This is a genomic window from Rhodococcus sp. 05-339-2 (genome assembly GCF_002258965.1).
GTDB lineage: Bacteria > Actinomycetota > Actinomycetes > Mycobacteriales > Mycobacteriaceae > Rhodococcoides.
The window spans coordinates 1-52,341 of record NZ_NOYW01000005.1 but is presented as its reverse complement, the minus strand read 5'-3'; the positions used below and the strand labels follow the sequence as shown (position 1 = coordinate 52,341).

Sequence of the window (52,341 nt, the reverse complement as noted above, 5' to 3'; positions counted from 1 at the left end):
GTGATTGTGTTGGGGGTCGGGGCGGGTGCGCACGGTGCACGCGCAATTCTGACGTATCTGGACAGCCCCCATCGAACCCCCATCGTGTCGCGGACGGTGCGCCGCACGCCCGGGCAGTCGCTGTCCACCACGATCGCCACCGGTGTCGACGCCATCCACTCGATCGCCGCGACGATGTCGCTGCCGGTGCAGTTCTCGGCCATCGCCTATCGGGTTGCCACCGATCCAGGCGCAGTCGCCACCCGAGGTACGGCCCGCACGGCGTCGCTCGTGCCGGAAACTGCTGCGCAAGTGCGTTATCTGCGTTTCATCGGGCTGGTACCCAATCACGGAGTCACCGTGTTGTGCGATATCGGTAGCACCGGCACCACGGTCACCGTCATCGATCTCGCGTCCACTCGCACCCTCATGACGCGGCGCACTGCCACGTTCTGCGGCGACGATCTCGATCACTCGGTTCGCAGGCTGCTCTCGTCCAACGGCGTTCGCGTCGGAATCGACGCCAGCCGGTCCATCAAGGAGCAGTTGAGCGTGGACTCCGTCGTCAGCACCACCGATCCGTCCGGTACTGCGCGGCATGTGCTCACTCGGCGCGACTTCGACGATCTGATCGCAGGACCGGTGCGGTATGCGGGCATGCTGGTGGAGCAGACCATCCAATTGTCCGGTGCCAGACCGCAGTCCATCGTCGTGGTGGGCGGCGGTGCGAACATCACCTCGATTGCGCGTTCTCTCGAGCTGCGTACCGGTCTGACGACGCTGGTGCCGTCGATGCCGGAGCTGGTCTCGGCCCGCGGGGCCGCCCTCCTGTCCCCCGACAGGTAGGACGGCACCGGGAGTGGAGCCCGCCGCTACCGGTGCTGGAAGTTCGGCGTCCGCTTCTCGATGAAGGCCGACATACCTTCCTTCTGATCCTCGGTGGCGAAAGTCGAGTGAAACACGCGGCGCTCGAACAGAACACCCTCGCGCAGACTGGACTCGAACGATCGGTTCACCGCTTCCTTCGCCATCTGGGCAACCGGTAGCGACATCTCGGCGATGGTGGTCGCGGTCGCGATGGCGTCGTCGAGCAGATCGGCAACCGGCACGATGCGCGAGACCAGTCCGGCTCGCTCGGCTTCTTCGACCTTCATGTTGCGACCGGTCAAGCACATCTCCATGGCCTTGGCCTTGCCCACCGCTCGCGTCAGGCGCTGCGACCCGCCGATTCCCGGGATGACGCCGAGCTTGATCTCGGGTTGTCCGAATACCGCGGTGTCCGAGGCGATCAGGACATCGCACAGCATCGCGAGTTCACACCCGCCGCCGAGCGCGTAACCGGAGACCGCTGCGATCAACGGCGTCCGAGCCGACGCAAGTCGATCCCACGCCGCGAAGAAGTCGTCGAGGTACACGTCCATGTAGGACTTGGGCTGCATCTCCTTGATGTCGGCGCCGGCCGCGAAGGCTCGCTCGGAGCCGGTGATCAGGATCGCACCGATGCCGGAGTCGGCGTCGAGTTCTCCGACCACCGAAACCACTTCGCGCATCAGCTCGGAGTTGAGCGCGTTCAGCGCCTTGGGACGATTGAGTGTGATGATGCCGACGCGTCCCCGACGCTCGAGCAGAATCGTCTCGTAGTCACTCACTGGCCTGCTCCGTTCGAGCGCTCGCGGATGTCGTTGATGATGCCGGAGAAGTCGACATCGGTGCCGCCCCCGGATGTTTCCTTGAACCGAGAGTACAACTCGGCCGCCCGTAGGCCGAGGACACCCTCGACACCGTTGTCGCGCAGTGCATTGGCAGCCAGACCCAGGTCCTTGTCCATGAGAGCTGCCGCGAAGCCGGGCTTGTACTCGTTGTTGGCAGGGCTCGTCGGGACCGGTCCTGGCACCGGGCAGTTCGTCGTCAGTGCCCAACATTGACCCGACGCAGTCGACGCCACGTCGAATAGTGCCTGATTGCTCAGCCCCAATTTCTCCCCCAGCACGAAGGCCTCACTGATGGCGATCATCGACACTCCGAGAATCATGTTGTTGCAGATCTTGGCGGCCTGGCCGTTGCCTGCTGCACCGCAGTGCACCACCTTGCGACCCATGACGTCGAGAACCTCTGCAGCAGAGGCGAAATCCTCCTCGGAACCGCCGACCATGAAGGTCAGTGTTCCTGCGGCCGCTCCCCCGACTCCGCCGGAAACCGGCGCGTCCAGACTGCGGTGTCCTGCCTCGTGCACCAGCTTGTGGGCGTTGTGCGCATCGGCGACGTCGATGGTCGAGGAATCGATGAACAACGTACCCGGCGCGGCAGCGGGCAGCAGGTCCGCGTACAACCCCAGTACCAGTCTGCCGTTGGGCAGCATCGTGATGACGATGTCGGCATCGGCGACGGCGGCCACGGCCGATTCCATCACGGTGACGCCGTCCTTCGTGGCCTGCTCGAGCGCCGCGGGAACCAGGTCGAAGCCCTGCACCGTGTAGCCGGCCGCAACCAGATTGGCGGCCATCGGTCCACCCATGTGGCCGAGGCCGATGAAGCCGATCGTCTTCTCGCTCATGACTGCTCACCTTCTGTGTGTGCGTTCGACAGGCCCAGCTCCGCGTCCCCGAGGGGCGCGAAGTACCGGTCGACGTCCTCGGGCGTGACGTCTGCCAACGTACGCGGTTGCCATTGCGGGTTGCGGTCCTTCTCGACCACCTGTGCTCGGATTCCCTCGACGAGGTCGTGGCTGCTCAGCGACGCGACCGACACGCGGTATTCCTCGTCGAGTACCGACTCCAGCGTCGGCAGCGTCGCGGCGCGACGCAGCGATCTCAGTGTCACTGCCAGCGACACAGGTGATTTGGACGCGATGTCCTGCGCCGACTTCTGCGCCTCGGGCACTGTGCTGGCGGCAAGCGCGTCCACGATGCCCTGAACGTCGTCGCCGGCGTAGCACTCGTCGATCCATTCCTGCTGACCGACAATCGTGGACTCCGGTGCCGGCTCGCTGAACGTCGCGACGGCCTCTCCGACGCTGACCGTCTCGAGTGCCGAGTAGAAGTCCTCCAGCTTGTCGGACGGGATGTAGTGATCGGCGAAGCCGACCGCGATGGCGTCGGCGGCATTCATTCGCGCCGTGGTGAGCGCGAAGTGGGTGCCGATCTGGCCCGGTGCACGCGAGAGCAGGTACGTGCCACCCACATCGGGAACGAATCCGATTCCGACCTCGGGCATGGCGATCTTCGATCGTTCGGTGACGATGCGAGTGTTGGCATGTGCCGAGAGTCCGACGCCTCCGCCCATGACGATGCCGTCCATGATGGCCACGAACGGCTTGGGGAATCGAGCGATCGCGGCGTTGAGGATGTACTCCTCGCGCCAGAAGTCCTTGCTACCGCTGCCGCCGTCCTTGGCGTCGTGGTAGATGGAGACGATGTCGCCGCCTGCACACAGTCCGCGCTCACCTGCTCCGGTCAGCAGGACGACGTCCACAGCGTCGTCGGTTGCCCACTGCGCCAACGCCGGTGCGATCTCGCGAACCATCGCATGGTCGAGCGCATTGATGGCTTTGGGGCGGTTCAGGGTGATTCGACCTATACCGCGGGAGACCTCGAGGATCACGTCGCTCATGCGGCACCCACGATCGACCGAGCGACGACCACTCGCATGATTTCGTTGGTCCCTTCCAGAATCTGGTGCACCCGAAGGTCACGAACGATCTTCTCGACGCCGTATTCGCTGAGGTAGCCGTAGCCGCCGAGCAGTTGCAGCGCTCCGTTGGCGACCTCGAATCCGGTGTCGGTTCCGAAACGCTTTGCCATGGCGCACATTTCGACCTTGTCCGGCGCGTCGTTCTGCAGCGCGTCCGCGGCCCGCCACAGCAGCGTACGGGCGGCTTCGAGTTCGGTCTTGAAATCGGCGAGTCGGAACTGGAGCGCCTGCGCATCGAGCAACCGCGCCCCGAACGCCTTGCGCTCGGCGAGGTAGGCAACGGCCTTGTCGAGAGCGGACTGCGCGCCGCCGATCGAACATGCCGCGATGTTGATGCGCCCTCCGTTGAGTCCGTTCATCGCGATACGGAACCCGTCGCCCTCGTTGCCGAGCAGGTTCTCGGCCGGGATGCGGACTCCTTCGAGAACGACCTGCCGGGTGGGCTGGGCATTCCAGCCCATCTTCTTCTCGTTGGCTCCGAACGAGAGTCCCGCGGAGTCCTTCGGCACGATGAACGCCGAGATGCCGCGCGGCCCTGGTGCACCGGTGCGCGCCATCACGACGTACACCTCGGATGTGCCTGCGCCGGAGATGAATTGCTTGACGCCGTCCAGCACATATTCGTCACCGTCACGCACAGCTTTGGTGCCGAGCATCGCGGCGTCGGATCCCGCGCCCGGCTCGGTGAGGCAGTAGCTCCCCAGCTGATCCATCGCGCACAGGCCCGGGAGCCAACGCTGCCGTTGCTCGTCGTTGCCGTAGGTGTCGATCATCCACGCGACCATGTTGTGAATGGAGATGTACGCCGCGATAGACGGGTCACCGGTGGCCAACTGCTCGAAGATCCGCACCGAATCGACTCTGGTCAGACCCGATCCACCCACATCCTCGCGAATGTAGATGCCGCCCATTCCCAGTCCCGCTGCCTTGCGCAGCACGTCCACCGGAAAGTGTTTCTGCTGATCCCATTCGATGGCATTCGGTGCCAGGAACTCGTCGGCGAATTCGCGAGCGGTGTCGTTGATCGCTCGCTCGTCCTCGTTCAAGGTGAACATCGCCGGATCAGTCCATGTTCGGAATGACGAAGTGATTCTGTGCAACTGCTTCTTTGGTGCCCGACGGCCAGCGCTGGGTGACCGTCTTGGTCTTGGTGTAGAAGCGAATCGAATCGGGCCCGTGCTGGTTCAGATCACCGAATCCCGAACGCTTCCAACCACCGAAGGTGTGGTAGGCGATCGGCACCGGAATCGGTACGTTGACGCCGACCATGCCCACCTGGACACGGGAGCAGAAGTCGCGGGCAGTATCGCCGTCACGGGTGAAGATCGAGACCCCGTTGCCGTATTCGTGCTCGGTGGGCAAGCGCAGAGCATCCTCGTAGTCCTTGGCGCGGACGACGATCAGGACGGGTCCGAAGATCTCCTCCTTGTAGATCCGCATGTCGGTGGTCACCTTGTCGAACAGCGTTGCGCCGGCGAAGAATCCGTTCTCGTGGCCTTCGAGGCTGAAACCGCGTCCGTCGACGACCAGTTCGGCACCCTCGTCCACACCGATCTGGGTGTAGTCGTTGACTCGCTTCAAAGCATCGCTGCCCACGAGCGGCCCGAAGTCCGCGCTCTCGTCGTCGCTGCGGCCGATCTTCAGCTTCGCCACTCGCTCGGTCAGTTTGGCGACCAACGCGTCGGCAGTCTCCTCCCCGACCGGTACCGCGACGGAGATCGCCATGCAACGCTCACCTGCCGAACCGTAGGCGGCACCGAGCAGTGCGTCGGCGACCTCGTCGAGATCGGCGTCGGGCATCACCAGGGCGTGGTTCTTGGCTCCACCGAAGCACTGCGCTCGCTTGCCGTGTTGGGCTGCCGTCTCGTAGATGTACTGCGCGATGGGGGTCGAACCGACGAAGCCGATCGCCTTGACGCGGTCGTCGGTGAGGAGCACGTCGACGGCATCCTTGCCGCCGTTGACGACGTTGAACACACCCGGCGGAAGTCCTGCCTCGAGGAAGAGTTCGGCGAGCTTGAGCGGAACGGACGGGTCACGCTCGGAGGGCTTGAGAATGAACGCGTTTCCGCAGGCGATGGCCGGGCCGGCCTTCCACAGGGGAATCATCGCGGGAAAATTGAACGGGGTGATTCCGGCTACGACGCCGAGTGGCTGACGCATCGAGTAGACGTCGATTCCGCCGCCCGCACCCTCGGTGTACTCACCCTTGAGCAGGTGTGGGACACCGACGGCGAACTCGACGACCTCGACGCCGCGCTGAATGTCGCCCTTGGCGTCGGCGATGGTCTTACCGTGCTCGGAGGAGAGCAGACGAGCGAGCTCTTCGGTGTCGCGCGTGACCAGCGCGAGGAATTTCATCAACACTCGGGCGCGACGCTGCGGGTTCCAGGTTGCCCATTCACGCTGCGCCTGTTCGGCGTCGGCTATCGCGGCCTCGACCTCGGATACGTCGGCCAGGGGAACCCGGGCCTGAACCTCGCCGGTGTTGGGATCGAAGACATCCCCGAATTTTCCGGAGGTGCCTGCGACATGCTTGCCGCCGATGAAGTGCGTGAGTTCGCGAGCCATGGAATTTGTCCGTCCTCGAGCGTGGAAGTGAAGTACGCCCATCCTATAGTCGGATGTCCACGTAAGTCCAGGAGTGGTCACATCCGGTCGTAGAACTGCCTCAGATCGGCGACGGCACGACTGACCTCGGCCTCGGTGGAGCCGTCGGCGCGGAAGATCCGGCGCAGGATCAACGGATCGAGATCGTCGACCGCCGGCGCGAACGACACCTGGGGAAGTTCCGGGAACGATGCGCGATCGGCGAACCAGTCGTCGGGGTCGAACTCGTCGTCCCCGTCACCGACACCCTCGATCAGTTGATCGAGATCGACGCCACGCAGCGTCAGGATGGTGGCGGCGGACGCATCGATGTGCTCGGCAGCGATGTACATCAGAGCCGCCGCATGTTTGCAGGGCCAGCCGTCGTCGGGGCAGGTGCAGTCGAAATCGAGCTGCCCCTTGTCGTGCGGCAGCAATACCGACGCCAGTGCCTGCGGAATGGCATTGGAGGCCAGCTCGGCCAGCATGCCGGGGTTCGATCGCACCCTGCCGACGAGCGCGGCAACCTCACCCTGCGTGAGCGGTTCGACGGTGACCGAGGCCGAGAACGGCTCGAGCTGACTGCCCTGCACCTCGCCGTATATCTGCCCGCGCTCGACACCGAGAGTGAGCACCTGCCCTTGGCGCGCGTACGTTCTGCCACGCGCTATCCGACCCGGATCCGCGAGGTCTTCCATGGCCGACACGAAATGCCTGCCCCACCACGTCTGCCCGAATGCACCGCGTTTGTTCCTGGACTCGATGCCGCCCTTGGCTTTTCGCCGTTTCCCGTATTGCGAGAAGTCGACCATCACTCCCCCACCGCGTCCTCGCTGAGGCGGAACAGTTCCTGCAGCTCCGCGGTGTCCATCTCGGTCACCCAGTTCTCGCCGGTGCCCACCGCCAGATTCGCCAGATCCTGCTTGGAGACGAGCATCGAGTCGATCCGTTCCTCGACGGTGCCCACGCACAGCAGTTTTCGCACCTCGACGTTCTTGCGCTGCCCGATGCGAAAGGCCCGGTCCGTCGCCTGGTTCTCCACCGCCGGGTTCCACCAACGATCCAGATGAACGACATGATTGGCGGCTGTGAGGTTCAAGCCGGTACCGCCGGCCTTGAGCGAGAGCATCATGATCGGCGGACCGTTCCCGCTCTGGAACTTCTCCACCATCTCGTCGCGCTTGGACTTGCTCACGCCGCCGTGCAGGAACGGCAGGTCGGTCCCGAATCGTTCGGCGAAGTACGGTGCCACGAGCTCACCGAACTCCCGGAACTGGGTGAACAGCAACGCTTTCTCGTTGTCGCCCAGAATCGAGTCGAGCATGTCCTCCACCAGACCGATCTTGCCCGAGCGATGCTGCCCCCTCTTGAGCACCGGCGAGCCGTCGGACAGGAAGTGGGCGGGATGGTTGCACACCTGCTTGAGACGAGTGAGCGCGGACAGCACCGCACCTTTGCGCTTCATACCCTTCGCGTCGGCGATCTGCGCCATCATCTCGTCGACGACCGCCTTGTACAGCGCGGCCTGCTCGGCCGTCAGGTTGGCGCGCACGGTCATCTCGTTCTTCTCGGGCAGATCCGAGATGACCGTCGGATCGGTCTTGACACGACGCAGAATGAACGGCGAGGTGATGGCGCGCAGACGCGAGACCGCGCTCTCGTCGTTCTCACGCTCGATCGGAACCGAGAATCGCTTCCGAAAGTCCGACGGCCTACCGAGCATGCCCGGATTGGCGAAGTCGAGAATGGACCTCAGCTCGTCCAGACGATTCTCGACCGGTGTTCCGGTGAGTGCCAACTTGTGATCCGCAGGGATCGCGAGCGCCGCCTTGGCCTGCACGGTGCCCGAGTTCTTGATGTGTTGCGCCTCGTCGAGGACCACCCGACGCCACGTCTGCTCGGACAGCTGCGCGCGATCCTTGGCCATCAACGCGTAGGTGGTGACGATCAGATCGTGCTCGGCGATCGCCCGGTCCAGCTCGTCGCCCTTCGACCGAGCCGGGCCGTGGTGCACCAGAACTCGCAGTGCCGGGGTGAATTTCGCCGCCTCACGTTGCCAGTTGCCCACCACCGACATCGGTGCCACCAGCAGCGTCGGCGTCGAACTCTTCTCGTGCGCGAGCAGTGTCAACACCTGCAACGTCTTGCCGAGCCCCATATCGTCGGCGAGTACAGCCCCAAGACCGAGCCGACTCATGAACGCGAGCCAATCGAGCCCACGCTGCTGATACGGCCGCAGGGTTGCGTTCACACCGGCCGGTACGGGGATCGTCTCGGGCACCGCACCGGGCTCGAGCAACGTCGCTGCCCATCCGGTGGCTCTGATGTCCTGGACCGGAGCCGGCGGTGGGTCGGCCAGCGTCATCTCGCGCATCAGCGTGCTCAGGGCAGTCCCGTCGCCGTGATGCTCGGCGACGTACTTGGCGGCTCGTGCGAGCTGACCGCCGTCGGCCAGTACCCACTGACCGCGGAGTCGAACGAGATCGCCCTTCGAGACGGCGAGTCTGTTCATCTCCGCCTCGGTGAGCACCATGTCGCCGAGTTGGAGTTGCCAGTCGTACGACACCAGTTCGTCCATGCCGACCGCCCGATCGGCGGCCGCTTTCGTCACCGCAGGCGAATCGACGCGCAGCCTCATCGACGGATCCAACCTCGTCCAGGCCCGAGGAAGCAGAACCGTCGTTCCGGTGGCCTGCAGCGCCGTCGCACCGTGTTCGACGAGGTCGATGACCACCGACGTCGGAAGCAACAGATCGAGGGTGCCTTCTTGAGCCGGCAGATCACGCAGTCTCGGGTACGCCGCCACGGCCTCACCGAGCTTGCGCACGGCGATCGAGAGCAGGGTTGCGTCGACCTTACGGCTCATCGGGACCGGCCGCGGCGCTTCACCATCCGCTCGCAGACACACCTGCAGCGTCCAGAACGACTCCGCTGATTCCTCGGAGGAACTGTCGACGACGCCATCGTCGTCATCGGGTTCGAGCAGGCGTAGCACGAGGGACGGCTCGTCGACGGTGAGGCTTGCGCGCCAGTTGTCGAGCAACGTCGACATCTGTTGGGTTCCATCCACGTACGGGTCGTCGCGAATCAGAGCGGACAACAGCGGATGCTCCGAGTCGGGCCTACCCAGAACCGATCTGACGATCGGATCGGTGAGCTCCTCCACCATGTCGTCGAGGATCTTCTTGGGCCGCTCTCCCGCACGCTGCACCGACGGCATCGCGACGGCGAGTTCGCTCAGCCAGGCCCGTTGACGTTCACCCCCGACCAGACGCCACCGTGGCCACCACTGCCCGTCCATCAACTTCAGAGCAGGAACCACACGACCGCCGCGAACCCAGCGTTCGATTCCGCGGGCGACGTGCGCCAGGTACCGGAGATCGCCGGAAATCGAAGCGTGCTCGGACGGCGTCCGCAACAGCAGATCGGCACCGTCGTGCGGGGCGAGCGCGATGGCCGGAACCTGCACCGGGGCCTGCGCGGTGGCACTGCGCCCGGGTGCCGGTAACGACACCGCAGCACGGTGCCGGAACGGTCGGGTGAGGACGTGCGCGTGTGTCGGCGGCAGATCGGGTTCGTCGCCGGTGGAGATCTCGTCGTCCCACAGCATCAGCCCGGCACCGGGAGACCAGAGACCGTGCAGCATCGGTCCATCCAACCAGCAAGCACCGACACACCTCGGGTGAGGCACTCCCGAGCAAGTCGCTCGGTGAGGCACAGTGGATGCATGATCGCGTACGGCTTCAGCGAATACGGCGGACCCGACACCGAGTACCTTCTCGACCTACCCGTCCCCGAGCCGGGACCGGGGCAGATTCTCGTGGCGGTCCACGCCGCCGGGGTCAATCCTGCGGATTGGAAGGTGCGGGCGGGCAATCGCAAGGACACCGTGCAGATCACCTTGCCCGCGGTTCTGGGTCGGGAAGTATCGGGCACCGTCGTGACGGCCGGCGCGGGTGTGGCCGATTTCTCGGTGGGCGACCATGTGTTCGGGGCCACCGCCTCGGGGCACGGAGGGTACGCGCAGTACACGGTGCTCAACGCATCGAGCACTGCCCACAAGCCGGAGGCCGTCTCGTGGGCGGCGGCGGCCACCCTGCCGGTGGCTGCCGGGACCGCGTACGACGCGCTGCGCCGACTGGCCGTCGGCGCGGGCGATTCCATCCTGGTGCTCGGTGCGGGTGGCGGCGTGGGTTCGGCCGTTCTGCAACTCGCGCGAGCCGACGGTATCGACGCTCTCGCAGTTGCGAGTACTGGCAAACAGGAGTGGATCGAGAGCCTCGGAGCCGAATTCGTCGCCTCCGGCGGCGACTTCGTCGATTCGATCTCGCGACCGGTGAACGGCATCGTCGATCTCGTCGGAGGCGAGACCTTGCGCGCCGCGGCGACCGCACTGACGGCGGGGGTACCGATCGTCAGCGTCGCAGACCCGATGCTCGCGGCGCAGTGGGACGGATCCGGAGTCGATCGGGACCGCACCACCGCAGCATTCGCGCGGCTGGCGGACCTGACCGCGTCGGGCGTCATTCGTCCGCGTATCGACCATGCCTTCCCCCTCGAGCGTGCGGGCGAGGCTCTCGCCCTCGTGGAGAACGGACACGTGCTCGGAAAGGTCGTCGTCGAAGTTCGCTGACACCGAGACGGGTGCGGGGATCACTGTCGGTACCTTCCGGCACACTGCTGTCGCGAGGACCGATGACCGAGTACGGAGATCGACGATGGGGCGTGCGTGAGAAAACTGTGGGTCGCGGTACTGCTGGTGCTCGCTGCGGCAGTGATGGCCGTGTTCGACTCGTGCGAGCGGTCCGTCATCCCCGGTTTCACACCCGCCCAACCCGCTCCCGGCAGTCCCACGCGTACTCAGATCGAGCAGTTGCTCGCCCAGGTTCGCGTGGTCGCGGCCAGGCCCGATGCCCTCGGCTACGAGCGCGGGTGCAAGAGCGGCGAAGGGTGTGTGTTCGGCCCGGCGTGGACCGACGACTACGACGGGCCGGGTGGTCACGACGGCTGCGGTACCCGCGACAACGTCCTGGCGCTGTCGATGACCGAGGTCGAGTTCCGCGCAGGCACCCGCGACTGCGTCGTGCTGTCCGGTTCGCTCGCAGATCCGTACTCCGGTGAGCCGATCCAGTTCACCAAGTCGGACGCCGGAAAGATTCAGATCGATCACGTCTACCCGCTGTCCGCTGCATGGGACATGGGCGCGAACATGTGGTTGCCCGACAAGCGCGTTCGGTTCGCCAACGACGTGGCGTTCAATCTGCTCGCAGTCAACGGAGCGGACAATCAGAGCAAGAGCGACAAGACACCCTCGCAATGGCTGCCACCGAACGCGGCCTACCACTGCTTCTATGCGGGTAAGTATCTGTCGGTCGCTGCGCAGTACGAGTTACCGATCACCCAGGCCGATCAGGGTGTTCTCGCTTCGGTCGCCTCGACGTGCGCGGCGTAACGTCTGAGCGATGGCAACAGCACACCCGCGCAGCGTCCTCGACCGTGAGACGCAGCTCTGCATGTCCTTGTCCGGCCGACCGAGCAACATCGGAACTCGCTTCCACAACTATCTCTACGACGAGTTGGGCCTGAACTTCGTCTACAAGGCGTTCACCACCACCGATCTCGCCGCCGCAGTGGGGGGCGTTCGCGCCCTGGGCATCCGAGGCTGCGCCGTCTCCATGCCGTTCAAGGAAGACGTGATCGAACTGGTCGACGTGATGCACGAGTCGGCAAGCGCCATCGAATCCGTCAACACGATCGTCAACGAGAACGGCGTCCTCCACGCCTACAACACCGACTACCAGGCCGTCGCGAACCTGCTCGCCGCGAGTGGCTTCTCGACCGACTACTCGGTGGCCGTCACCGGCAGCGGCGGGATGGCCAAGGCCGTCGTTGCCGCACTTCGGGATTCGGGCTACACCCGGGGCACCGTCGTCGCCCGCAACGCGAACACCGGCCCTGCCCTCGCCGAGACCTACGGCTACGACTGGTCGGCCGAAGCGGTGGGCGCAGACCTGCTCGTGAACGTGACCCCGGTGGGTATGGCCGGAGGGCCGGACGCCGATTCGGCACCGTTCACCGAGCAGCAGATCGATGCAGCGAATGCCGTGTTCGACGTCGTCGCCATGCCGTCGGAAACGCCGCTGATCGTTGCCGCTCGGGCGGCGAACAAGCCCGTGATCACCGGCGCTCAGGTCATCGCGCTCCAGGCTGCAGAACAGTTCGTTCTCTACACCGGAGTTCGGCCGTCAGACGAACAGATCGCGCGCGCATCGGAGTTCTCGCGCAGCTGACTCACAGGTGCTGCCACCGGGGCTTGTTGGCATAGGCGTACCGGTAGTACTCCGCGAGTGCGAGCGACGACGCCGCGGCCTCGTCCAGCAGCACCGTTGCGTGCGGGTGCCATTGGATCGCCGACGCCGGGCAGTGCGCCGACAACGGTCCTTCCACGGCCGCCGCCACCGCGTCCGCTTTCGACTGCCCTGTTGCGATCAACAGCAGGTGACGCGCCTCGTCGATGGTGCCCAGCCCCTGGGTCAGTACGTGATGCGGCACGTCCTCGGGCGAATCGAAGAATCGGGCGTTGTCGACGCGAGTCTGTTCGGTCAGCGTCTTCACCCGTGTTCGAGATCTCAGCGACGATCCGGGCTCGTTGAAACCGATGTGCCCGTCTGTGCCGATTCCGAGTATCTGAACATCGATGCCGCCTGCGGCGGCGATCGCCGCGTCGTACCGCTGCGCCTCCACAGCTATGTCGTCCGCTTCGCCGTCGGGCGAGAACACCGCGGTGTCGTCCAGATCGACGTGGTCGACGAAGTTCTCGCGAATGAACGAGAAGTAGGACTGCTCTGCTGTTTTCGCCAGTCCGATGTACTCGTCGAGCAGGAAGGCGCGGCATCGCGCGAACGACAGGCCGTCGTCCCGATGCCGTCGCGCCAATTCGCGATATGTGCCCACCGGGGTGGACCCGGTTGCCAGTCCCAGTACAGGAGTGGAGCCGGCTCGTGCGACTCGTTCGACGACGTCGGCGGCTGTTCGGTCCACCGCGTCGGCCCCGTCGAGGATCACGACCTCCATCTAGCTGTCCTCTCCGATTGCAGTTCCGCCTCTGATCACCCGCAGTGGTTCGAAGGCCTCGTCGACCACCAATACGTCGGCTCGCATGCCTTGTTCGAGGTTACCGACGTCGGAGTCGAGACCGATCGACGCGGCAGGAGTCGACGACGCGGCCAGTACCGCCTCGACCAATGGCACGCCGGCGTTCAGCACGGCGCGGCGTAGCAGGTCCAGGACGGTTGCGGTCCCGCCCGCGATCGGAGCGGTCTCGCTGTCGGTGTCGCGGGACAACCGCGCTACCGAGTGTCGGACGGTCACATCCAATGGTCCGAGTCGATAGCGACCGTCCGACATTCCGGCCGCGGCCATCGCGTCGGAGACCAGCGCGATGTGTGCACCACCGACGAGATCGAACACCGCGCGGACGGTCTCGTCGGCGAGATGCACTCCGTCGCCTATCAATTCGAGCACCATCGCGTTGCGCGCCGCAGCGGCCAGACACTCGCTCACCGGGCCCGGCGCCCGATGATGCCAGGTAGGCATTCCGTTGAACAGGTGTGTGGCCGTGATCGGACCGTCCCCCAGCGACTCGATTCCGCGTCGGGTGGTGAGCGCATCGGCGTCCGTGTGGCCGATGCTGGGCAGTATCCCGTTCTCTCGCAACATCTCTGCGACGGCGGCGAAGCCGTCGATCTCGGGCGCAAGGGTCATCGACCGCACCGCGCCCCGGCCCGCGCTCAAAATGTCGCGGAGAAGTCCGGGATCGCCGCTGCGCAGCGACGCGGGGTCTTGCGCGCCGCAGCGGTCGACCGACAGGAACGGCCCCTCGAGATGGACCCCGGCGACATCACCGGTCTCGTACAGATCGGCCAAAAGCGATGTCTGCGTGATCAGCCGTTTCGGCGGTGCCGACACCAGTGAGGCGAGCATCGTCGTGGTCCCGCGGGAGCGATGATGCCGTACCGCCGTCATGAGATCGACGGCAGGTGAATCCGGGAAAGAGGCCCCCGCCCCGCCGTGGCAGTGCAGATCGACCAAACCAGGGAGGATCGTCGAATCCGTCTGCGGTACAGCCTGACCGGGCCATGCCGATGCCGGTCCGACCCACGAGATCCGGTCTCCCGTCCACGCGACGACGCCGTCCTCGATCACCTGGTCGCGCGTGACGACCCGCCCGCGGTGAGTGGTCGTGGTGGATGCGGTCATGCCCGATCGGGTTCGAGCACTGCGTCGTCCTCACGTCCGGGGGTGCGCAGGTTCCATTTCTTGATGACGAAGCTGAACAAGAAGTAGTAGATCACCGCGTACACCAGGCCGATCGGGATGAGCAGCCACGCTTTGGTTGCGATTCCGTAGTTGAGCAGATAGTCGATGCCGCCGGCGGAGAAGAAGAAACCGTCGTGGATCCCGAGGGCATTGCACAGGGCCATCGACGTTCCGGTCAACACCGCATGGATGATGTAGAGCGGCCAGGCGACGAACATGAACGAGTATTCGAGCGGCTCGGTGATACCGGTGACGAACGCAGTCAGGCCCGTGGACAACATGATTCCGCCGACGAGCTTCTTCTGTGACGGCTTCGCGTTGCGATAGATCGCGAATGCCGCAGCGGGAAGAGCGAACATCATGATCGGGAAGAATCCGGTCATGAACACTCCCGCGGACGGGTCACCGGCGAAGAACCGATTCAGATCGCCGCGGACCAGTTGACCACCTGCATCCTGGTAGTCCCCCACCAGAAACCAGACGACGGAGTTCAGAATGTGGTGCAGCCCAGTGGGAATGAGCATGCGATTGGCGAAGCCGTAGATGCCGCTGCCCACCACACTGTGGTCGGCGACGGTGTTGCCCACCCACTGGAGTGCACTGTAGAAGAGCGGATAGACGAACGACATGATCACGGCGACAACGAGACCGGTGATTGCCGTCATGATCGGTACCAGACGACGGCCACTGAAGAAGCCGAGATAGTCCGGCAGCTTCTGGCGATAGAAACGCTGCCAGAGAATCGCCGAGAGCAATCCGATGACGATGCCTGCCAGGACGCCGTAGTCGATCACGGCGGGGTCACCGTTGGCGTCGACCTCTCCGTCGAGCACGACCGGCGACATGGCCGTGAAGACTCCGTTCATCACCATGTAGCCGACCACAGCTGCGAGCGCGGTCGAACCGTCGGACTTCTTGGCCCAGCCGATGGCGATACCGACTGCGAAGATGAGGGGAAGCCAGGTGAACACTGCCTGACCTGCAGCGGAGATGACCGCGGCGGTGGTCTCCAGTGCGCTGAATCGACCCAGCAGGTCGTCCTGCCCGAGTCTCAGGAGAATTCCGGCGGCGGGCAGAACAGCGATCGGGAGCATGAGGCTGCGACCGAAGCGCTGCAGCCCGGCCAATGATCGAGATTCCTTCTTCGGCTCGGTGTCGACCGAGTCAGTCTTCTTCGGGGTCATGGCGACCTTCTCTTCGAGGGCTGGTCCTTCGGGGGCTTTTCGCTGTTGTGACCGGGTGCCATCAGGGGTACTGTCCGGTCATTACCAGTTGTAGTTTGGCCAGGTGGCAAGCACATGTCAACCCGGACATGTGATCCACCCGACAGATGTACGCCCACAGAAAGCGAGAACCCACATGTCCAAAGCGGACGCGATCGTCGAAGGCCTCGGCGGTGCCGACAACATCGTCGAGATCGAAGCGTGCATCACCCGGCTGCGCACCGAGGTCAAGGATGGGTCGTTGGTGAACGAGGCAGCACTCAAAGCAGCAGGTGCCCACGGCGTCTTCCACAAGGGAACCGCAGTTCAGGTCATCGTCGGCCCCGAAGCGGACACGCTCGCAGAAGACATCGGCGACATCCTGTGAGCGACGCCGGTGCGATCCTCAGCCCTGTTGCCGGCCAGGTGATTTCGCTTGCAGACGTGCCGGACCCGGTGTTCTCGGCGCAGATGGTCGGCTCCGGTGTCGCACTGCGCCCGGCACCCGACGACGGGGCGGTCGAGGTTCGTTCACCGGTCGCGGGCACGATCCTCAAACTCCATCCACACGCATTCGTCGTCTTCACCGAGAACAAGGCGGGCGTATTGGTGCACATCGGTATCGACACCGTGAAGATGAAGGGCGCAGGCTTCGAACTCTTCGCAGCAGAGGGTGATCGAGTCGAGGCCGGCGATCTCGTCGTCACCTACGATCCGGCGGCGATCGCGGCGGCAGGCTACTCGGATGTCGTTCCCGTGGTTCTGATGGACTCGAAGCCGGATTCGGTGACGAGTGCCAGCATCGACAACACCGTGGCGGTGGGCGACCTGTTGTTCGAGCTGCCCTGATCTCACCGACGCTGCGAGGTGCGTCGCCCGCCTTCGACTTCCATCGACAGTTGATACCGATCGCAGCGGTACCAACTCTCGGTGTGTTCGAGCGGCTCGTCTCCGCTGAAGGAGACACGGTCGAAGTACAGCACGGGGGCACCGCGCTTGGTGCCGAGCAGGGTGGCGGTATCACTGTCGGCCGCAGTGGCTTTGACGGTCTGCTCGGCCCGGTCGATGGTCAACCCGTAGTGAATCTGAACGGCCTCGTACACGGACTTGCTCAGGTCGTGTTCGATCAGGCCGGGGAGCAGGGAAGCCCGGTACCACGCGTCGTCGACGCTGACCGGTTCGGCATCGGCCAACCGAAGACGCTTGACGTGGTAGGTCTGTTCTTCGTCGGCCAGTCCGAGAGCGCGAGTCGTTGCCGCCGAGGGGCTTTCGAGCCGCGCGAACAGCACCACCGTCGTCGGCGTCAATCCTTGCGCCCGCATCTCCTCCGAGAACGACGCCAGGTGCAAACGAGACTGCACGGTGCGACTGGCCACGAACGTGCCCTTGCCACGGACCCGCACCAGGTGTCCGTCGTTGACGAGTTGACCGATGGCCTCGCGAACGGTGATGCGGCTGACGCCGTAGTCCTCCATCAGCTTTCGCTCGCTGGGCATGAGATCGCCGGGTTGCAACTCCTTCGTGCAACGGTGCAACAGAATTGCGCGAAGCTGTTCGTGCTTGGGGACCTGACTGTCCCTCAGATGTACGGGCATCACCACTGCGCAGGCCTTTCCGTCACTCGCCGAACCAGCGGTACGGACTGGTCCGGTCCAACCAAGAGACTACGTCACATCGACGGTGCCCCGACAGCATTCGACCACCGACCCCTGGTGGCGACTCGGCTCGACGGGAAACGACGCGACAGGCGACGGCCCACAGTGCATCATCGTCAGTCGTGACCACCGCCGACGCTGCCGACAGACCGACGCCACTCTCCACCCCCGTCAGCGCTGGAATCGTGGCCTCATTGGTCGGCTTCACCAGCTCGTTCGCCGTTGTACTGACGGGCCTGCGGGCGGTAGGTGCCAGCCCGACCGAGGCGGCCTCCGGTTTGCTGGCACTGTGCGTCACCCAGGCCGTGGGAATGATGTGGCTCGCGCGCAGATACAGACAGCCCATCACTCTGGCGTGGTCGACACCGGGCGCGGCACTGCTCGCCGGAACCGGCATGGTGGTCGGAGGGTGGCCCGCGGCGGTGGGTGCGTTCGTCACCGTCGGAGTACTGATCGTCCTGACGGGCCTGTGGCCGAGACTCGGCGCACTCGTGTCGACAATTCCGGTGCCACTTGCGCAGGCGATGCTGGCCGGAGTTCTCCTTCCTCTCTGCGCGGCACCGGTGGTCGCCTTCGCCGACTCTCCCGCCCAGGTGGCTCCGGTGGTCCTGGTCTGGCTCGTGGTCCTGCGGTTCAGTGCACGTTGGGCAGTTCCGGCAGCATTCGCCGCGGCGGCGGTGGTGATCTCGGCCGGTCTGGTCGGCGGCGGCACTCCGATCGCGCCGAACGATCTGGTCCCCCGAATCGACTGGACGGTTCCGCACTGGAGCTGGCAGGCCACAATAGGTATCGCGGTGCCGCTGTACATCGTCACGATGGCGTCCCAGAACATCCCCGGCGTCACGGTCATGGCGTCGTTCGGGTTCCGCATTCCCTGGCGTGCGTCGATGGCCGTCACCGGAACCGGAACCGTCCTGGGCGCATTCGCCGGCGGTCACACGATCAACCTCGCCGCGATCAGCGCTGCGCTGTCGGCGAATCCCAGTGCCCATCCGGACCCGAAGCGGCGATGGATCGCCGCCTTCTCGGCCGGATCGTCCTACCTGGTGCTGGCGCTTCTCTCCACCGCCCTGGCCACCCTGGTCGCTGCCGCTCCCGCAGGTGTGGTGGAAACAGTTGCCGGGCTTGCCCTGTTGGGGACCCTCGCGGCGTCGTTGTTCGGCGCGCTGGAACATGCAGCGGACAGAGAGGCAACGGTTCTGACATTCCTCGTCGCTGCGTCCGGCCTGACATTCGCAGGGATCGGCTCCGCATTCTGGGCCTTGGTCGTCGGTCTGATGGTCCGAGCGATCCTGCGTCGGCAATCCCCGGCGACGCCCGCTACCGACGCCACTGGTTAGGGTCACGTTCATGACCGATCGAGTGAGCCCCGCGTCGGACTTGTCGCACGCATCGGATTTTCCGGCACTGTGGCCGGTGACGACGAGATGGGACGACAACGACCACTACGGCCACGTCAACAACGTCACCTACTACGCCTATTTCGACACCGCCGTCAACGGTTGGCTGATGGAGACGACCGGTCTCGATATCAGGACACTGCCTGCGATCGGTGTCGTTGCCGAAACCTCGTGCCGATACGTGTCCGAGTTGAGCTTTCCGGATCGCCTTCAGGTGGGCCTGGCAGTCGAGAAGCTGGGCACCCGCAGCATCGTGTACTCGCTCGGGTTGTTCCGCGAAGCCGACGACGATGCGTTGGAGCTGGCGGCCAGGGGTCGATTCGTACACGTGTACGTCGATGGGGTCACCCGTAGGCCGGTGGCGATTCCTCCCGAAATCGAGACTGCAGCTCGCACTTTGGTGATCGGGACGGCGTCGGCCTGACCGACTACAGCCCGATCTCGTCGGCCGTACGCAGAGCCCTGCTGACGATGTCGTCGATGAGCGTCGTGGTCGGCCCGCCTGCCACCGCCCGGTTTCGCGAGTCTGCTTCCATCCGGCGCATGACACCTTCGGCGATGATCGAGAGCTTCCACAGCGCCAGTACCTGCCAGAATCCGACATCGGAGACGTCGCGGCCGGTGTGCTGTGCATACGACTCGACGAGTTCGGCCCGAGTAGGAAAGCCCGGCAGAGTCGACGCCATGAAGGGACCGGCGACCCCGTCGTCGGCTTGCGGCCAATAGGCCAGAAGTCCTCCGAGGTCCGCCAAGGGGTCTCCGAGTGTGCACAGCTCCCAGTCGACAACCGCGGCGACACGGCCGTCGTCGCGGGCCGTGATGACGTTGCTGAGGTGGAAGTCTCCGTGCACCAGAGTCACCTCGTGCTGCGATGGAATGCCGGCTGCCAATCGCGTTGCCAGCGAATCGATACCGGGTACGTCGCGAGTGCGCGAGGATTGCCATTGCTTGGTCCACCGGGCCAGTTGGCGAGCAGCGTACGGCTTGTGACTGGCCAGATCGGCCAGACCCGAGGAGTCCAGATCCACGCGATGGATGTCGGACAGCGCGACCGTGAGGCCGAGCCCAACTCGGCGCCTGTGATCGGGGTCGAGTCCTTCGGCTACCGCCACCGAGTCGACGACGATGCCATCGACGAAACTCATCAGCACGAGTGGGACCTCGGACACCGACGAATCCTCGGTCATCGCAATCATTTTCGGAACCGGAACCGCCGTGTTCTGCAGGCCCGACAGAATTCGATGCTCACGCACCACATCGTGTGCGGACGCCAACAGTTTCCCCAGTGGTGGACGCCGAAGCACCCAGCGACTGCCGCCGGCATCACGAACCGCGTAGGTGAGATTGGACTGACCGTTACCGATCCGATGGAAGGTGAGAGGCGAGGTTGCGCCGATTCCCAATCCTGCGATCCAGGTCGATACCGCGTCTTCGTCCAGTCCCACCGCACCCATACAGAACCCTCACTTCGCCGCGCGACACCGTTGTCGACTGCCGTCATCGGAATTCGACCGATAGTAGCGAAGCTGAACCCGCTCGGGTGCCGAGGCACCGAGCGGGGCCGATCAACTTGCGCGCTCGAACGCGGAGATCAGCGCTGGAGTCGCGATCGCCGGAGCCGGAGCGGCTACCTCGTTGCGCTTGACGGCAATTTCGTCCACTTCACCGACCAACAGGGCAACCATCGTCTCCGGCTCGGAGGCCCAGACGGAGGAGATGTTCCGCACTTCGGCAGGTGCGAACAGTCCGCTGGTTGCCAGAGCGTCGATCCATTCGGCGACGGCGTCGGCCGTGGGATCGGGCACGGTCGATCGGTCGAGCGAGTCCGCTTGGAACTCGTTGCAAAAGAACGCGCGGACCATAGCGAGCTGTCCCTGAGACATTGCGGTCATGTTCTTCTCCCTCGAGTTGTCGGCGTCCGTAGGTGTCGAATACCCGATTCCAACGGGTTGTGACGGGTACCACGGTCCGTTTCCAGATCGTTATCGATTTGGCTGTAACGGTCGATTGCGGGTTTCCGATGCGGCTGAAACTACGCCCTTTTGGTCGGTCTCGCCCAGGGTGAACTGGACTCTGTGACTATCGTCACACACTTGGACCCATCCAATCAACGTCTTGCAACGAAGTCATAGTTTGGTTTACGAAATGCTGTGACAGGAAACAAGTAATCGACAAAACGCCAGGTCGGAGGGCATTCACACCATTCGGACCGACGTCCGACTGCAGCAACTCGAACTCAGCATGCCTCCGCTACACGAGCTGCAAGAAGGCACGCAGTTCTGTATCGGCCCAGTTTTCGATCTCTTGCCCCGACTTGTGGCCGATTTGCCGACATGCAGAATTTGACGAAGTGAGCATCCTGCCGCTCACTTTTCGATACCCCTCAGGCCGCTGCGTGATCGAAACGTTATTACGAAAACAATCAGCTCGTTCCCAACTTCCTCACATCCGATGTTCAGCCGAGTCGGGCACCGTGGCCGCATGCCAACACCGAGCCTCGGTTCCGGACCGATCCAAGCGTCCCGTCACGCCGAAACCGACGCCGAGACGCCCGCGGTGCCGTCCAGTGCCCCCACCCGTCCGCGGCGGCGCGCCGTGGTCGCTCGCTCGGCCGTGTCCGCTGCCTCTGCCGTCCTGTTGCTGTTGATCCTGATGTGGGCACCGCAGGTCGCACCCTCGACGTCCGTCGAATCGACCCCTGCCACGGCACTGGCCACTCACGTACTCGATGCGATCGATGTGACCGCGGTGTTGATCGCCGTCGCCGCACTCGCCGTCGTGGCGCTGATACGAAAGCTGCCGTTCGGGATCGGGGTGGTGATCGCCTGCACCATCGGTGCCGTCGTCAGCAGTGCGCTCGCTCGCGAGGTCCTGGGAGCGTCGATGCCGTCGGCAGATCTTCCGAACGGTCAACTCGTCGCGGTGGCCTCTCTACTCGGAGCAGCGTCCATGGTGGCGTCCGCAGCGTGGCGGCCCGTGGTCCTCGGCCTGGGCACCGTCGCAACGCTCGCGGTCGCGGCGGCTGCCCTTTTCGTCGGTTCCGCGTCCGTGACCGGGATCGTGAGCGCAGCGTCGATCGTGTTCGTGTGGTGGCCGGCGTGCTCGATCGTCATGCTCTACTCGCCCGTCGCAGCTGCCCGCGAAGCTCGCAACCCGCTCGACACGGCCGCTCTGGCCGTTCAACGCAAAATGGGGCGCTCCCGTTGACGAACAACCGGAAGCGCCCCATCTGACTGCTGACTGCTCGTGACTAGAGGGCCTTGAGCTCCTCGGTCACCTCGGACACCGACTTCTTCGCGTCACCGAACAGCATCGAGGTGCCCTCGGCGAAGAACAACGGGTTCTCGATGCCGGCGAACCCGGACGACATCGACCGCTTCAGAACGATGACCGACTTCGACTGATCGACGTTCAGGATCGGCATCCCGTGAATCGGGCTCGACGGATCGTTGCGCGCCGCCGGGTTGGTCACGTCGTTCGCACCGATGACCAGCGTGACGTCGGTACGGGAGAATTCGTCGTTGATGTCGTCCATTTCCTTCATCGCGTCGTACGCGACATCGGCCTCGGCGAGCAGCACGTTCATGTGCCCGGGCATGCGACCGGCCACGGGGTGAATGGCGTACTTGACCTCGACGCCCTTCGACTCCAGTAGCTTGGCCATGTCCTTGACCGCATGCTGCGCCTGCGCAACCGCGAGTCCGTATCCGGGTACGACGATGACCTGGTTGGCGTAGGCCATCTGGATCGCCGCATCCGCCGCGGACGTGGCCTTCGCGGTTCCGCCGCCTGCACCCGCAGGCCCGGCAGCCGCGTCGCCGCCACCGAATCCGCCGGCGACGATGGCCGGGATGGAACGGTTCATGGCCTTGGCCATGAGGTTGGTCAGAATCGTGCCGGACGCGCCGACGATCATGCCTGCGACGATCATCGCTGTGTTGTTGAGCGCCAGACCTGCCGCCGCAGCGGACAGACCGGTCAGAGCGTTGAGCAACGAAATGACGACCGGCATGTCCGCGCCGCCGATGGGCAGCACGACCGTCAGACCCAGAATTCCGGCGAGTACGAGAACCGCGACGATCCACCACTGCGACACCCCGCCGCCCGGAGTGGCGTTGATTCCGATGACCACCGCAGCCGCCACGGCACCGATCAGCAGCAGAGCGTTGAGCGGCTGCTGCAACTTACCGATGGTGATGGGCGAACCGGGCAGGGTCTCCTGCAGCTTGAGGAACGCGATCAGCGATCCCCAGAACGAGATCGACCCGATGATCGCCGCGAACAGCGACCCGATGACGATGTGGACCGTCGGAGATTCACCGTGCTTGAAGTTCGAGAATCCCGATGTGTCGAGGAACTCGGCCCAGGCGATCAGTGCAACCGTTCCACCGCCGACGCCGTTGAACAGAGCCACCAACTGCGGCATTGCCGTCATCTTGACCCGACGCGCGGGAGGGATACCGAGAGCGACGCCGACGACCAGGCCGACGACGATGAGAATCCAGTTGCCGGTGTCTCGGATGGAGATGAGGGTCGCCACCACTGCGATGAACATGCCGACGGCTGCGATCTGATTGCCGCGGACAGCGGTCTTCGGGCCCGTCAGACCCATCAGACCGTAGATGAACATCGCGAACGCGACGATGTAGAGGATGTTGACGAGATTGTCCATCAGGAGTCAGCGCCCTTCTCGGCCTTGGCAGGGACAGGCTTGGACTTGAACATGCCGAGCATGCGGTCGGTGACGACGAATCCACCGATCACGTTGACCGTTCCGAAGACCAGCGCCACGAACAGGATCACCTGCAATCCGATGGACGGATCGTCAACCTTGCCCAGGACGACCAACGCGCCGAGCACGACGATGCCGTGGATGGCATTGGTGCCCGACATCAACGGGGTGTGCAAGGTGTTGGGCACCTTGGAGATCACCGCGAAGCCGACGAACCCGGACAACACCAGGATCGCTATGTTCGCGAGCAGCGGGGTGTACATCAGTTCTCCTTCTCACGTGTCACGCAGGCACCGGCGAGAACCTCGTCCGAGAAGTCGGGGGCGAGCTTGCCGTCGACCAGCATGAGTTCGAGCAATGCCGAGATGTTCTTCGAGTACAGCTCGCTGGCATGCTCGGGCATCGAGGCAGGCAGGTTCAACGGCGAGCAGATGGTCACGTCGTGCTTGACGACGGTCTCTCCGGGCTCGGTGAGTTCACAGTTGCCGCCGGTCTCACCGGCGAGGTCGACCACGACGCTGCCGGGCTTCATGCCCTCGACGGCTGCGGCCGTGACCAGTCGCGGGGCGGGGCGTCCGGGCACCAAAGCGGTGGTGATGACCACGTCGAATCCCTTGATGGCCTCCTCGAGAGCCTTCTGCTGTTGCACCCGCTCGTCCTCGGTCAGCTCACGCGCGTACCCGCCCTCACCTGCGGCGTCGATCCCGAGATCGAGCCATTGCGCCCCGACGGAGCGAACCTGGTCCGCCACCTCCGGGCGCACGTCGTACCCGGTGGGCCGGCCGCCGAGACGCTTCGCGGTAGCAAGCGCCTGCAGACCTGCCACGCCCACACCCAGCACCAGCACGGTGGCGGGCTTGACGGTGCCCGCGGCAGTGGTGAGCATCGGGAAAAATCGGGTGGACTCGGACGCGGCCAGCAGGACGGCCTTGTAGCCGGCGACATTGGCCTGAGACGACAGTGCGTCCATCACCTGCGCCCGCGAGATCCGCGGGATCGCTTCGACGGCGAAGGCCTGCACTCCGGCCGCCTTCAACGCCCCGATGCTGTTCTCCGCGTTGCGCGGTGCCAGAAATCCGATGAGCGTCGAACCCGACGACAGCTTGGCGATCTCGGCGTCGGACGGCGGCGCGACCTTCACCACGACGTCCGCCGACCATGGATCACCGATGGTCGCTCCGGCGGCGACGTACAGCTCGTCGGGAATCAGAGCGCCCAGACCGGCACCCGATTCGACGACGATCTCGACGCCCTTACCCGTCAGGGAGGCAACGATCTTGGGCACCAGGGCGACGCGACGTTCGCCCTCCCCCGATTCCCGAACCACACCGACAACGGTCGTGGTTCCCGAACCCTTCTCAGTGCTCTGCGATGTATCCAAATCTCCGTCTTCCTGCGTTGAATGGTGTCCACTCATCGGCCAACGGCCCCGAGCTTGCGACGAGTGGACGAACCCATGCGACAAAGGCACAAGGTCCCTGATAGTAGCCAGAGGAAACAGACCACGGGTAACTCGGAACACAGTCCGATTCGTTCTGAATCGAGTCCGTTCGGCATTCCGCAGTTACAGGGCGGGCAATTGTGATGCACGCCATACAGGTCTATCGGTGATGATCGGACCCTACAGTGACAACCGTGGAATCTTGCATCTTCTGTGCCATCGTCGCCGGCGACGCCCCCGCACACCGTGTGTTCGAGAACGACCACGCGATGGCCTTTCTCGACATCCGGCCGGTCAGTCGCGGACACCTGCTCGTCGTCCCGCGCGAGCACGCCACCGATCTGAACTCGACCCATCCGGACGCGGCCGCCGACGTATTTCGCGTCGGTCACACGCTGGCGCGCGCGGTGCGCCACTCGGATCTGCGCGCAGACGGAGCCAACCTCGTGATCAACGACGGCAAGGCCGCGTTTCAGACGGTTTTCCACCTGCACTTGCACGTGGTGCCTCGCTGGCATCGGGACCGGCTGCGGTTCGCTACCGGGTTCGTGACGCGCCGCCTGCGTGAGCCCGAGCATGTCGCGGACGCCGTTCGCGTCGGGCTGGCCCGGCTGAATGGCGAATCGACGGCGTGAGACTGTTCCTGTCGTCGTATCGATTCGGGGGCCACTCCGCTGCTTTCGTCGAGCTGACCGGGCCGCCGTCCGATCTCGCGGTGATCGCGAACGCGTCGGACGCGTGGCCCGCCGCCGCTCGCGAGTCCTCGCTTCGCAGTGAGTTCGGTCCGCTGCGCGCTCTCGGGTATCGGCCGGCGGAGCTGGATCTGCGCGAGTACGTGGGTCGGCCCGCGGCATTCGAGCGCGCGCTCGAAGGATTCGGTGCGGTGTGGGTGCGCGGGGGCAACACCTTCGTCCTGCGCGCTCAGCTCGCCCGCTCGGGTGCGGACGAGGTTCTGGCCGACCGAGTTCGGCGAGGATCGATCGCGTACGGCGGATACAGTGCGGGTGCCTGTGTGGCCGCACCGTCGTTGATCGGAGTCGAGGACGCGGACGACCCGGGCGAGGTTCGGCACACCACCGGTGTCGATCCGGTGTGGACCGGGTTGGGTCTGGTGGATTTCTCCATTGTCCCGCACCTGAATTCCGTTCTCGACGAGCAGAATTCGGGGCATGCGACGGTGCAGCGCCTTCGCCGGGCCGGCATGGACTGTCACGGGTTGACCGACGACCAGGCCATCGTCGTCGACGCGTCGGGGACGCGTGTGCTCGGTAGTTGACCGTCGGTCAGCCCAGGCGGGCAAGTGGAGCGAGTCGATCCAGCGAGGACCACGCCAGCGAGCACCGCCTTGCGGTCATTTCGTCCGCGTCGAGCACCAGCATGTCGAACAACTGCCGAGGGGCCTGATGCCACGAGTGGGCAATCTGCGCGATGGTGGCTCGATCGAACAATCCGGACTGGGTCAACGCCTGAACCCATTCGTCGACCTCGCCTCGGTGAATGCGCTCGATGGTGTCGTATTCGATTCCGCCCCCGAGGAATTCGTACGAGAACATCGCGGCCACGTAGTTCCAGGAGTCACTTCCGGGATCGATCATGGTGCAGCCTCCTTGTCGACTCGCACCACATGGGGTGCGAGATTCGCTGCGCTGGACGCTAGCGTGGCGAACTACAAATTTGCGTGTCGACGACGCATCGATCTGGTAACGCCTGAGGCTGGTGTTACTGATGTGACTCACTTCCGGAAAAGGCTCACCCACCTCGAACAGGGTGGGTAAAGTCCGCATTCGTGGGCACCCGAGCCGTTGCAGCGTCGATCGCAGCGATCGCGTGAGGGCTGGTGGGATGCTCGAACACGCCGGGAACCGAGGCCGATCCGAATTCGCCCGAGACGGCCGAACAGCCCGTCACCGAAGAACTCTTCGTCGGCGAATGCGGGTCGATGGACAACACGGAAGTGCAGAGACTCACGGCCGTATCCGACCTGACGGTGGTGTCCGAGAATGCCGTTCGGTGTCGATGGGAATCCGCGACCGGCGCGTACGCGATGTTCACCTGGTATCGCGGCAGCCCCATCGACCGAGAGAGATCCGTGGCCGCAGCCGTCGGCCGCACCATCGAGCGCATCGATGTGGACGGTCACCCGGGATTCACCGCCGCGGCGTCGGGAGCGTCGTGCGAGGCCGGGGTCGAGAACGGGGACGGCTTCGTACACTGGTCCGTCAACTACGTGATCGACGGGCCTCGCGATTCCTGCGACGTCGTCGAGGATCTGGCACGAACCACGATGTCGAAGGCGAAGTAGCCCGATGAGGACGTTCCCCTCCACCGAGTCCAACCGTCGCGTCCTCGCCGCTGTCCTCGTCACTGCGGCCGTCGGTACCGGATGCACCACCACCGTGGCCGGTACGGCGGTACCTGCTCGATCGGCCGACAGCGGAGAGTTCGACAAGCTGCTCGAGGAGTGCATCGCCGTCCCGGATCCCACCATCGCCGACACAGTGGGTGCCGACCTCGTCGATCAGTACTTCTACGGTGCAGTGTGCATGTGGACGGGCATCGGTGCCGCCGGGCTCATCGACGTGACCTTCGCCTGGTTCGAGGACGATGCGCTCTCTCGCGAGCGAGAGCTGGCCGATCGGCTCGGCTACGCGACCGAGAACGTCCCTGTTGCCGGCACCACGGCATTCCTGTCACGACGACCGGCCGACCCGTCGTCATGCGGAATCAGCGCGGCGTATTCGGGCGTCATCACCTGGTGGGTGCAATACCGAGGCACCAGTCCGATCGACCCGTGCGCCGCCGCCACCGAGCTCGCTGAATCGACGCTTCGACGCAACCAGTGACCGCGCGTCACCCGACCCCGACTCCGCCCCACGCTCCGCCGTGACAGACTCGAGTGTCGACGGTCACATTTTCGACGTGAGGAGACCGAGATGTCCGTGACGACCGATGCAGATGCCCGCCTGAGTGCGCTCGAATCCCTTCTTTCACCCGGCTCGGTGGTCACCGACCCGGACATCACCGAGGGCTATCGACGCGACTGGGCGAAGGATCCCGACGCGGGCACCCCGCTGGCCGTCGTGCGCGCACAGTCCACCGAGGACGTTCGTGCCGTGATGCGTTGGGCCACCGAGCACGCCGTGGCGGTCGTCCCACGCGGCGCGGGATCGGGTCTGTCCGGTGGAGCCACCGCCGTGGACGGCGGAATCGTGCTCACCACCGAGTTGATGCGAGAGATCACCGTCGATCCGGTGACCCGCATCGCCGTCGTACAACCCGGACTGCTCAACGCGGAGGTCAAGAAGGCCGTCGCCGAACACGGCCTCTGGTACCCACCGGATCCGTCCTCGTTCGAGATGTGTTCCATCGGAGGCAATGCGGCCACCAACGCGGGCGGACTGTGCTGTGTGAAGTACGGCGTGACCACCGATTACGTTCTCGGTCTCGAGGTCGTCCTGGCCGACGGTACCGCCGTCCGGCTCGGCGGGCCACGACTGAAAGACGTTGCGGGTCTGTCCCTTGCGAAGCTGTTCGTCGGCTCCGAGGGAACGCTGGGCATCATCACCGAGATCACTCTTCGATTGATTCCGGCGCAACCTCCCGCCAGTACGGTGGTCGCCTCGTTCGCGTCGGTGCACGACGCAACCGCCGCAATTCTGGCCATCACCCGGACACTGCGCCCGTCGATGCTCGAGTTCATGGACCGAGCTTCCATCGGTGCCGTCGAAGATGCCATGAACATGGGGCTCGATCGCGAGGCGGCGGCGATGCTCATTGCTCGGTCCGACTCCCCCGGTGCCGACCGAGGCCGCGAGATCGAGATCATGGCGGCCGCGTGCACCGAGGCCGGTGCCTCGGATGTGTTCACCACCGACGACCCCGACGAGGGCGAGGCCTTCGCTGCCGCGCGGCGGTTCGCCATTCCCGCTGTCGAGCGACTCGGCAGCCTGCTCCTCGAGGACGTCGGGGTTCCGCTGCCCGCACTTCCGGCCCTCGTCGACGGAATCGCCGAGCTGTCCACGAAATACGACGTGCTGGTGGCGGTCATCGCCCACGCCGGTGACGGCAACACTCACCCGCTGATCGTTTTCGACCCCGAGGACGCCGACATGACACGTCGCGCCAACATCGCATTCGGCGCGATCATGGATCTGGCAATCTCGTTGGGCGGCACCATCACCGGCGAACACGGTGTCGGTCGCCTCAAGAAGGCGTGGCTGCCCGATCAGGTCGGTGAGGACGTCATGGAACTGACCCGCCGAATCAAGACCGCTCTCGATCCGGCGGGCATCCTCAACCCCGGTGCCGTGCTGTGATCACCCGTCGACGGTGAATCCGTCCGCCACCGTCAGCACCTCGTCGAGGATTTCCAGTCCTTGACGAATCTCGTCCTCGGACGTCGTCAGCGGAGGGGCGATCTGGAGGCGATTGCCTGCGACGAACGGCCACAGTCCACGTGACTTCGCCGCGGCGGTCACCGTGCCCATCGCCGCCGCGTCCTTGCCCGACGCCGCGAAGGCAACCAGTGGCTCTCGGGTCGTTCCGTCCTTGACCAGTTCGACGGCCCAGAAGAATCCCTTACCGCGTACCTCGCCCACACTCGGATGCGATTCGGCCAGCTTGGACAGGCCCGCACCGAGTACGTCCTCGCCGACGTGACGCACGTGAGGAAGGATCTTGTCGCGCTCGAACACTCCGATGGAAGCCACGCCCGCGGCGCACCCGAGCACGTGACCGGAGTAGGTCAAGCCGCCCGGGTACGGCTTGTGGTCGAACTGCGAGGCGATCTTCTCCGAGATCACGACCCCGCCGAGGGGCACGTATCCGGAGTTGACGCCTTTGGCGAACGTGATGAGATCCGGTGTCACATCCCAGGCCTGGCAGGCGAACCATTCGCCGATGCGCCCGAACCCGACCATGACCTCGTCGGCGATGTAGACGATCCCGTACTTGTCGCACAGCGCTCGAACGCCGGCCAGATAGCCGGGCGGCGGGATCAGCACACCGTTGGTGCCGATGACCGATTCGAGGATCAGTCCGGCGATGTTCTGCGCACCTTCGAGCACGATGACCTGCTCGAGGTGTGCCAGCGCTGCGGCCGTCTCGTCCTCGGGAGTCGTTGTGCCCCAGGGTGAGCGGTACGGGTACGGCCCGAAGAAACGTACGACGTCGACGTTGGTCGGCTCGGTGCCCCATCGGCGCGGCTCGCCCGTGAGACCGATCGCAACTCCGGTTCCACCGTGGTACGAGCGATACGCGGCAAGCATCTTCGTACGCCCGGTGTGCTGTCGCGCCAACCGCACCGCATGCTCGACGGCTTCCGCCCCACCGGTCGTGAAGAACACTCGGTTCAGATCACCCGGCGCACGTTCGGCGATCAACGTGGCGAGTTCACTGCGCTTGTTGTTGGCCACGGTCGGGGAGATGGTCGTCAGAACCTGAGCCTGTTCGACGATGGCGGCGACCACGTCGGGGTGTTGATGACCGAGATTGACGTTGACCAACTGCGACGAGAAGTCGAGGTATCGGTTGCCCTTGTCGTCCCAGAACCACGACCCCTCCGCTCCCTCGACGGTGATCGGGTTCAGTTCGGCCTGCGCCGCCCAGGAGTAGAACACGTGATCCATCTACTTGCCGCCTTCCTCCAGTGTGACCTCCATCGGAGCGTACGACTCTCCGGTGACGTCCACTCCGTCGGCCTTCAACAAATCGAGCGCCTGCGTGACGTACTCGTTGGTGTACGCCTCGGCATCGGGATCGGCGGTCAGCACCGTCGATCCTTCGGCATTCTCGGTGCTCTTGGCGATGTCGACGGTCTGCTGCCAGGCCGCCTCGTCGATCATGCCGATGCCATCCGCGGACGGCCAGATCAGTTTGTTGACCTCGTTGACCTGCCAGAGCTGGTGACTCGCGCCGAGTGTGGAGCCTGCAGCGACGGTGATGTCGCGGCACGTTTCGACGTTGTCGCGGCAGAAGATCCAACCCTTCAACGATGCCGCCAGGAATTTGACGGTCTGCTCCTGGTAGGCCTCGTCCGAGAGCTTGTCGGTGTTGGCCCAGATCGCGTCCTGCAGCATCGCGACGCCGTCGTCGTTCCAGTTCAGCGTTGTGAAATCGTCTGCGGTGTAGAGAGCTCCGGTTGCCGGGTTCACGGTCTCGAGCAACTGAGCGTACTCGTTGTACGACATCGCCTGGGCTGCAGCGATATCACCGGACAACAGGCCGTTCATGTCGAACTGCTGCTGCACCAGCGTCACGTCCGCCGGGCTCACTCCCGCTTTCGTCATTCCGGCGAACAATTCGAACTCGTTTCCGTAGCCCCAGTTTCCGACGGTCTTGCCTCGGAGGTCCGCGGGTGAGGCGATGTTCTGATCCTCGAACGAGACCTGCAGGGTGCCCGACTTCTGATAGATCTGGGCCACGTCGGTGATGCCGGCTCCGGCCTCGCGGGATGCGAGCGCCTTCGGTACCCACGCGATGGCGTAGTCGGCCTGCCCCTGGGCAAGCACGGTTTGCGGGACGATATCCGTTCCACCGTCCAGGATTTCGACGTCCAACCCCTGTTCAGCATAGAAACCCTGATCGACGGCGGCGAGGTAGCCGGCGAACTGGCCCTGCTTGAACCACTGCAATTGCAGCTTGATCGTGGTGTCTCCGTCGGCACCGGTGTCGGTGTCTGTCGTGGTGGTACTGCACGCCGAGGCAACCACTGCAAGCGCCATCACGGCGGCGAGAAGAGATCGGGGGGTTCGGGTGATCTTCACGTTCATCTCCTAGGTACGACGCCGGGACACGAGCTTCTCGAGCAGCAGAACAACCAGAAAGAAGAGCAAACCGACTGCGATGGCACCCATCACGTAGGCCCATGCCCGGGGGTAGGCCGTGTTCGCCGCGGCGGAGGTGATCCGCGACCCCAAACCGTTCTGCAGTCCACCGAAGTACTCGCAGATGATGGCAGCAATGACAGCATTGGGAGCGGCAACCCGCAACCCGGTGAAGATGTGTGGAACGGCGGACGGGAGGCGGACGATTCGGGTGAACTGCCAACCACCGACGGCATACGACGTCATGAGGTCGTGGTGCACGGCCGAGACCTGACGCAGTCCCTTCGCCGCACTGACGAAGACCGGGAAGAACACGACGATGGTGACCACGAGGCGGCGCGGTAGATCGGTGGTCGAGGAGAACATCGAGTTGAACACCGGCGCGAGAGCGACGATGGGAACGGCTGCGGCACCCGCTGCCAACGGGGTGAGCAGTTCGTCGACGATCCGCAGGCGAACTGCTGCCATCGCTGCCAGGAGACCGAGGACCGAGCCTGCGATCAACCCCACGAGAGCGTTGGTTCCCGTTGCCAGACTTGCCGATCCGATGTTTCCGAGGTTTCGCACGAATTGCTCGGCGATGGCGCTCGGGGACGGCAGCAGGAACGACGGAACCCCCGCGACGACCGTGAGCAACTGCCACAGTGCGAGCGCCGCCGTCCCGAACACCACCGGTGGCAGCCAGAGCTTCATCGCAGATCCGCACTTCGAACCGAACGGCCGTGCAGTGCATCCCGAACCGCGGTGATGGACGAGAAGAACTCCGCCGATTCGCGCGGATCGTCGTTCGTGTCGAATCTGTCGATCGTGAGTGTGTCGACGATCCGCCCCGGCCGAGCGGACATCACCACCACCCGATCGGACAGGTAGACCGCTTCGGGAATCGAGTGGGTCACGAACACCACTGCTGCGCTCGACTCCTCGGCGATGCGCAGTAGGTCGTTCTGCATCTTCTCGCGGGTCATCTCGTCCAGGGCACCGAACGGTTCGTCCATCAGCAGTAGTCCCGGCGTTCGGGCCAGCGCCCGCGCGATCGCCACTCGTTGCTGCATCCCACCGGACAGCTGGCTGGGAAACTTGTCGGCGAAATCGGTGAGTCCGACGAGGTCCAGTAGTTCGCGAACCCGTTCTGCGCGTTCCTTCTTGGGAACCTTGTGGAGTTCGAGCGGCAATGCGACGTTGGATTGCACTGTGCGCCACTCGAGCAGCCCGGCCTGCTGAAAGGCGATGCCGTACTTCTGATCGACGCGGGCTCGGCGAGCAGTCAGACCGAACACCGAGGCAGTACCGGACGTGGGTTGCTCGAGATCGGCAACGATACGGAGCAACGTCGACTTACCGCACCCCGAGGGCCCGATCAGCGAGACGAATTCGCCGGGTGCGATCGCGAGCGATACGTCCTCCAACGCAGTCACTCCCCCGTCGAACGTCTTTCCGACGCCCTCGACGAGTACCGCATGCTCGGTCATGACCGATCCTTTCGACCCGGCGAGCGACCGGCGTACCGACCCAGTGCGATGTCGAGCAGTGACACCAACCCGGTCACCACCAGTCCGAGCACCGCTGCGCCGAGAACGGCTGCGTAAAGGCGGGATGCGTCTCCTGTTGCCTGCTGCGAGAACACGATGATCTGCCTGCCGATACCGCCGGTCGTTCCGGTGGAGATCTCGGCGACCACGGCACCGATCACGGCAGCGGCCGCGGCCAGACGCAGCGCCGGAATCAGATGAGGCACCGAGGCGGGTAGGCGTAGTCGAACAAGTGTGGTCCACCATCCGGACGCGTAACTGTGCATCAGGTCCAACGCTGCCCGATCGGGTGCACGCAGGCCGCGCAGCATCCCCACCGCCACCGGGAAGAACGCAAGATACGACGCGATGACGGTGATGCTCATCCACGGCTGCCAGGCGTAACCGCCGATCGCGATCTTTCCGCCCCACCCTGCGACGAGCGGTGCCAACGCGATCAGCGGAACCGTCTGCGAGACGATCACATACGGCAGTACGGAGCGCTCGACCCACACGAATCGTTGCATCGCCACCGCCAGCACCAGCCCGACCACCGTCCCCAGCGCGAACCCGAGTACCGCGAGCCCGAAGGTGAACAGGCCACTGGACACGATCGCCGCACCGACACTGCGAGCCCCCGCGACGTTCACCTCCGGCTCGGTCAGCGCTGCCAACACCGACCACACGTGCGGTAGCGCTCCGTCGTCGGTGCGGGGCAGCACCCGCACGCCGGCGATACTCACCCCGTTGTCGGGGACGAGCACTTTCACCGACTCCCAGAACACCAGCAGCACGCCGACGGCCCCCACTGCCATCAACGGACGCCGCGCTCCTCGATGCGCACCGGCGGGAGCAGGCGTCACCACCGAGGCCTGATCGAGAACACCCGTCACGACGTCGCCGTCACGCTCGGGCGGATCTGCGGAATTATGCTCTCCCCGTACGCTTCCAGCGTCGCTGCCTTGGCATCGTGTTGCAGGTACACCGAGAACTGATCGACACCGAGAGCCTCGAGATCTTTCAGCTTCGCGATGTGATCGGCCGGGGAGCCGAGCAGACAGAACCTGTCGATCACCTCGTCCGGAACGAACTCTGCGTGCGAATTGCCTGCGCGGCCGTGCTCGTTGTAGTCGTACCCTTCACGCGCCGCGATGTAGTCGGTGAGTGCCTGTGGAACACCGCTGCCGTCGCCGCCGTACCGCGAGACGATATCGGCGACGTGATTGCCCACCATCCCGCCGAACCAACGACACTGATCTCGGGCGTGTTCGAGCCCTGCGTCGGTACCGTCGGTGACGTAGGCGGGAGCGGCGACGCAGATCGAGATCGAATCCGGATCGCGACCCGCTTGCTCGGCCGCAGCGCGGACCCTGCCGATCGTCCACGCTGCGATGTCGGGATCGGCCAGCTGCAGAATGAACCCGTCCGCCACCTGTCCGGTGAGCTCGAGGGCTTTGGGGCCGTACGCCGCTACCCACACCTCGAGTCGGGACCGCTCCGCCCACGGAAACTGCACTGTCGTCTCCCCGATCCGGGCACTTCGCCCATTGGCCAAGCTACGGATCACCTCGATCGATTCCCGCAGCGTGGCAAGGGTTGTCGGCTTCCCGCCGAGGGCGCGGACGGCCGAATCACCTCGGCCGATGCCGCAGACGGTCCGATTGCCGAACATGTCGTTGAGCGTCGCGAACGTCGATGCCGTCACCGTCCAGTCGCGGGTGGCGGGATTGGTGACCATCGGACCGACGGTCACCCGCCTCGTCGCGGCCAGAATCTGGCTGTAGATGACGTACGGTTCCTGCCACAGCAGATGCGAATCGAACGTCCACACGTGCGAGAAGCCATGTGTCTCCGCCTGTCTGGCCAGGTCGACCACACGGGACGCCGGCGGATTGCACTGGAGCACTACCCCGATGTCCATGGCTCAGATCAGATTCTGCGACAGGTCGCGCCGGACGAATCGGCCGTGTCCCGCAGTGCCGGAATAGGATCCACCGTCGACGATGATCCGGCCACGCGAGATCACGGTGTCGACATGGCCGTCGATCTCGAAACCCTCGTACGCCGAATAGTCCATGTTCATGTGGTGGGTCTTGTCGACGCCGATGCTGGTGTGTCCGTTCGGGTCGTAGATCACGATGTCCGCGTCGGCACCGGGGGTGATGACGCCTTTCCTCGGATACATCCCGAACATCCTGGCCGGGGTGGTGCAGCAGACGTCGACCCACTTCTCGAGCGTGATCTTGCCGCTCTTGACACCCTGGAACATCAGATCGATGCGGTGTTCCACCGAGCCGATCCCGTTGGGAATCTTCGAGAAATCACCGATACCCATCTCCTTCTGATCCTTCATGCAGAAGGGGCAGTGATCGGTACTGACGGTCGACACGTCTCCGGTGCGCAGGTATCGCCACAACTCGTCCTGATGCCCCTCCGCTCGCGACCGCAACGGCGTCGAGCAGACCCACTTGGCACCCTCGAAGCCCGGAGCGCCGAGTTGTTCCTCTAGCGACAGATACAGGTACTGCGGACATGTCTCGGCAAAGACGTTCTGTCCGTTGCCTCGGGCCTGCGCGATCTGTTCCAGGGCCTGCTTGGCAGAGACGTGTACGACGTAGAGCGGTGCACCGGTGACGTCGGCCAACATTATCGCTCGATGCGTCGCCTCCTCCTCGAGCTGCCACGGCCGCGACGTGCCGTGGACGTACGGGGCCGTGTCTCCACGGGCGATCGACTGAGCAACGAGAACATCGATCGCGATGCCGTTCTCCGCATGCATCATCAGCAGTGCACCCGTTTCGGCGGCGGACTGCATGGCGCGCAGGATCTTGCCGTCGTCGGAGTAGAACACACCCGGGTAGGCCATGAAGAGTTTGAAACTGGTGACGCCCTCGGATACCAACTCGCTCATGGCTTTCAAGGAATCGTCGGTCACGTCGCCGATGATCTGATGGAATCCGTAGTCGACGGCACACTGCCCCGCGGCCTTCTCGTGCCATTGCGCCAGAGTGTCCTGGACGCGCTGACCGGGAGTCTGAATCGCGAAGTCCACGATCGTCGTCGTGCCACCCCACGCCGCTGCGCGCGTTCCGGTTTCGAAGGTGTCGGAGGCGAACGTACCGCCGAAGGGCATCTCCATGTGAGTGTGCCCGTCGACCCCACCCGGGATCACGTATTTTCCGGTCGCGTCGACGACCACGTCCGCCGAGGTCTTCAGGTCCGCGGCCAGGGAGACCGATCCGGGTGCCAGTACCGCGACGATGCTCTCGCCGTCGATGAGCACATCCAATTCCTGTGCGCCGGTGGTGGATACCACGGTCCCGCCGTGCACGAAGGTGGTGGCCATCAGGGTTGCACCAACGGGCCGTATGCGTCGGGTCTACGGTCACGATAGAAGGCCCACCGGTCGCGGACCACCTTGATCAAATCCATGTCCAGGTCACGCACGATTATTTCGGATTCGGAATCCGACGCCACCTCGCCGACGAATTTGCCTTCGGGGTCCACGAAGTAACTGGTTCCGTAGAAGTCGTCGTCACCGTATTCGGATTCGATTCCGACTCGATTGATCGCGCCGACGTAGTACTCGTTCGCGACGGCGGATGCGGGCTGTTCGAGCTTCCACAGGTAGTTCGACAGACCCCGCGAGGTGGCCGAGGGATTGAAGACGATCTCGGCACCGGCGAGGCCCAACGCCCGCCAACCCTCGGGAAAGTGCCTGTCGTAGCAGATGTACACACCGATTCGGCCGACCGCGGTGTCGAACACCGGCCACCCCAGGTTTCCCGGGCGAAAGTAGAACTTCTCCCAGAATCCGTTCACGTGGGGAATGTGGTGTTTCCGATACTTGCCGAGATAGGTGCCGTCCGCATCGACGACGGCAGCGGTGTTGTACCGAAGTCCGGGTTGTTCCTGCTCGTAGACGGGCAGAATCATCACGATGCCGAGTTCCTTCGCCAATGCGGCGAAACGGTCGACGGTCGGCCCGGGTACCGATTCTGCGTATTCGTAGAATTTCGCATCCTGCAATTGACAGAAGTACGGACCGTAGAAAAGTTCTTGGAAACAAACGACTTTCGCGCCCTGCTCGGCGGCGGACCGAGCAAACCCCTCGTGCGCCGCGATCATCGATTCTTTGTCACCGGTCCACTTGCTTTGGACCAGAGCAGCTCGAACTGTGGACATCATTGGCACTCCATCTCTCGCTGGCTTGCACCCTCAAGATATTTTGCGCCGTGTTACGGGATCGTTCGTGCGGTTTCGTACGTATTAATCGTCCGAACTGTTCACGAGTGCGGAAGCAGTGCACGCACGGCGTCGATGGAGTCCGCGGTGGCAAGGTTCTTGTCGGGTCGATACCGGAGTACTCGCGCGAATCGCAGTGCAACACCGCCCGGATAGCGTGGGCTGACCTGCACGCCGTCGAGTTCGATTTCGACGATCAGCTCGGGTCGCAGGTACACGGTGTGCTCGTCACGCTCGCGCTCGTGTTTCGGGAATTCGTCGGTCTGCCATTGCAACAGAACGTCGGTCAGGCCTTTGAAGGTCTTACCGACCATGATCGGGTCACCGCCGTCGGGATCGCGGGCTCCGAGGTGTAGGTTGGACAGGTAACCGGTGCGACGCCCGTATCCCCACTCGGCTCCGAGCACGACGAGGTCGAGGGTGTGCTCGGGTTTGACCTTCTGCCAGCTCTTTCGGCGGCGGCCTGCGGCGTACGGAGCACCGAGCGCTTTGAGCATGATCCCTTCGTGCCCGGCGTCGAGTGCCGCGTCGAAATGGGCTGCTGCCGCGTCCGCGTCGGGCCTGACGACACTGGGAATTCGGTGTCCCGGTGCCACCCGGTCCAGTGCAGACAGACGCTGCTCCAATGGGGCATCGAGCAGGTCGACACCGTCGAGGTGCAGGCAGTCGAAGAAGTAGGGATGCAGCAGTAGCTCGTGTGCACTCTCGGCACCGAACCGACTCATCGTTTCCTGGAAAGGTCGCGGGCGGCCGCTGTCTTCGAGCGCGAGGGTCTCACCGTCCAGGACCACGGAGTCGCACGGCAGCGCGAGAACCAGATCCACCAGCTCGGGCACACTCGCAGTGATGTCGCGCAGAGTGCGCGTGTAGATGCTCACGTCGGTTCCGGAGCGGTGCACCTGAATTCGCGCGCCGTCGAGCTTGTATTCGACGGTGACATCGCCGGAGAGCTGTTCCCATGCGCCCCGCAGAGACTCCGCGGGCGAGGCCAGCATCGGCCGGACCGGGCGACCCACCTCGAGCCGAAATGCGTCCAGCGCTTCGACGCCACCGGTGATGGCAGCGATCGCAGTGGCAGGCAACCGCCCCGAGAGCATGAATGCGCGACGCACCGAGGCCTGCGGCAGATTCGTCGCGGCGGCGACGGCGTCGACCATGATCCCTTCGAGCGCGCCCTGACGCAGCTCACCGGTGACGAGCCGGATCAGAAACCGACGCTCCTCGGCTGTGCTCCGGGAGAACAGGGCCGTCAGCAGCGCCACCCGGCGAGCAGCAGAACCGGCCCCCGACGTCGCCGCGACCGACGATATCGCCTCGTCCACCTCGGCAACCGTCAGTGTCGAATCCGCGGCAGCCGCGACGTCGAGATCGGCCAGCGTGCGCCAGCCGACACCTATCCGACCCTGCGGCAACTCCCCCGAGAGCCACGAGACAGCAGGCTCGATGTCACCGGCTGCCGCTTCGGCCAGGAGCGCGCTCAGCTGCTCGATCTTGACCTTGCGCGAGCGCGTCGCTGCCACGGCACGGGAGGTTTCGACGATCCTCGACATCAACACACACCGAACATAACCGCCCCCACCGACAGCGTGCTGACATCCAATTGTTACCGCTGTGACTCGAGCGACCCGTGTTGTTGCTGTTACGTTCGATTCATGTCAGCAACGTCCGTGCGACACAACGCACGGGCGACGCGTCAGCTGAATCCCAGAACGCGGTCGCCCCACGCAGCGCGCATGTCGCCGTCGGGGTCGTCGACGAGAGTGTCGGATGCATCGATCACCAGCGTCCAGCGCGTCTTCTCGGTGTACGGAGCCCAATGCTTGGACGCATCCAACGCAGCGGGGACGCCGTACCGCGCGAAAGCGAGCCAGCGTCTCTGCATCCGCGCAGACACCGCCATTGCCGGCTTTCGGCCACCGAGCCAGAAGGTAGGGTCTCGGTTGAGCGTTCCGAAATTGCCGAAGACGTACGGCAGTTCGGTCGCGTGGCCGGCTCCCACTCGTGCGGCCTTGAGCATCGGTGTCGCATGATCGAATCGGTACATCCATGTCGGCGAGTGCCTGCTGTGCCCGTCGGCGATCCACACGCTCGGCATGAGGAATCCCGCGTCGCGCGATATGGCTTGTGCCCCGGCCGGTTTGTCTCGGTCCGGGTACGCCGCCATGATCTCGGCCACTCGATAGGCAGGCAGATCCGCGTGGTCGTGAGCGATGGCGCGGAACATCTCGGAGACGGTGTCGGAGGTGATCGGCATCAACGGAGACTTCATGAATCGAAAGATCGAGGGCTCGTCGTGGTTGGTGCCGATGATCAACGGGATCTTGTGCGAGAGCCCCTTCTGGAAGGCCGCCACGGGATAGCGCGGAACGATATCTCCGTCGACGACCGGCGAAAGACCAAGTGTCCCAGGCACTGTCGTCGGGATCTCGTAGCAGAGTGTGTCACCGGCGGTGACCAGCCTCGTGAAATGCATGTCCAAGAGTTCACCGATGTCCGCCGGCTCGACGCCTACCAACTCCAGGAACCTCGAGGCCACCGCGGCTCCGCGTTCGGGGCCGTACACCGAGGTCGCAGGCGCGCTCTGCACGATCGCTCTCTGGAACAGACCCTCGGCCTTCGGCGAGGTCATCAACGTGGTGACCGACGCTCCCCCGGAGGATTCGCCGAACACCGTCACCTGATCGGGATCGCCGCCGAACGCCGAGATGCACTCGCGGACCCACTGCAGTGCGGCAATCTGATCTCGCAGTCCCAGATTGGTCTCGAAGGTGTGCTCGTCGGTGGAGAACGACGACAGGTCGAGGAACCCGAACGCACCGAGACGAAAGTTGATGGTCACCACCACCACATCGCCGTTCTCGCTGAGGTTCCTCCCGTCGTACACCCGCTGTGCCGACGATCCGAGCGAGTAGGCGCCGCCGTGGATCCAGACCAGCACCGGCCGCAGTTCTGCCTCGGGACGGGGAGCCCAGACGTTGAGCGTGAGACAGTCCTCGGAAATCGACAGCGACGGATCGATCGGCACCGGACTGTCGCGGCCCTGCGGAGCCATCGCACCGAACTCGAGGCCGTCGAGCACTCCCGCCCAGGGCTGCAACGGTCGCGGCGCGCGGAACCGGAGCTTGCCCACCGGAGGCGTCGCGTAGGGAATACCCCGCCAGGCCACGATCGGCGACGTATCGGCATCGACCGGATAGCCGAGAACCTCGCCGTAGGGCGTGCTCACGAGCACGGTCGAATCGGACGCAGCGGAGTCGGACGCGGTGACCATGGAACCTCCCGTTCGGTCGTTGCCCAACGTACCAACATCAACCGTCCCCTCGGCGACGTTACTCACAGCGTCGACGCCCGCGAGCGAAGGAACCGGCGATGAAGAGAATCGGATGTGTCGCAGTGGCAGTCGTCGGAGCATGCATGCTCGGAGGGTGCGGTGCGAGCGGTGAAGGCGACGGTCCGATGGCAACCGTGATCACCGACCGCCCCACCCCGGTCGCCACGGCTCCCTCCGTGCCCTCTGCCACGTCGGCATCACCGTCCACCACATCGATCGTCACGCCGACGTCCACCACGGTGGCGCCGACGAGTCCTGCTGCAGCCCAGGCAAAGCCGCAGGACTACGCAGGCAAGGCACCCGGTTGGTACTACTTCTCGAGCCCCAGCGGAAAATTCGAGTGCGGTATCGCCGTCCTCGAATCCTCGATCGCCGGATGCCACGGATCACTCCCTGATTCGGCACCCGAGGTTCCCGGCAGCGGAGCGTCGGGGACGGCGGTGAAACCGAATGCCGTACAGCTGATCGCCGGGTCCCCGGCGAAGTTCGAGAGCCTCGGCGATCCCAAGTTCCACCGTTTCGACGGGCCTGCGACGGCCTTGCCGTACGGCGAAGTTCTCACCGTGCCCGGAAGTGGTTCCACCAACGGCCTGCAGTGCAGCGTCGACGAGAAGACCGGGGTCACGTGCTCCGATCAGGTCGGCCACGGTTTCACCGTCTCGAACGAGGATTTCGACCTTCGCTGACGGTCTCGTTCGCGCGGCAAATTACCAGGCGTAATGTCCGGGGACGGTACGACAATCCCTGCCGTACGGTCTCCCCAGCGGCCACGCCCGTGCGCGCGGCCGGAAGGTGCATCACACATGAATCAGACCTCGGACCGCCACACAGCGAAGGTCATCGGCGTCAGCATCGCCGCTGCTGTGGGCGGGTTCCTGTTCGGCTTCGACAGCTCGGTCATCAACGGCGCTGTCGACTCGATCGAAGATCATTTCCTCCTCGGCTCGTTCACCACCGGCTTCGTGGTGGCGATCGCCCTCATCGGGTGCGCAGTGGGTGCCTGGTTCGCCGGCAGCCTCGCAGATCGTTGGGGACGCAAGAAGGTCATGCTGCTGGGCTCGGCCCTGTTCGTCGTTTCCTCGATCGGCTCGGGATTGGCGTTCAGCGTCCCCGACCTGATGCTCTGGCGAGTGCTCGGCGGACTCGGAATCGGCATCGCTTCGGTGATCGCACCGGCGTACATCGCCGAGATCGCTCCCGCCAAATGGCGCGGTTCCTTGGCCTCGCTTCAGCAATTGGCCATCACCATCGGCATTTTCGCTGCTCTGCTGTCCGACGCTCTTCTCGCCGGTGCCGCCGACGGCGCGTCCAACGACCTGTGGTTCGGCATCGAGGCATGGCGCTGGATGTTCCTGGTCGGCGTGATTCCCGCTCTCGTGTACGGGTTGCTGGCAACCCTGATCCCGGAGTCTCCGCGTTACCTCGTCGGTCAGCATCTCGACGAGGAAGCGGCCCGCGTACTCGCCGAGATCACCGGTGAGCTGCACCCGGACGAGCGCGTCCACGAGATCAGGCTGACGTTGCGCAAGGAGTCACGCTCGTCGTTCGCCGATATTCGCGGGCCGAAGTTCGGCCTGCAACCCATCGTCTGGGTGGGCATCACGATGGCCGTGCTGCAACAGCTGGTCGGCATCAATGCGATCTTCTACTACTCGACGACGCTGTGGCGTTCGGTCGGCTTCTCCGAGGATCAATCGTTCACCACCTCCGTGATCACCGCTGTGATCAACGTGGTCATGACGTTCGTGGCGATCCTGTTCGTGGACCGAATCGGTAGGCGCAAACTGCTGATGGGGGGTTCGATCGGCATGTTCGTCGGGCTCGTCATGGCGTCGGTGGCATTCTCGCAGGCGACCGGCAGCGGCGACGACGTCACGTTGCCCGCTCCGTGGGGTGCGATCGCGTTGGTCGGGGCCAATCTGTTCGTCATCTTCTTCGCCTCCACATGGGGACCGATCATGTGGGTCATGCTCGGTGAGATGTTCCCCAACCGCATGCGTGCCATGGCGCTCGGCATCGGCACGGCAGCCAACTGGATGGCCAACTTCGCTGTCACGCTTGCCTTCCCGCCGCTGACGTCGTCCGTGGGGCTGTGGGCGATCTACGCAGGATTCGCTCTGTTCGCCGCGCTCTCGTTCTTCTTCGTCAAGGCCAAGATCAGGGAGACCAAGGGCATGGAACTCGAGGACATGCTGGGCTGACGCCGGACCGCAGATGCAGGGGCGGCACCAGCGCCACCGGGTGAGCGGTGTTACTGTCGCTTTCGTTCTGACACGGGGTGTGTCCGCCGATGCGGATGCTGAGATCAAACCCGCCGAACCTGATGCAGGTAATGCTGACGAAGGGATGTCAAGGCGATGACGCCTGTTGTATCTGCGGACCCGGTCCGCTTCACCGATCTACTGTGGGATGCGTCCGAGAACATCCGACGCGCGATCGACGACCTCGAGTTTCTCCGGCTTCTCGGAGCCGGAACACTTCCGCTCGATGCGTTCCGTCGGTATCTCGAGCAGGATTCGCTCTATCTCGGTGGGTACGTCAAGTCGCTGTCACTACTGGCTGCACACGCGCCGAACCCGGTTGCCGGAGCATTCTGGGCGGGCGCCGCCGCCAGCGCGATGGACGAGGCCGCTTCGCACGAAGAGATGCTGACCGGTGGAGCGCTGCCCGCGTCGACCCGGACACCCCAGGCTTCACCGGCATGCCTCGGTTACACCTCCTACCTGACCGCGATTGCGGCAACCGAACCGTATCCTGTTGCAGCAGCGGCTGTTCTGCCGTGTTTCTGGATCTACGCCGATGTGGGCCGCTCACTCGCCGGTGCCGCGAAGGCGGTTCTCGATCGCGATCCCGACCACCCGTACGCGCGGTGGGTGGCCGCGTACGACGCACCCGAATTCCATGCGATCGTCGACGCCGCAAGGACATTCGTGGACGACGCGGCGGCTGCCGCGACTCCGGTACAGCGAGAGCAGATGATCGACGCCTTTGTCGTGGCATCGAGGTACGAATTGATGTTCTGGGACAGCGCTTTGCATCCCACTCCGTGGCCCCTGGCCGAGAGTGCGGTGCACGCATGAGACCCGCTCGGATCCTCGCCGCGTTGGCGGCGGCCGTCGTTGCCACGACCGGACTGGTGGGCTGCTCGCAGTCGACGGACTCCGACACCATTCGATTCGCGTTGGACTGGACGCCGAACACCAACCACACCGGCCTCTACGTGGCGCTGCAGGAAGGCTACTTCGCCGACGCCGGCCTGGACGTGGAGATTCTGCCGTACAACAACACCGCGGCGGACACTCTCGTCGATGCCGGAAACGCCGAATTCGGTATCAGTACACAGAGTTCGGGTGTGTTCGCCACTTCGGCGGGCGCGCAGATCGTCTCGGTCCTCGCGCCGCTCCAACATTGGGCGACCGGCATCGGTGTCCGCGCAGATCGAGACGACATACCGAGTCCGAAGGCACTCGACGGCAAGGTCTACGCCGGCTTCGGCGAATCCGGTGAGCAAGCCGGACTCCAGCAGGTCATCGAGAACGACGGTGGCACAGGCGAATACGAGACCGTCGTCCTGGGAACCTCGGCGTACGAGGCGGTGTATTCGGGGACCGCGGACTTCACCGTCTCCTATTTCGCATGGGAAGGCATCGAAGCCGAGCACAGCGGAACCCCGATGAAGTACTTCGACTACACCGACTACGGCTTTCCCGACGCCTACGCCATCACGATCAGTGGCAACGAGCCCTGGCTCGCAGCCCACCCGGACCAGGCCGAGAAGTTCGTCCAGGCTCTTCAGCGCGGCTACCAACTCGCCGCCGACGATCTGGACAAGGCCGCACAGGATCTGATCGACGCCAATCCGGGAACGTTCACCGACGAATCGCTGGTCTTCGAGAGCCAGAAGATGCTCGCGGCGAAGTACATGAAGGACTCGTCCGGCGAAGTAGGACGACAGAGTATCGACAAGTGGACGGCGTACTCCAAGTTCCTGTACGACAGTGGCGTGTTGGCCGATGAGAACGGCGCGCCTCTGACCGCGGAGCCGGATTGGTCGACCTACTTCACCAATGACTACCTCGGCGATCGATGAGACGGTGGCCGCTGATCGAGGTTCCTTCTCGCTCAGCGGTATCCGAGCCTCGCTGCGTTGGGCGTGGCCGGCGCTGACCGTCGTCGTTCTGATCATCGCCGCCTGGCAGATCTACGTCGAGATCAGTGGCATCCGCCCGCAGGTGCTGCCGTCCCCCGGCCGCGTGGTGGTCCAGGGTTGGGCGCAACGCGATGCGATCGCCGAGAACGCAGCGGCAACCCTGCAGGTGACCCTCGTCGGGTTCGCGGTCTCCTTGTCCCTGGCCTGGTTGCTGGCCATCGCGGTGGACTTCTCGCCGTGGCTGCGTCGCGCGTTCGTTCCCCTCTTCGTCGTATCGCAGACGCTTCCGATCATCGCGATCGCGCCACTGTTGATCATCTGGTTCGGCTTCGGGCTGCTTCCGAAGATCCTGGTGATCGCTTTGGCGACGTTCTTCCCGATGGCCATCGGACTCATCGAGGGTTTCGCGGCGGCCGATCGAGACGCGCGATCGCTGCTGGCCAGCATGGGTGCCTCGCGCTGGCAACAGTTTCGATACGTGCGGCTACCGTCGGCGCTACCCCGGTTCTTCACCTCCCTGCGCATCGGAATCACCTACGCCGTGGTCGGCGCGATCTTTGCCGAATATGCCGGGGCCAGTGCCGGGCTCGGCATCTACATGAGCCAACAGAAGAACTCGTTTCGTACCGATCTGGTTCTCGCCGCGGTCGCCGTGACGGCCGTGATCAGCGTGGTCCTGTTCGTCTCCACCTTCCTGGTGGAGCGGTTCGTTGCGCCTTGGGCGCGCCACGGGTCGGTTGGTCTTCATGTCTGACCCCGACACCTGCATCGACGTTCGCGATCTCACCAAATCATTCGGCGACAAGCCCGTACTCGACGGTGTGTCGTTCAGTGCTGGCCCCGGCGAGTTCCTGTCGATCATCGGCCCGAGCGGTTCCGGTAAGAGCACGGTGTTCAACATGCTGGCCGGACTCGACAAGCCCGACTCCGGCACGGTTCGAGTACCGCCGTGCGCCTACATGCCGCAGAAGGATCTCCTGTTTACATGGCGTTCGGTGCTGGACAACACCACCCTCGGGCTCGAAGTGCAGGGCGTTGCCAAGAAGGAGGCGCGAGCGCGGGCACGCGAGCTGTTCCCGGTGTTCGGCTTGGACGGGTACGAGTCGGCCAGACCGTCCGAGCTCTCCGGCGGCATGCGCCAGCGGGCGGCGCTGCTGCGCACGGTGGTGCAGGGACGATCGGTACTACTGCTCGACGAACCCTTCGGGGCACTGGACTCGTTGACTCGAAGCGATATGCAGGCCTGGTTGCAGCAGGTCTGGTCGGAGTTTCGGTGGACGGTCCTGATGATCACGCACGACATCCGCGAAGCGGTATATCTATCCGATCGCGTGATCGTTCTCTCCCCCAGACCGGCACACGTTCGACGGCAGATCGAGGTGGCGCTGCCCCGTCCACGCGGGCTCGATATCGTCACGACGCCGCAGTTCGCGGCGGTCGAGAAGCAGTTGATGGACGTTCTGCTCAGCGCGCCGACGCCCTGACCGATACCCGCTGGCGAGTTCGGTCGACGCTGGGCTCAGTCGACGCAGGGAATGCCGCCGTCGCTGTGCACACCCTCGTCGGGGGCTGCCGCCGGATCCAGGGACGGATCCTGTGCGGCGACCTCGAGCGGGGGCGGCGTCGTTGCGGGACCAGCTGCTGCGGTGGTCGGCGGTGCCTGCACAGGTACGTCGCCGATCAGCCGGGCTGCCTCGGCCCGGACGGCGTCGACGTCGACGAGATTGACGTCCTGCCCGTCGATCGTGTCGTAGCCGGTGATCGGGAGCGTGTAGAAATCGATGTCTCCCTGCATTACTGCACCGGCTCCGCCTGCGAGCTTCACCGGATCCAAGGACGCGTCGATCACGACGTCGTTCTTGGTACCCGCGACGAGCGCCCGGAGTTCGCCGATGTTCGCCATGACACCGGAGGTGCTGAGCTTGGCCATCACTCCTGCCACGAAGGCCTGCTGTCGTTTGGTTCGATCGAGATCGCCGTTGTCGAGGCCGTGGCGTTGCCGGACGAAGGACAGCGCCTGCGAAGCGCTCAGTTCCTGCGCGCCCGCGGCGAAGTCCGCCCCCGAATAGTTGTCGTGTACCGGATTGTTCAGGCACACCTGAATCGGCCCGACGGCTGTCGCGACGTCGTAGAAGCCCAGCAGGTTCACCTCGGCGAAATGATCGATCGGCACGTCGAGCAGGTCACGGACCGCGGTCAACGTCGATCGCCGACCCGCGTCGCGCGCTCGACGCTCACGTTCGGCCGAATCGGTGACGCCCTCGTCGAGCAACTGTGTATCGGCGTCGGCTTTGGCAAGTCCGTACGCCTCCTTGATCTTTCGCTTGCCGTATCCGGGAACGTCGACGTAGTCGTCGCGAGGTATCGACAGCGCAGTCGCCCTCCCTCCGTCGGCCGGAAGGTGCACCAGCAGCAGTGTGTTGGTGTTGTAACCGCCGACGTCGCTGTCGCCCGCATGCAGCGCATCGGTGACGAACTCGGCAGGCAGGTCGTTGCCGTCCATGTCCTTGCGGCTGTCGAGACCGATCAACAGAATGTTGGTGTCCTCGCCGTTGCCGCCCGGATCGTTGTTTGCGATGCCGTCGAGCGCGTCCGAGGTGGTCAGCCCCGTGGTGGCTTCGCGGTACACCGCGAACCCGATTCCACTCACCGCGATCGAGGCAACTGCCGCAGTGGCGACGACAATTCGGCCGATTCGGAGTGCGAGACCGCGGTTGCGCGACGGCGTCCTGATGCGATGGCGCCCTGATCCACGTTCACCGCGGGTGGTGTCGTTACCTGGGCCGTTCGAGAGCACCTCGCCAGGCTACTCGGCGCTCACCTGGTGGTTGCTCCACCCAATCGGAACGCAAGATCGTCGACGGCGGAGAACGCCGCCTCGAGATTGGCTCGTGCCTGCGGAATCTGCGGTGCGAGCGCCGGCACCCGCTCGGCGAGCGTCAAGTCGACCGGGACGAAGTGGACGTCCATCCCCAGCGCAACTCCGAGCACCTGTCGCAGTTGCGCGGTGGTGTGGTCGGAGGATGCGTTGTCGGTACCGGGGGTGTAGTCGTTTCCCCGACTGGTCACCACGACCACGGGCTTGCCGACGAGAGGTGCCGTGTCACTGTCGAACGGAACAGTGACACCCGGAACGTGTACGTAGTCGATCCATGCCTTCAGGGTCGACGGGATCGACCAGTTGTACATCGGCGCGCCGATCAGCACCGCGTCGGCCGAGATCAGTTCCTCGATCAGTTCGACCTGCAACGCCTCGGCGGACGGCTCCACGATTTCGTCGGCGGTTCGCAGGCGAGGTGCCCAGTGCAGCGCCGAGGTGGGTAGGTGGGGCAACGGACTCGCATGCAGGTCTCGATGGATCACCGAGTGGTCGGTGCCGATGCCATGCCAGGCGTCCGAGAAGCGGGCCGTCACCCGTCGGCTTATCGAACGATCCGGGTCGGCGGACGAATCGAGGTGCAACAACTGTGGCACTGGAACACTCCTCACATGCTGGGTGCTCCGAGCCTATGCGTACCGACGCCTGCGCCCACTCCTATCCTGGACGAATGGACTTCCGATTCGTCATGCCCGCTCTCGAGTCGCGATCGGCCAACTCGTTGGCGGCAGTCGTTCACGAGCGAACCGGAGCGGACGTCGACCTCAGAATCGGCGGTTCGGAGGTTCGACTCGACGACGCATCACGCAGTGCGGTCTTGGAACTTCTGACCCAACTCTCGACCGGCCGGGCGGTGGCCATCGGAACCGTGGACGAGTTGCTTACCACTTCGCAAGCTGCCGAGGTCCTCGGTGTTTCCGACACATACGTCAGACGGTTGGCCGACGCGGGCGACCTATCGATCGAAATGCGCGGCACGCACCGACGATTCAGGCTCGAAGACCTTCTGCGACAGCGTGATCGATTCCGGTGATGGTACGCGTTGCCGTCACCCTGCCTCGCGTTCGATGTGCTGGGACTGGACGGTCATGAGATCGCGAAACGCCTGCCCGGCAGCCAGCCAGAGTTGTTCGGAGTCGATGTAGTCCACCCCTCTGATTTCGACATCGCCCAGGTACGCGCCGACGTCGACCGACAACATTCCGATGACCGAAGAGACGTCGGCATCGAGATAGGTGGATTGGGTGTTCTGCAGCTCGCGGAACTGAGCAGAGAAGAACTCGGCCGGGATTCTCCGATCGACGAACTGGGCGATGAGGAACAGAAAACGGGACGCGTGGGCCGTGCCCGTCCGGAAGGAATGTTCCATGGTGAAAACCTCTCCCCACGGTCGACAGCACCCCTCGCACTGTCGACCGTTGAGCTCGCTGGTACCCGAATTTCGATGCGCGGACGAACTCTCGAACATCGATTCGACCCAGGGGCTAAAGCAGGGAGCTCGTCCTACCAGCGCTAGGTTAATCGGACCTTTGTCCCGTTTTTGCCGGATAGGCCAATTTGGTGAGCAATCACAACAGAGCAGTCGTGCGCTGTGGTTTCCTACTGAAACGATCCCAACGGAGCTCGATCCGGAGTGTCCAGCTGCCAGAACTGCCAACCGTCGCGCTCCTCGATGTCCCCACTGATGTGCGTGGCTACCGCACTGGCTGCGACGGAGGGATTGTCGAACCGTCGACCCTCCATCGGCCCTGCGGTGATCTCGAGCCGTTGCGTCTCGGGGTCGTAGCGGCCGCTCAGCCGATAGCCCTCGCAGTCGGCAACGACGCGTACTCGGTTGTCCACAACTTCCTCTTCGACGGCCGCCTTGGCCGATTTACGAGGCGTCTTCACCCGTGGAGTACGAACCCACGTCTGTTCGGGTCCCAGATCGACCGTTGTGTCCAAGGTTGCACTCAGACCGAGCAGGTCCCAACGCTCACTGCCGTGCAGCACTCTGTCCACCGCGATTGCATGATGCCCAGTCCTGGTACGGAGGGGCGAGTCCTGGACCCACAGGTCTACTTCTCCGCGAATATCGGTGGCCATCTCCTCGGACGAGACCATGTAGAAGCGCGGCTCTTCGTTCGCGAGATCGACGAACACCCAGTACGAGGATCCAGTGTCGTCACTCTCGAGAGATTCGTCCTGCCTGCGGGCTTTCCAGTCACCCGTCACCTTGGATCGCACTCGGACTATGCACGAGGAACTACCGTCCATGGACCAGACCTGCACGGGGTTACGCCGCGACGTCGTCAGCCGCTCTGCGCGACCACCGCGCTGAGCGACGGTTCGAATGAATGCCTTGATTCCCCGGTCGGATGTGTCTTCCACGGATTGCCACCTTCAGCCTCGAGAGCGCCCCGTACTTATGAAGAGCGGTGTTGCGACGGGTGGCGCTCGCACGACTCGGTTTCTCTCACCCTACTGCGTCGATGCGTGCTCGAGTAACCGCAGAACACTCCGCGGGACGAGCGCCGGTTACGGTGGTGACACCGAACTCGGCGAGGAGGTACCACCATGACTGTCGAGATCACCCATGACAGTGCCGACCATCGATTCGAGATCCATGTCGATTCCGAGTTGGCGGGCTACTCGGAGTACCTGGAATCGGACAGTTCCAGAACGTTTCATCACACTGTGACGCTTCCGCAGTTTCGCGGCCGAGGACTTGCCGCTGCGCTCACCGAATTCGCTCTCGACGACACCAGCACGCAGGGACTCCGCGTTGTCCCTACGTGCTGGTTCGTTCGCGACTTCATAGCAGCCGCGGGTGATCGCTACTTACATCTGGTGGAGACCTGACTGTCACCGGCTGGACGACAACACCCCGATGCCGATCTCGGAGTCCGATTCGCAGTCGTTCGAGGCCACCGCCCCCATGGCCTCACTCTCACGTGAATCCGATTCTGCGACAACTGCTTCGGCAGCTCTTTCTTCCGCCACCCGACGCCGTTCGTAATTCTGCACACCACGCGCGACGCGTTGTCGGTGTTCGTTCAGGATCTGTTCGTAGTGGTACATCTGTTCTCCTACAACAAAAGTGGACGCCGGACACAGGGCATTGTTGTGCGGCGAAGTATTGGTCAGATTGCGAAATCGGGTCAACCGATTGGCACCGGTTGGGCCGAAGGCCTACTCAGAGAGCATGATCGGCGACCATGGCAAACCGCGTGCAGACAACTCGACGGCGTGCGCAATTCATTTCTGCTGCCATTGTCCACCTCCACGGTCTCTGCGATGTGCCTGTGTCACGATCATGCACGGCGGCCGCCCCGAACTCCACCGATTAAATTCGACGCTCGAGGCGCACGCGTTGTGGTCCACGAATCAGATTGGCAGAGCGGCTATTTGGCAACCAGTAGGCATTGCGGACGACATTGGCCAACGCAACGAACCGACACACCGTGTACTGCCCGATGAAACTCCCGTCTACTGCCACCGGAGTCGAGGTCGAGAGTCCCAGCTCGCAAACGCGCGCGCGTTCGCGCTCCCGTCGGCAGTCTGCCTCGCGTCACGCACCGGCACCCGAGTTCAGCCCCGGAGTTCCGCCCTGGGTGTCCGCAAATGCGCGCGCCTTTGTCGGGTGCGCGGGAAATGGCGGGTGTCCGGGCCGCGATTGTGCGGGCGGATGGCGACTGCGCGCGCGTTTGCCGCCTGTGGGTGTGGGCTGATGCCGGCTGCGCTGGTGGTCGGTGGTGGTCGGGTCGAGATCGGGTAGGCGCTCGCTGCTGTGCGGTGCGCGACATTCCGCGAATGCGCGCGCGTTCGTCAAATGCGCGCGTTCGCCAGCTGCGCGGGGATTGGTCGGTGTCCGGGGTGCGATTGTGCGCGCGGATGGCGACTGCGCGCGCGTTTGCCCCCTGTGGGTGTGAGCTCATCGGGTCGGGTGGAGGCTGATGCCGGCTGCGGTGGTGATCGCCATTCCGCGAATGCGCGCGCGTTCGTCGAGTGCGCGGGAAATGGTGGGTGATCGGGGTGCGATTGTGCGCGCGGTTGGCGACTGCGCGCGCGTTTGCCCCCCCTGTGGTTGTGAGCTGCTCGGGTCGGGTGGAGGCTGATGCCGGCTGCGGTGGTGGTCGCCGTTCCGCACGTGCGCGCGCGTTCGTCAGGTGCGCTGGGATTGGTGGGTGTCCGGGTGCGATTGTGTGCGCGCACGGCAATTGTGCGCGCGTTTGTCGCGGGGATATGGGCTGTTGTGGTTGTGGTTTCGAAATGCAGAACACCCCCGGACCGGGTGGTCTGGGGGTGTTCTGGGAAATTGTGTTCGGCGGTGTCCTACTCTCCCACACCCTGTCGAGTGCAGTACCATCGGCGCTGGAGGGCTTAGCTTCCGGGTTCGGAATGGGACCGGGCGTTTCC

Annotated in this window: 54 protein-coding genes, 1 rRNA gene and 1 riboswitch; of the genes, 22 read left to right on the top strand and 33 right to left on the bottom strand. The window is 64.4% G+C overall.

Features of this window, described 5'->3' with window-relative positions:
• A partial coding sequence (locus tag CH273_RS04885; protein WP_256991282.1) for an Hsp70 family protein occupies positions 1 to 825 on the top strand: 825 nt, incomplete at its 5' end.
• 26 nt (positions 826 to 851) lie between these two features.
• Here the strand turns inward: CH273_RS04885 and CH273_RS04880 are convergent.
• The 7 genes from CH273_RS04880 to CH273_RS04850 form a co-directional block, all read right to left on the bottom strand.
• Positions 852 to 1,628 carry an enoyl-CoA hydratase gene (locus CH273_RS04880; RefSeq protein ID WP_032393503.1) on the bottom strand — a complete coding sequence of 259 codons (777 nt, stop codon included), beginning with the start codon at positions 1,626 to 1,628 and terminating at the stop codon, positions 852 to 854.
• Complete coding sequence (gene mmsB, locus CH273_RS04875) at positions 1,625 to 2,533, bottom strand: 3-hydroxyisobutyrate dehydrogenase (protein WP_032393502.1); 909 nt, start codon at positions 2,531 to 2,533, stop codon at positions 1,625 to 1,627. Before mmsB ends, CH273_RS04880 begins: the two co-directional genes overlap by 4 nt.
• Positions 2,530 to 3,588 (bottom strand): enoyl-CoA hydratase/isomerase family protein, encoded by a 1,059-nt coding sequence (locus CH273_RS04870; RefSeq protein WP_032393501.1) that lies wholly within the window; start codon positions 3,586 to 3,588, stop codon positions 2,530 to 2,532. Before CH273_RS04870 ends, mmsB begins: the two co-directional genes overlap by 4 nt.
• Positions 3,585 to 4,724: an isobutyryl-CoA dehydrogenase gene (locus CH273_RS04865; protein WP_032393500.1), complete on the bottom strand. Its 1,140-nt coding sequence runs from the start codon at positions 4,722 to 4,724 to the stop codon at positions 3,585 to 3,587. Before CH273_RS04865 ends, CH273_RS04870 begins: the two co-directional genes overlap by 4 nt.
• Before the next feature lie 7 nt (positions 4,725 to 4,731).
• The gene (locus CH273_RS04860; RefSeq protein WP_032393499.1) at positions 4,732 to 6,240 is read right to left on the bottom strand and encodes a CoA-acylating methylmalonate-semialdehyde dehydrogenase; all 1,509 of its coding nucleotides are present in this window, start codon (positions 6,238 to 6,240) and stop codon (positions 4,732 to 4,734) included.
• Positions 6,241 to 6,317: 77 nt separating this feature from the next.
• The gene (locus CH273_RS04855) at positions 6,318 to 7,070 is read right to left on the bottom strand and encodes an SWIM zinc finger family protein (RefSeq protein WP_032393498.1); all 753 of its coding nucleotides are present in this window, start codon (positions 7,068 to 7,070) and stop codon (positions 6,318 to 6,320) included.
• Complete coding sequence (locus CH273_RS04850) at positions 7,070 to 9,904, bottom strand: DEAD/DEAH box helicase (protein WP_032393497.1); 2,835 nt, start codon at positions 9,902 to 9,904, stop codon at positions 7,070 to 7,072. The genes CH273_RS04855 and CH273_RS04850 overlap by 1 nt, the downstream gene beginning before the upstream one ends.
• A gap of 81 nt (positions 9,905 to 9,985) precedes the next feature.
• On the opposite strand from CH273_RS04850, the gene CH273_RS04845 reads away from it, so the two are divergent.
• The 3 genes from CH273_RS04845 (at position 9,986) to CH273_RS04835 (ending at position 12,548) form a co-directional block, all read left to right on the top strand.
• Entirely contained in the window at positions 9,986 to 10,891 is a 906-nt protein-coding gene (locus CH273_RS04845; RefSeq protein ID WP_032393496.1) for an NADP-dependent oxidoreductase, read from the top strand.
• Between the two features lie 96 nt (positions 10,892 to 10,987).
• Positions 10,988 to 11,710 carry an HNH endonuclease family protein gene (locus tag CH273_RS04840; RefSeq protein WP_032393495.1) on the top strand — a complete coding sequence of 241 codons (723 nt, stop codon included), beginning with the start codon at positions 10,988 to 10,990 and terminating at the stop codon, positions 11,708 to 11,710.
• Positions 11,711 to 11,720: 10 nt separating this feature from the next.
• On the top strand, positions 11,721 to 12,548 hold the full coding sequence (locus CH273_RS04835; protein WP_032393494.1) for a shikimate 5-dehydrogenase: 828 nt from the start codon (positions 11,721 to 11,723) through the stop codon (positions 12,546 to 12,548).
• A 1-nt stretch (position 12,549) separates the two neighbouring features.
• On the opposite strand, the gene nagB is transcribed toward CH273_RS04835, so the two are convergent.
• The 3 genes from nagB to CH273_RS04820 are packed head-to-tail and all read right to left on the bottom strand — an operon-like array spanning position 12,550 to position 15,761.
• On the bottom strand, positions 12,550 to 13,332 hold the full coding sequence (gene nagB / locus CH273_RS04830) for a glucosamine-6-phosphate deaminase (protein ID WP_032393493.1): 783 nt from the start codon (positions 13,330 to 13,332) through the stop codon (positions 12,550 to 12,552).
• Positions 13,333 to 14,517, bottom strand: a complete 1,185-nt coding sequence (locus CH273_RS04825; RefSeq protein WP_032393492.1) for an N-acetylglucosamine-6-phosphate deacetylase — start codon at positions 14,515 to 14,517, stop codon at positions 13,333 to 13,335.
• Complete coding sequence (locus tag CH273_RS04820; RefSeq protein ID WP_045194431.1) at positions 14,514 to 15,761, bottom strand: PTS transporter subunit EIIC; 1,248 nt, start codon at positions 15,759 to 15,761, stop codon at positions 14,514 to 14,516. The genes CH273_RS04825 and CH273_RS04820 overlap by 4 nt, the downstream gene beginning before the upstream one ends.
• A 175-nt stretch (positions 15,762 to 15,936) precedes the next feature.
• On the opposite strand from CH273_RS04820, the gene CH273_RS04815 reads away from it, so the two are divergent.
• A complete protein-coding gene (locus CH273_RS04815) occupies positions 15,937 to 16,167 on the top strand; it encodes a glucose PTS transporter subunit EIIB (protein ID WP_032393491.1) in 231 nt (76 codons plus the stop codon).
• Complete coding sequence (locus CH273_RS04810) at positions 16,164 to 16,628, top strand: PTS sugar transporter subunit IIA (RefSeq protein WP_032393490.1); 465 nt, start codon at positions 16,164 to 16,166, stop codon at positions 16,626 to 16,628. The genes CH273_RS04815 and CH273_RS04810 overlap by 4 nt, the downstream gene beginning before the upstream one ends.
• Before the next feature lie 2 nt (positions 16,629 to 16,630).
• On the opposite strand, the gene CH273_RS04805 is transcribed toward CH273_RS04810, so the two are convergent.
• Positions 16,631 to 17,377, bottom strand: coding sequence for a GntR family transcriptional regulator (locus tag CH273_RS04805; RefSeq protein ID WP_032393533.1), 747 nt, complete (start codon positions 17,375 to 17,377; stop codon positions 16,631 to 16,633).
• Between the two features lie 179 nt (positions 17,378 to 17,556).
• Here CH273_RS04805 and CH273_RS04800 point away from each other — a divergent pair, with 179 nt between their 5' ends.
• Together CH273_RS04800 and CH273_RS04795 are read left to right on the top strand one after the other, a co-directional pair.
• Positions 17,557 to 18,774 carry a benzoate/H(+) symporter BenE family transporter gene (locus CH273_RS04800; RefSeq protein ID WP_032393489.1) on the top strand — a complete coding sequence of 406 codons (1,218 nt, stop codon included), beginning with the start codon at positions 17,557 to 17,559 and terminating at the stop codon, positions 18,772 to 18,774.
• A gap of 10 nt (positions 18,775 to 18,784) precedes the next feature.
• The gene (locus CH273_RS04795; RefSeq protein WP_032393488.1) at positions 18,785 to 19,258 is read left to right on the top strand and encodes an acyl-CoA thioesterase; all 474 of its coding nucleotides are present in this window, start codon (positions 18,785 to 18,787) and stop codon (positions 19,256 to 19,258) included.
• A 4-nt stretch (positions 19,259 to 19,262) separates the two neighbouring features.
• Here CH273_RS04795 and CH273_RS04790 read toward each other — a convergent pair whose 3' ends face one another.
• Both CH273_RS04790 and CH273_RS04785 read right to left on the bottom strand, forming a co-directional pair.
• Positions 19,263 to 20,288 (bottom strand): phosphotransferase family protein, encoded by a 1,026-nt coding sequence (locus CH273_RS04790; RefSeq protein ID WP_032393487.1) that lies wholly within the window; start codon positions 20,286 to 20,288, stop codon positions 19,263 to 19,265.
• Positions 20,289 to 20,399: 111 nt separating this feature from the next.
• Positions 20,400 to 20,726 (bottom strand): hypothetical protein, encoded by a 327-nt coding sequence (locus CH273_RS04785; RefSeq protein WP_052049157.1) that lies wholly within the window; start codon positions 20,724 to 20,726, stop codon positions 20,400 to 20,402.
• A gap of 589 nt (positions 20,727 to 21,315) precedes the next feature.
• Here CH273_RS04785 and CH273_RS04780 point away from each other — a divergent pair.
• The gene (locus CH273_RS04780; RefSeq protein WP_052049156.1) at positions 21,316 to 22,041 is read left to right on the top strand and encodes a hypothetical protein; all 726 of its coding nucleotides are present in this window, start codon (positions 21,316 to 21,318) and stop codon (positions 22,039 to 22,041) included.
• A gap of 43 nt (positions 22,042 to 22,084) precedes the next feature.
• Here CH273_RS04780 and CH273_RS04775 read toward each other — a convergent pair whose 3' ends face one another.
• Genes CH273_RS04775 through CH273_RS04765 form a run of 3 tightly spaced genes read right to left on the bottom strand, consistent with a single transcriptional unit; the run spans position 22,085 to position 24,947 of the window.
• Positions 22,085 to 23,506 carry an NAD(P)(+) transhydrogenase (Re/Si-specific) subunit beta gene (locus CH273_RS04775; protein WP_032393486.1) on the bottom strand — a complete coding sequence of 474 codons (1,422 nt, stop codon included), beginning with the start codon at positions 23,504 to 23,506 and terminating at the stop codon, positions 22,085 to 22,087.
• On the bottom strand, positions 23,506 to 23,829 hold the full coding sequence (locus tag CH273_RS04770) for an NAD(P) transhydrogenase subunit alpha part 2 (protein ID WP_032393485.1): 324 nt from the start codon (positions 23,827 to 23,829) through the stop codon (positions 23,506 to 23,508). The genes CH273_RS04775 and CH273_RS04770 overlap by 1 nt, the downstream gene beginning before the upstream one ends.
• Positions 23,829 to 24,947 carry a Re/Si-specific NAD(P)(+) transhydrogenase subunit alpha gene (locus CH273_RS04765; RefSeq protein WP_032393484.1) on the bottom strand — a complete coding sequence of 373 codons (1,119 nt, stop codon included), beginning with the start codon at positions 24,945 to 24,947 and terminating at the stop codon, positions 23,829 to 23,831. The genes CH273_RS04770 and CH273_RS04765 overlap by 1 nt, the downstream gene beginning before the upstream one ends.
• Positions 24,948 to 25,201: 254 nt before the next feature.
• Here CH273_RS04765 and CH273_RS04760 point away from each other — a divergent pair, with 254 nt between their 5' ends.
• Entirely contained in the window at positions 25,202 to 25,642 is a 441-nt protein-coding gene (locus CH273_RS04760) for an HIT family protein (RefSeq protein ID WP_032393483.1), read from the top strand.
• Complete coding sequence (locus CH273_RS04755; RefSeq protein ID WP_032393482.1) at positions 25,639 to 26,283, top strand: Type 1 glutamine amidotransferase-like domain-containing protein; 645 nt, start codon at positions 25,639 to 25,641, stop codon at positions 26,281 to 26,283. Before CH273_RS04760 ends, CH273_RS04755 begins: the two co-directional genes overlap by 4 nt.
• Positions 26,284 to 26,290: 7 nt before the next feature.
• Here the strand turns inward: CH273_RS04755 and CH273_RS04750 are convergent, their stop codons facing one another.
• Positions 26,291 to 26,602, bottom strand: coding sequence for a hypothetical protein (locus CH273_RS04750; RefSeq protein ID WP_032393481.1), 312 nt, complete (start codon positions 26,600 to 26,602; stop codon positions 26,291 to 26,293).
• Between the two features lie 242 nt (positions 26,603 to 26,844).
• Between CH273_RS04750 and CH273_RS04745 the strand changes: the two genes are divergently transcribed.
• The 3 genes from CH273_RS04745 (at position 26,845) to CH273_RS04735 (ending at position 29,323) form a co-directional block, all read left to right on the top strand.
• Positions 26,845 to 27,309 (top strand): DUF3558 domain-containing protein, encoded by a 465-nt coding sequence (locus tag CH273_RS04745; protein WP_230596584.1) that lies wholly within the window; start codon positions 26,845 to 26,847, stop codon positions 27,307 to 27,309.
• A 4-nt stretch (positions 27,310 to 27,313) separates the two neighbouring features.
• Complete coding sequence (locus CH273_RS04740) at positions 27,314 to 27,850, top strand: DUF3558 domain-containing protein (RefSeq protein ID WP_032393480.1); 537 nt, start codon at positions 27,314 to 27,316, stop codon at positions 27,848 to 27,850.
• 90 nt (positions 27,851 to 27,940) lie between these two features.
• Entirely contained in the window at positions 27,941 to 29,323 is a 1,383-nt protein-coding gene (locus tag CH273_RS04735; protein WP_032393479.1) for an FAD-binding oxidoreductase, read from the top strand.
• On the opposite strand, the gene CH273_RS04730 is transcribed toward CH273_RS04735, so the two are convergent.
• The 10 genes from CH273_RS04730 to CH273_RS04685 all read right to left on the bottom strand — a co-directional run bounded on the left by CH273_RS04730 (position 29,324) and on the right by CH273_RS04685 (position 40,855).
• Entirely contained in the window at positions 29,324 to 30,634 is a 1,311-nt protein-coding gene (locus CH273_RS04730; RefSeq protein ID WP_032393478.1) for an aspartate aminotransferase family protein, read from the bottom strand.
• A complete protein-coding gene (locus tag CH273_RS04725) occupies positions 30,635 to 31,777 on the bottom strand; it encodes an ABC transporter substrate-binding protein (RefSeq protein WP_032393477.1) in 1,143 nt (380 codons plus the stop codon).
• A gap of 3 nt (positions 31,778 to 31,780) precedes the next feature.
• Entirely contained in the window at positions 31,781 to 32,524 is a 744-nt protein-coding gene (locus CH273_RS04720; protein ID WP_032393476.1) for an ABC transporter permease, read from the bottom strand.
• Positions 32,521 to 33,300, bottom strand: a complete 780-nt coding sequence (locus CH273_RS04715; RefSeq protein WP_032393475.1) for an ABC transporter ATP-binding protein — start codon at positions 33,298 to 33,300, stop codon at positions 32,521 to 32,523. The genes CH273_RS04720 and CH273_RS04715 overlap by 4 nt, the downstream gene beginning before the upstream one ends.
• A complete protein-coding gene (locus CH273_RS04710) occupies positions 33,297 to 34,232 on the bottom strand; it encodes an ABC transporter permease (RefSeq protein ID WP_032393474.1) in 936 nt (311 codons plus the stop codon). Before CH273_RS04710 ends, CH273_RS04715 begins: the two co-directional genes overlap by 4 nt.
• Positions 34,229 to 35,260, bottom strand: a complete 1,032-nt coding sequence (locus tag CH273_RS04705) for a TIGR03842 family LLM class F420-dependent oxidoreductase (RefSeq protein ID WP_032393473.1) — start codon at positions 35,258 to 35,260, stop codon at positions 34,229 to 34,231. Before CH273_RS04705 ends, CH273_RS04710 begins: the two co-directional genes overlap by 4 nt.
• Before the next feature lie 3 nt (positions 35,261 to 35,263).
• The gene (hydA, locus tag CH273_RS04700) at positions 35,264 to 36,685 is read right to left on the bottom strand and encodes a dihydropyrimidinase (RefSeq protein ID WP_032393472.1); all 1,422 of its coding nucleotides are present in this window, start codon (positions 36,683 to 36,685) and stop codon (positions 35,264 to 35,266) included.
• Positions 36,685 to 37,524, bottom strand: coding sequence for a nitrilase-related carbon-nitrogen hydrolase (locus CH273_RS04695; RefSeq protein ID WP_218829561.1), 840 nt, complete (start codon positions 37,522 to 37,524; stop codon positions 36,685 to 36,687). The genes hydA and CH273_RS04695 overlap by 1 nt, the downstream gene beginning before the upstream one ends.
• Positions 37,525 to 37,625: 101 nt before the next feature.
• Positions 37,626 to 39,140 carry an ATP-dependent DNA ligase gene (locus CH273_RS04690; protein ID WP_032393470.1) on the bottom strand — a complete coding sequence of 505 codons (1,515 nt, stop codon included), beginning with the start codon at positions 39,138 to 39,140 and terminating at the stop codon, positions 37,626 to 37,628.
• Between the two features lie 137 nt (positions 39,141 to 39,277).
• Positions 39,278 to 40,855 (bottom strand): carboxylesterase/lipase family protein, encoded by a 1,578-nt coding sequence (locus tag CH273_RS04685; protein WP_032393469.1) that lies wholly within the window; start codon positions 40,853 to 40,855, stop codon positions 39,278 to 39,280.
• A 98-nt stretch (positions 40,856 to 40,953) separates the two neighbouring features.
• On the opposite strand from CH273_RS04685, the gene CH273_RS28095 reads away from it, so the two are divergent.
• The 6 genes from CH273_RS28095 to CH273_RS04655 all read left to right on the top strand — a co-directional run bounded on the left by CH273_RS28095 (position 40,954) and on the right by CH273_RS04655 (position 46,549).
• Complete coding sequence (locus tag CH273_RS28095) at positions 40,954 to 41,601, top strand: hypothetical protein (protein WP_032393468.1); 648 nt, start codon at positions 40,954 to 40,956, stop codon at positions 41,599 to 41,601.
• Positions 41,602 to 41,718: 117 nt separating this feature from the next.
• The gene (locus CH273_RS04675) at positions 41,719 to 43,116 is read left to right on the top strand and encodes a sugar porter family MFS transporter (protein WP_032393467.1); all 1,398 of its coding nucleotides are present in this window, start codon (positions 41,719 to 41,721) and stop codon (positions 43,114 to 43,116) included.
• Between the two features lie 63 nt (positions 43,117 to 43,179).
• A riboswitch (TPP riboswitch) is annotated at positions 43,180 to 43,279 on the top strand.
• A complete protein-coding gene (locus CH273_RS04670) occupies positions 43,273 to 43,995 on the top strand; it encodes a TenA family protein (protein WP_032393466.1) in 723 nt (240 codons plus the stop codon). Its footprint overlaps the riboswitch before it by 7 nt.
• Positions 43,992 to 45,005, top strand: a complete 1,014-nt coding sequence (locus CH273_RS04665; RefSeq protein WP_032393465.1) for an ABC transporter substrate-binding protein — start codon at positions 43,992 to 43,994, stop codon at positions 45,003 to 45,005. The genes CH273_RS04670 and CH273_RS04665 overlap by 4 nt, the downstream gene beginning before the upstream one ends.
• A complete protein-coding gene (locus tag CH273_RS04660; protein WP_032393464.1) occupies positions 44,983 to 45,819 on the top strand; it encodes an ABC transporter permease in 837 nt (278 codons plus the stop codon). Before CH273_RS04665 ends, CH273_RS04660 begins: the two co-directional genes overlap by 23 nt.
• A complete protein-coding gene (locus tag CH273_RS04655; RefSeq protein ID WP_032393463.1) occupies positions 45,812 to 46,549 on the top strand; it encodes an ABC transporter ATP-binding protein in 738 nt (245 codons plus the stop codon). Before CH273_RS04660 ends, CH273_RS04655 begins: the two co-directional genes overlap by 8 nt.
• Positions 46,550 to 46,584: 35 nt before the next feature.
• Here the strand turns inward: CH273_RS04655 and CH273_RS04650 are convergent, their stop codons facing one another.
• Together CH273_RS04650 and CH273_RS04645 are read right to left on the bottom strand one after the other, a co-directional pair.
• Positions 46,585 to 47,862 (bottom strand): LCP family protein, encoded by a 1,278-nt coding sequence (locus tag CH273_RS04650; protein ID WP_032393462.1) that lies wholly within the window; start codon positions 47,860 to 47,862, stop codon positions 46,585 to 46,587.
• Positions 47,863 to 47,882: 20 nt separating this feature from the next.
• Complete coding sequence (locus CH273_RS04645) at positions 47,883 to 48,539, bottom strand: FMN-dependent NADH-azoreductase (RefSeq protein WP_052049155.1); 657 nt, start codon at positions 48,537 to 48,539, stop codon at positions 47,883 to 47,885.
• A 74-nt stretch (positions 48,540 to 48,613) separates the two neighbouring features.
• Here CH273_RS04645 and CH273_RS04640 point away from each other — a divergent pair, with 74 nt between their 5' ends.
• The gene (locus tag CH273_RS04640) at positions 48,614 to 48,976 is read left to right on the top strand and encodes a helix-turn-helix domain-containing protein (protein WP_032393460.1); all 363 of its coding nucleotides are present in this window, start codon (positions 48,614 to 48,616) and stop codon (positions 48,974 to 48,976) included.
• Positions 48,977 to 48,991: 15 nt separating this feature from the next.
• Here the strand turns inward: CH273_RS04640 and CH273_RS04635 are convergent, their stop codons facing one another.
• Entirely contained in the window at positions 48,992 to 49,312 is a 321-nt protein-coding gene (locus tag CH273_RS04635; protein ID WP_032393530.1) for a hypothetical protein, read from the bottom strand.
• Between the two features lie 230 nt (positions 49,313 to 49,542).
• On the bottom strand, positions 49,543 to 50,313 hold the full coding sequence (locus tag CH273_RS04630) for a hypothetical protein (protein WP_032393459.1): 771 nt from the start codon (positions 50,311 to 50,313) through the stop codon (positions 49,543 to 49,545).
• Positions 50,314 to 50,499: 186 nt separating this feature from the next.
• Between CH273_RS04630 and CH273_RS04625 the strand changes: the two genes are divergently transcribed.
• Positions 50,500 to 50,784: a GNAT family N-acetyltransferase gene (locus tag CH273_RS04625; RefSeq protein ID WP_032393458.1), complete on the top strand. Its 285-nt coding sequence runs from the start codon at positions 50,500 to 50,502 to the stop codon at positions 50,782 to 50,784.
• 3 nt (positions 50,785 to 50,787) lie between these two features.
• Here CH273_RS04625 and CH273_RS04620 read toward each other — a convergent pair whose 3' ends face one another.
• Positions 50,788 to 51,003, bottom strand: a complete 216-nt coding sequence (locus CH273_RS04620; protein WP_032393457.1) for a hypothetical protein — start codon at positions 51,001 to 51,003, stop codon at positions 50,788 to 50,790.
• A gap of 1,241 nt (positions 51,004 to 52,244) precedes the next feature.
• Positions 52,245 to 52,341: ribosomal RNA gene (rrf, locus tag CH273_RS04615) — 5S ribosomal RNA — on the bottom strand; the annotation flags it as partial.

Excerpts from the sequence above, each read along its gene's own strand:
- mmsB (WP_032393502.1), bottom strand. The coding sequence starts at position 2,533 with ATGAGCGAGAAGACGATCGGCTTCATCGGCCTCGGCCACATGGGTGGA.
- CH273_RS04870 (WP_032393501.1), bottom strand. The coding sequence starts at position 3,588 with ATGAGCGACGTGATCCTCGAGGTCTCCCGCGGTATAGGTCGAATCACC.
- CH273_RS04865 (WP_032393500.1), bottom strand. The coding sequence starts at position 4,724 with ATGTTCACCTTGAACGAGGACGAGCGAGCGATCAACGACACCGCTCGC.
- CH273_RS04860 (WP_032393499.1), bottom strand. The coding sequence starts at position 6,240 with ATGGCTCGCGAACTCACGCACTTCATCGGCGGCAAGCATGTCGCAGGC.
- CH273_RS04855 (WP_032393498.1), bottom strand. The coding sequence starts at position 7,070 with ATGGTCGACTTCTCGCAATACGGGAAACGGCGAAAAGCCAAGGGCGGC.
- CH273_RS04850 (WP_032393497.1), bottom strand. The coding sequence starts at position 9,904 with ATGCTGCACGGTCTCTGGTCTCCCGGTGCCGGGCTGATGCTGTGGGAC.
- CH273_RS04845 (WP_032393496.1), top strand. The coding sequence starts at position 9,986 with ATGATCGCGTACGGCTTCAGCGAATACGGCGGACCCGACACCGAGTAC.
- CH273_RS04835 (WP_032393494.1), top strand. The coding sequence starts at position 11,721 with ATGGCAACAGCACACCCGCGCAGCGTCCTCGACCGTGAGACGCAGCTC.
- nagB (WP_032393493.1), bottom strand. The coding sequence starts at position 13,332 with ATGGAGGTCGTGATCCTCGACGGGGCCGACGCGGTGGACCGAACAGCC.
- CH273_RS04825 (WP_032393492.1), bottom strand. The coding sequence starts at position 14,517 with ATGACCGCATCCACCACGACCACTCACCGCGGGCGGGTCGTCACGCGC.
- CH273_RS04820 (WP_045194431.1), bottom strand. The coding sequence starts at position 15,761 with ATGACCCCGAAGAAGACTGACTCGGTCGACACCGAGCCGAAGAAGGAA.
- CH273_RS04815 (WP_032393491.1), top strand. The coding sequence starts at position 15,937 with ATGTCCAAAGCGGACGCGATCGTCGAAGGCCTCGGCGGTGCCGACAAC.
- CH273_RS04795 (WP_032393488.1), top strand. The coding sequence starts at position 18,785 with ATGACCGATCGAGTGAGCCCCGCGTCGGACTTGTCGCACGCATCGGAT.
- CH273_RS04790 (WP_032393487.1), bottom strand. The coding sequence starts at position 20,288 with ATGGGTGCGGTGGGACTGGACGAAGACGCGGTATCGACCTGGATCGCA.
- CH273_RS04785 (WP_052049157.1), bottom strand. The coding sequence starts at position 20,726 with ATGACCGCAATGTCTCAGGGACAGCTCGCTATGGTCCGCGCGTTCTTT.
- CH273_RS04780 (WP_052049156.1), top strand. The coding sequence starts at position 21,316 with ATGCCAACACCGAGCCTCGGTTCCGGACCGATCCAAGCGTCCCGTCAC.
- CH273_RS04775 (WP_032393486.1), bottom strand. The coding sequence starts at position 23,506 with ATGGACAATCTCGTCAACATCCTCTACATCGTCGCGTTCGCGATGTTC.
- CH273_RS04770 (WP_032393485.1), bottom strand. The coding sequence starts at position 23,829 with ATGTACACCCCGCTGCTCGCGAACATAGCGATCCTGGTGTTGTCCGGG.
- CH273_RS04750 (WP_032393481.1), bottom strand. The coding sequence starts at position 26,602 with ATGATCGATCCCGGAAGTGACTCCTGGAACTACGTGGCCGCGATGTTC.
- CH273_RS04740 (WP_032393480.1), top strand. The coding sequence starts at position 27,314 with ATGAGGACGTTCCCCTCCACCGAGTCCAACCGTCGCGTCCTCGCCGCT.
- CH273_RS04735 (WP_032393479.1), top strand. The coding sequence starts at position 27,941 with ATGTCCGTGACGACCGATGCAGATGCCCGCCTGAGTGCGCTCGAATCC.
- CH273_RS04730 (WP_032393478.1), bottom strand. The coding sequence starts at position 30,634 with ATGGATCACGTGTTCTACTCCTGGGCGGCGCAGGCCGAACTGAACCCG.
- CH273_RS04725 (WP_032393477.1), bottom strand. The coding sequence starts at position 31,777 with ATGAACGTGAAGATCACCCGAACCCCCCGATCTCTTCTCGCCGCCGTG.
- CH273_RS04720 (WP_032393476.1), bottom strand. The coding sequence starts at position 32,524 with ATGAAGCTCTGGCTGCCACCGGTGGTGTTCGGGACGGCGGCGCTCGCA.
- CH273_RS04715 (WP_032393475.1), bottom strand. The coding sequence starts at position 33,300 with ATGACCGAGCATGCGGTACTCGTCGAGGGCGTCGGAAAGACGTTCGAC.
- CH273_RS04705 (WP_032393473.1), bottom strand. The coding sequence starts at position 35,260 with ATGGACATCGGGGTAGTGCTCCAGTGCAATCCGCCGGCGTCCCGTGTG.
- hydA (WP_032393472.1), bottom strand. The coding sequence starts at position 36,685 with ATGGCCACCACCTTCGTGCACGGCGGGACCGTGGTATCCACCACCGGC.
- CH273_RS04695 (WP_218829561.1), bottom strand. The coding sequence starts at position 37,524 with ATGTCCACAGTTCGAGCTGCTCTGGTCCAAAGCAAGTGGACCGGTGAC.
- CH273_RS04685 (WP_032393469.1), bottom strand. The coding sequence starts at position 40,855 with ATGGTCACCGCGTCCGACTCCGCTGCGTCCGATTCGACCGTGCTCGTG.
- CH273_RS28095 (WP_032393468.1), top strand. The coding sequence starts at position 40,954 with ATGAAGAGAATCGGATGTGTCGCAGTGGCAGTCGTCGGAGCATGCATG.
- CH273_RS04675 (WP_032393467.1), top strand. The coding sequence starts at position 41,719 with ATGAATCAGACCTCGGACCGCCACACAGCGAAGGTCATCGGCGTCAGC.
- CH273_RS04670 (WP_032393466.1), top strand. The coding sequence starts at position 43,273 with ATGACGCCTGTTGTATCTGCGGACCCGGTCCGCTTCACCGATCTACTG.
- CH273_RS04665 (WP_032393465.1), top strand. The coding sequence starts at position 43,992 with ATGAGACCCGCTCGGATCCTCGCCGCGTTGGCGGCGGCCGTCGTTGCC.
- CH273_RS04660 (WP_032393464.1), top strand. The coding sequence starts at position 44,983 with ATGACTACCTCGGCGATCGATGAGACGGTGGCCGCTGATCGAGGTTCC.
- CH273_RS04655 (WP_032393463.1), top strand. The coding sequence starts at position 45,812 with ATGTCTGACCCCGACACCTGCATCGACGTTCGCGATCTCACCAAATCA.
- CH273_RS04640 (WP_032393460.1), top strand. The coding sequence starts at position 48,614 with ATGGACTTCCGATTCGTCATGCCCGCTCTCGAGTCGCGATCGGCCAAC.
- CH273_RS04635 (WP_032393530.1), bottom strand. The coding sequence starts at position 49,312 with ATGGAACATTCCTTCCGGACGGGCACGGCCCACGCGTCCCGTTTTCTG.
- CH273_RS04625 (WP_032393458.1), top strand. The coding sequence starts at position 50,500 with ATGACTGTCGAGATCACCCATGACAGTGCCGACCATCGATTCGAGATC.
- CH273_RS04620 (WP_032393457.1), bottom strand. The coding sequence starts at position 51,003 with ATGTACCACTACGAACAGATCCTGAACGAACACCGACAACGCGTCGCG.